At 67.7% G+C, this 55,365-nt stretch carries 62 protein-coding genes (2 of these 62 cut by a window edge); 44 read left to right on the top strand and 18 right to left on the bottom strand.

Features of this window, described 5'->3' with window-relative positions:
• The 3 genes from GH2_RS12150 to GH2_RS12140 form a co-directional block, all read left to right on the top strand.
• Positions 1–239, top strand: partial view of a DHH family phosphoesterase gene (locus tag GH2_RS12150; protein ID WP_066167987.1) — the 3' end only. It extends 727 nt beyond the left edge of the window; 239 of the gene's 966 nt are visible here — the last part of the coding sequence; the start codon falls outside the window, past its left edge; its stop codon occupies positions 237–239.
• Positions 240–252: 13 nt separating this feature from the next.
• Positions 253–1,527, top strand: coding sequence for an MATE family efflux transporter (locus GH2_RS12145; RefSeq protein WP_066167984.1), 1,275 nt, complete (start codon positions 253–255; stop codon positions 1,525–1,527).
• A 184-nt stretch (positions 1,528–1,711) separates the two neighbouring features.
• Positions 1,712–2,461 carry an endonuclease domain-containing protein gene (locus GH2_RS12140; protein ID WP_244885373.1) on the top strand — a complete coding sequence of 250 codons (750 nt, stop codon included), beginning with the start codon at positions 1,712–1,714 and terminating at the stop codon, positions 2,459–2,461.
• A gap of 43 nt (positions 2,462–2,504) precedes the next feature.
• On the opposite strand, the gene GH2_RS12135 is transcribed toward GH2_RS12140, so the two are convergent.
• Entirely contained in the window at positions 2,505–2,849 is a 345-nt protein-coding gene (locus GH2_RS12135; RefSeq protein WP_066167978.1) for a GNAT family N-acetyltransferase, read from the bottom strand.
• A 109-nt stretch (positions 2,850–2,958) separates the two neighbouring features.
• Between GH2_RS12135 and GH2_RS12130 the strand changes: the two genes are divergently transcribed.
• A complete protein-coding gene (locus tag GH2_RS12130) occupies positions 2,959–3,549 on the top strand; it encodes a TetR/AcrR family transcriptional regulator (RefSeq protein ID WP_066167975.1) in 591 nt (196 codons plus the stop codon).
• Positions 3,550–3,596: 47 nt separating this feature from the next.
• Entirely contained in the window at positions 3,597–3,962 is a 366-nt protein-coding gene (locus GH2_RS12125; RefSeq protein ID WP_066167972.1) for a DoxX family protein, read from the top strand.
• On the opposite strand, the gene GH2_RS12120 is transcribed toward GH2_RS12125, so the two are convergent.
• Together GH2_RS12120 and GH2_RS12115 are read right to left on the bottom strand one after the other, a co-directional pair.
• The gene (locus GH2_RS12120; RefSeq protein WP_066167968.1) at positions 3,952–5,487 is read right to left on the bottom strand and encodes a class I adenylate-forming enzyme family protein; all 1,536 of its coding nucleotides are present in this window, start codon (positions 5,485–5,487) and stop codon (positions 3,952–3,954) included. The genes GH2_RS12125 and GH2_RS12120 overlap by 11 nt on opposite strands.
• Complete coding sequence (locus GH2_RS12115) at positions 5,487–6,467, bottom strand: phosphotriesterase family protein (RefSeq protein WP_066167965.1); 981 nt, start codon at positions 6,465–6,467, stop codon at positions 5,487–5,489. Before GH2_RS12115 ends, GH2_RS12120 begins: the two co-directional genes overlap by 1 nt.
• 162 nt (positions 6,468–6,629) lie before the next feature.
• Here GH2_RS12115 and GH2_RS12110 point away from each other — a divergent pair, with 162 nt between their 5' ends.
• The 3 genes from GH2_RS12110 to truB are packed head-to-tail and all read left to right on the top strand — an operon-like array spanning position 6,630 to position 9,179.
• Positions 6,630–7,607: a metallophosphoesterase family protein gene (locus GH2_RS12110; RefSeq protein WP_066168434.1), complete on the top strand. Its 978-nt coding sequence runs from the start codon at positions 6,630–6,632 to the stop codon at positions 7,605–7,607.
• Positions 7,604–8,278 (top strand): 4'-phosphopantetheinyl transferase family protein, encoded by a 675-nt coding sequence (locus tag GH2_RS12105; RefSeq protein ID WP_066167962.1) that lies wholly within the window; start codon positions 7,604–7,606, stop codon positions 8,276–8,278. The genes GH2_RS12110 and GH2_RS12105 overlap by 4 nt, the downstream gene beginning before the upstream one ends.
• A 1-nt stretch (position 8,279) precedes the next feature.
• The gene (truB, locus tag GH2_RS12100; protein WP_066167960.1) at positions 8,280–9,179 is read left to right on the top strand and encodes a tRNA pseudouridine(55) synthase TruB; all 900 of its coding nucleotides are present in this window, start codon (positions 8,280–8,282) and stop codon (positions 9,177–9,179) included.
• Between the two features lie 43 nt (positions 9,180–9,222).
• Here the strand turns inward: truB and GH2_RS12095 are convergent, their stop codons facing one another.
• The 3 genes from GH2_RS12095 to GH2_RS12090 are packed head-to-tail and all read right to left on the bottom strand — an operon-like array spanning position 9,223 to position 10,488.
• Positions 9,223–9,723, bottom strand: coding sequence for a hypothetical protein (locus GH2_RS12095; protein ID WP_066167956.1), 501 nt, complete (start codon positions 9,721–9,723; stop codon positions 9,223–9,225).
• Positions 9,724–9,751: 28 nt separating this feature from the next.
• Positions 9,752–9,907 carry a hypothetical protein gene (locus GH2_RS21625; RefSeq protein WP_157086076.1) on the bottom strand — a complete coding sequence of 52 codons (156 nt, stop codon included), beginning with the start codon at positions 9,905–9,907 and terminating at the stop codon, positions 9,752–9,754.
• Positions 9,904–10,488 (bottom strand): hypothetical protein, encoded by a 585-nt coding sequence (locus tag GH2_RS12090; protein WP_066167953.1) that lies wholly within the window; start codon positions 10,486–10,488, stop codon positions 9,904–9,906. The genes GH2_RS21625 and GH2_RS12090 overlap by 4 nt, the downstream gene beginning before the upstream one ends.
• Positions 10,489–10,982: 494 nt before the next feature.
• Between GH2_RS12090 and GH2_RS12080 the strand changes: the two genes are divergently transcribed.
• A complete protein-coding gene (locus GH2_RS12080; protein WP_157086075.1) occupies positions 10,983–11,405 on the top strand; it encodes a hypothetical protein in 423 nt (140 codons plus the stop codon).
• 34 nt (positions 11,406–11,439) lie between these two features.
• On the opposite strand, the gene GH2_RS12075 is transcribed toward GH2_RS12080, so the two are convergent.
• The gene (locus GH2_RS12075; protein ID WP_169802446.1) at positions 11,440–12,120 is read right to left on the bottom strand and encodes a metal-dependent transcriptional regulator; all 681 of its coding nucleotides are present in this window, start codon (positions 12,118–12,120) and stop codon (positions 11,440–11,442) included.
• Positions 12,121–12,292: 172 nt separating this feature from the next.
• On the opposite strand from GH2_RS12075, the gene GH2_RS12070 reads away from it, so the two are divergent.
• The 5 genes from GH2_RS12070 to GH2_RS12045 all read left to right on the top strand — a co-directional run bounded on the left by GH2_RS12070 (position 12,293) and on the right by GH2_RS12045 (position 18,414).
• Positions 12,293–13,285, top strand: a complete 993-nt coding sequence (locus tag GH2_RS12070; RefSeq protein WP_084247474.1) for a bifunctional riboflavin kinase/FAD synthetase — start codon at positions 12,293–12,295, stop codon at positions 13,283–13,285.
• A 132-nt stretch (positions 13,286–13,417) separates the two neighbouring features.
• A complete protein-coding gene (gene rpsO, locus GH2_RS12065) occupies positions 13,418–13,687 on the top strand; it encodes a 30S ribosomal protein S15 (protein ID WP_066167941.1) in 270 nt (89 codons plus the stop codon).
• Between the two features lie 104 nt (positions 13,688–13,791).
• Complete coding sequence (locus GH2_RS12060; RefSeq protein WP_066167937.1) at positions 13,792–14,256, top strand: VOC family protein; 465 nt, start codon at positions 13,792–13,794, stop codon at positions 14,254–14,256.
• 314 nt (positions 14,257–14,570) lie between these two features.
• Entirely contained in the window at positions 14,571–16,826 is a 2,256-nt protein-coding gene (locus GH2_RS12050) for a polyribonucleotide nucleotidyltransferase (protein WP_066167932.1), read from the top strand.
• 94 nt (positions 16,827–16,920) lie between these two features.
• The gene (locus tag GH2_RS12045) at positions 16,921–18,414 is read left to right on the top strand and encodes an amidase (RefSeq protein WP_066167929.1); all 1,494 of its coding nucleotides are present in this window, start codon (positions 16,921–16,923) and stop codon (positions 18,412–18,414) included.
• Here GH2_RS12045 and GH2_RS12040 read toward each other — a convergent pair.
• Positions 18,401–20,455, bottom strand: a complete 2,055-nt coding sequence (locus tag GH2_RS12040; protein WP_066167926.1) for a neutral/alkaline non-lysosomal ceramidase N-terminal domain-containing protein — start codon at positions 20,453–20,455, stop codon at positions 18,401–18,403. The genes GH2_RS12045 and GH2_RS12040 overlap by 14 nt on opposite strands.
• 176 nt (positions 20,456–20,631) lie before the next feature.
• Here GH2_RS12040 and dapB point away from each other — a divergent pair, with 176 nt between their 5' ends.
• The 3 genes from dapB to GH2_RS12025 are packed head-to-tail and all read left to right on the top strand — an operon-like array spanning position 20,632 to position 22,327.
• Positions 20,632–21,384 carry a 4-hydroxy-tetrahydrodipicolinate reductase gene (dapB, locus tag GH2_RS12035; protein WP_066167923.1) on the top strand — a complete coding sequence of 251 codons (753 nt, stop codon included), beginning with the start codon at positions 20,632–20,634 and terminating at the stop codon, positions 21,382–21,384.
• 6 nt (positions 21,385–21,390) lie between these two features.
• The gene (locus tag GH2_RS12030; protein ID WP_066167922.1) at positions 21,391–21,870 is read left to right on the top strand and encodes a hypothetical protein; all 480 of its coding nucleotides are present in this window, start codon (positions 21,391–21,393) and stop codon (positions 21,868–21,870) included.
• 4 nt (positions 21,871–21,874) lie between these two features.
• Positions 21,875–22,327, top strand: a complete 453-nt coding sequence (locus GH2_RS12025) for a flavodoxin family protein (protein ID WP_066167919.1) — start codon at positions 21,875–21,877, stop codon at positions 22,325–22,327.
• Positions 22,328–22,434: 107 nt separating this feature from the next.
• Here GH2_RS12025 and GH2_RS12020 read toward each other — a convergent pair whose 3' ends face one another.
• The 3 genes from GH2_RS12020 to GH2_RS12010 all read right to left on the bottom strand — a co-directional run bounded on the left by GH2_RS12020 (position 22,435) and on the right by GH2_RS12010 (position 25,943).
• The gene (locus tag GH2_RS12020; protein WP_066167916.1) at positions 22,435–23,937 is read right to left on the bottom strand and encodes a long-chain-fatty-acid--CoA ligase; all 1,503 of its coding nucleotides are present in this window, start codon (positions 23,935–23,937) and stop codon (positions 22,435–22,437) included.
• 138 nt (positions 23,938–24,075) lie between these two features.
• On the bottom strand, positions 24,076–25,290 hold the full coding sequence (locus GH2_RS12015) for a PucR family transcriptional regulator (RefSeq protein ID WP_066167913.1): 1,215 nt from the start codon (positions 25,288–25,290) through the stop codon (positions 24,076–24,078).
• Positions 25,291–25,349: 59 nt separating this feature from the next.
• Positions 25,350–25,943 carry a maleylpyruvate isomerase family mycothiol-dependent enzyme gene (locus GH2_RS12010; protein ID WP_066167910.1) on the bottom strand — a complete coding sequence of 198 codons (594 nt, stop codon included), beginning with the start codon at positions 25,941–25,943 and terminating at the stop codon, positions 25,350–25,352.
• Between the two features lie 73 nt (positions 25,944–26,016).
• Between GH2_RS12010 and GH2_RS12005 the strand changes: the two genes are divergently transcribed.
• From GH2_RS12005 to GH2_RS11920, 18 genes are all read left to right on the top strand, one after another.
• Positions 26,017–26,472, top strand: coding sequence for a MarR family winged helix-turn-helix transcriptional regulator (locus tag GH2_RS12005; protein ID WP_066167907.1), 456 nt, complete (start codon positions 26,017–26,019; stop codon positions 26,470–26,472).
• Positions 26,469–27,275, top strand: coding sequence for a thymidylate synthase (locus GH2_RS12000; RefSeq protein WP_066167903.1), 807 nt, complete (start codon positions 26,469–26,471; stop codon positions 27,273–27,275). The genes GH2_RS12005 and GH2_RS12000 overlap by 4 nt, the downstream gene beginning before the upstream one ends.
• 12 nt (positions 27,276–27,287) lie before the next feature.
• A complete protein-coding gene (locus GH2_RS11995; protein WP_066167900.1) occupies positions 27,288–27,776 on the top strand; it encodes a dihydrofolate reductase in 489 nt (162 codons plus the stop codon).
• A 97-nt stretch (positions 27,777–27,873) separates the two neighbouring features.
• On the top strand, positions 27,874–28,296 hold the full coding sequence (locus GH2_RS11990; protein WP_066167896.1) for a hypothetical protein: 423 nt from the start codon (positions 27,874–27,876) through the stop codon (positions 28,294–28,296).
• 30 nt (positions 28,297–28,326) lie between these two features.
• Positions 28,327–28,725: a helix-turn-helix domain-containing protein gene (locus GH2_RS11985; RefSeq protein WP_066167893.1), complete on the top strand. Its 399-nt coding sequence runs from the start codon at positions 28,327–28,329 to the stop codon at positions 28,723–28,725.
• Positions 28,726–28,792: 67 nt separating this feature from the next.
• The gene (locus GH2_RS11980) at positions 28,793–29,203 is read left to right on the top strand and encodes a VOC family protein (RefSeq protein WP_066167891.1); all 411 of its coding nucleotides are present in this window, start codon (positions 28,793–28,795) and stop codon (positions 29,201–29,203) included.
• Positions 29,204–29,243: 40 nt separating this feature from the next.
• On the top strand, positions 29,244–29,591 hold the full coding sequence (locus GH2_RS11975; RefSeq protein WP_066167888.1) for a hypothetical protein: 348 nt from the start codon (positions 29,244–29,246) through the stop codon (positions 29,589–29,591).
• Complete coding sequence (locus tag GH2_RS11970; protein WP_066167885.1) at positions 29,591–30,823, top strand: winged helix-turn-helix domain-containing protein; 1,233 nt, start codon at positions 29,591–29,593, stop codon at positions 30,821–30,823. Before GH2_RS11975 ends, GH2_RS11970 begins: the two co-directional genes overlap by 1 nt.
• Positions 30,824–30,855: 32 nt before the next feature.
• Positions 30,856–32,061, top strand: coding sequence for a CaiB/BaiF CoA transferase family protein (locus tag GH2_RS11965; RefSeq protein ID WP_066167883.1), 1,206 nt, complete (start codon positions 30,856–30,858; stop codon positions 32,059–32,061).
• The gene (locus tag GH2_RS11960) at positions 32,058–32,978 is read left to right on the top strand and encodes a hydroxymethylglutaryl-CoA lyase-like TIM-barrel protein (protein ID WP_066167879.1); all 921 of its coding nucleotides are present in this window, start codon (positions 32,058–32,060) and stop codon (positions 32,976–32,978) included. The genes GH2_RS11965 and GH2_RS11960 overlap by 4 nt, the downstream gene beginning before the upstream one ends.
• A gap of 46 nt (positions 32,979–33,024) precedes the next feature.
• Positions 33,025–33,789, top strand: coding sequence for an HAD-IIB family hydrolase (locus GH2_RS11955; RefSeq protein ID WP_066167876.1), 765 nt, complete (start codon positions 33,025–33,027; stop codon positions 33,787–33,789).
• Positions 33,790–33,852: 63 nt separating this feature from the next.
• Complete coding sequence (locus GH2_RS11950; protein WP_066167873.1) at positions 33,853–35,034, top strand: lipase family alpha/beta hydrolase; 1,182 nt, start codon at positions 33,853–33,855, stop codon at positions 35,032–35,034.
• A gap of 117 nt (positions 35,035–35,151) precedes the next feature.
• Complete coding sequence (thyX, locus tag GH2_RS11945) at positions 35,152–35,901, top strand: FAD-dependent thymidylate synthase (RefSeq protein WP_066167870.1); 750 nt, start codon at positions 35,152–35,154, stop codon at positions 35,899–35,901.
• Between the two features lie 38 nt (positions 35,902–35,939).
• Entirely contained in the window at positions 35,940–36,845 is a 906-nt protein-coding gene (gene dapA, locus GH2_RS11940; RefSeq protein WP_066167869.1) for a 4-hydroxy-tetrahydrodipicolinate synthase, read from the top strand.
• Positions 36,845–38,737: a ribonuclease J gene (locus GH2_RS11935; protein WP_066167867.1), complete on the top strand. Its 1,893-nt coding sequence runs from the start codon at positions 36,845–36,847 to the stop codon at positions 38,735–38,737. The genes dapA and GH2_RS11935 overlap by 1 nt, the downstream gene beginning before the upstream one ends.
• Complete coding sequence (locus GH2_RS11930) at positions 38,734–39,366, top strand: TIGR03085 family metal-binding protein (RefSeq protein ID WP_066167864.1); 633 nt, start codon at positions 38,734–38,736, stop codon at positions 39,364–39,366. Before GH2_RS11935 ends, GH2_RS11930 begins: the two co-directional genes overlap by 4 nt.
• A gap of 104 nt (positions 39,367–39,470) precedes the next feature.
• A complete protein-coding gene (locus GH2_RS11925) occupies positions 39,471–42,341 on the top strand; it encodes an FtsK/SpoIIIE family DNA translocase (protein ID WP_239588803.1) in 2,871 nt (956 codons plus the stop codon).
• A gap of 193 nt (positions 42,342–42,534) precedes the next feature.
• Positions 42,535–43,542, top strand: coding sequence for a TerC family protein (locus tag GH2_RS11920; protein ID WP_066167858.1), 1,008 nt, complete (start codon positions 42,535–42,537; stop codon positions 43,540–43,542).
• On the opposite strand, the gene GH2_RS11915 is transcribed toward GH2_RS11920, so the two are convergent.
• Entirely contained in the window at positions 43,521–43,799 is a 279-nt protein-coding gene (locus tag GH2_RS11915; RefSeq protein ID WP_066167855.1) for a YciI family protein, read from the bottom strand. The two genes, GH2_RS11920 and GH2_RS11915, sit on opposite strands and share 22 nt — an antisense overlap.
• Before the next feature lie 59 nt (positions 43,800–43,858).
• A complete protein-coding gene (locus GH2_RS11910; protein WP_066168428.1) occupies positions 43,859–44,392 on the bottom strand; it encodes an amino-acid N-acetyltransferase in 534 nt (177 codons plus the stop codon).
• A 74-nt stretch (positions 44,393–44,466) separates the two neighbouring features.
• Between GH2_RS11910 and pgsA the strand changes: the two genes are divergently transcribed.
• The 7 genes from pgsA to GH2_RS11875 all read left to right on the top strand — a co-directional run bounded on the left by pgsA (position 44,467) and on the right by GH2_RS11875 (position 49,471).
• The gene (gene pgsA / locus GH2_RS11905) at positions 44,467–45,060 is read left to right on the top strand and encodes a CDP-diacylglycerol--glycerol-3-phosphate 3-phosphatidyltransferase (protein ID WP_066167853.1); all 594 of its coding nucleotides are present in this window, start codon (positions 44,467–44,469) and stop codon (positions 45,058–45,060) included.
• Between the two features lie 137 nt (positions 45,061–45,197).
• Entirely contained in the window at positions 45,198–45,533 is a 336-nt protein-coding gene (locus tag GH2_RS11900; RefSeq protein ID WP_066167851.1) for a helix-turn-helix domain-containing protein, read from the top strand.
• A gap of 45 nt (positions 45,534–45,578) precedes the next feature.
• Entirely contained in the window at positions 45,579–46,388 is an 810-nt protein-coding gene (pspA, locus tag GH2_RS11895; RefSeq protein WP_066167848.1) for a phage shock protein PspA, read from the top strand.
• Between the two features lie 2 nt (positions 46,389–46,390).
• Positions 46,391–47,566: a glycosyltransferase gene (locus GH2_RS11890; protein WP_066167845.1), complete on the top strand. Its 1,176-nt coding sequence runs from the start codon at positions 46,391–46,393 to the stop codon at positions 47,564–47,566.
• The gene (locus GH2_RS11885) at positions 47,557–47,751 is read left to right on the top strand and encodes a DUF3046 domain-containing protein (RefSeq protein WP_066167842.1); all 195 of its coding nucleotides are present in this window, start codon (positions 47,557–47,559) and stop codon (positions 47,749–47,751) included. Before GH2_RS11890 ends, GH2_RS11885 begins: the two co-directional genes overlap by 10 nt.
• Positions 47,752–47,939: 188 nt before the next feature.
• Positions 47,940–48,983, top strand: coding sequence for a recombinase RecA (gene recA, locus GH2_RS11880; RefSeq protein WP_066167839.1), 1,044 nt, complete (start codon positions 47,940–47,942; stop codon positions 48,981–48,983).
• On the top strand, positions 48,983–49,471 hold the full coding sequence (locus GH2_RS11875; RefSeq protein ID WP_066167837.1) for a regulatory protein RecX: 489 nt from the start codon (positions 48,983–48,985) through the stop codon (positions 49,469–49,471). Before recA ends, GH2_RS11875 begins: the two co-directional genes overlap by 1 nt.
• A 43-nt stretch (positions 49,472–49,514) precedes the next feature.
• Here GH2_RS11875 and GH2_RS11870 read toward each other — a convergent pair whose 3' ends face one another.
• Genes GH2_RS11870 through GH2_RS11855 form a run of 4 tightly spaced genes read right to left on the bottom strand, consistent with a single transcriptional unit; the run spans position 49,515 to position 52,848 of the window.
• Positions 49,515–50,411 carry an amino acid ABC transporter permease gene (locus GH2_RS11870; RefSeq protein ID WP_066168426.1) on the bottom strand — a complete coding sequence of 299 codons (897 nt, stop codon included), beginning with the start codon at positions 50,409–50,411 and terminating at the stop codon, positions 49,515–49,517.
• Positions 50,408–51,091 (bottom strand): amino acid ABC transporter permease, encoded by a 684-nt coding sequence (locus GH2_RS11865; protein WP_066167834.1) that lies wholly within the window; start codon positions 51,089–51,091, stop codon positions 50,408–50,410. Before GH2_RS11865 ends, GH2_RS11870 begins: the two co-directional genes overlap by 4 nt.
• The gene (locus GH2_RS11860) at positions 51,092–52,105 is read right to left on the bottom strand and encodes a glutamate ABC transporter substrate-binding protein (protein ID WP_066167830.1); all 1,014 of its coding nucleotides are present in this window, start codon (positions 52,103–52,105) and stop codon (positions 51,092–51,094) included.
• Between the two features lie 14 nt (positions 52,106–52,119).
• On the bottom strand, positions 52,120–52,848 hold the full coding sequence (locus GH2_RS11855; protein WP_169802449.1) for an amino acid ABC transporter ATP-binding protein: 729 nt from the start codon (positions 52,846–52,848) through the stop codon (positions 52,120–52,122).
• Between the two features lie 88 nt (positions 52,849–52,936).
• Here GH2_RS11855 and miaB point away from each other — a divergent pair, with 88 nt between their 5' ends.
• Positions 52,937–54,478 carry a tRNA (N6-isopentenyl adenosine(37)-C2)-methylthiotransferase MiaB gene (miaB, locus tag GH2_RS11850; RefSeq protein ID WP_066167826.1) on the top strand — a complete coding sequence of 514 codons (1,542 nt, stop codon included), beginning with the start codon at positions 52,937–52,939 and terminating at the stop codon, positions 54,476–54,478.
• On the top strand, positions 54,475–55,146 hold the full coding sequence (locus tag GH2_RS11845) for an Rv2732c family membrane protein (RefSeq protein WP_066167823.1): 672 nt from the start codon (positions 54,475–54,477) through the stop codon (positions 55,144–55,146). The genes miaB and GH2_RS11845 overlap by 4 nt, the downstream gene beginning before the upstream one ends.
• A 42-nt stretch (positions 55,147–55,188) precedes the next feature.
• Here the strand turns inward: GH2_RS11845 and GH2_RS11840 are convergent, their stop codons facing one another.
• Positions 55,189–55,365 carry the final stretch of a DUF349 domain-containing protein gene (locus tag GH2_RS11840; RefSeq protein ID WP_066167820.1) on the bottom strand. It continues 1,179 nt past the right edge of the window, so the window shows 177 of its 1,356 coding nt (coding positions 1,180–1,356); its start codon lies beyond the right edge, outside the window; it ends in the stop codon at positions 55,189–55,191.

Below are 55,365 nucleotides of genomic sequence, written 5' to 3'. Positions count from 1 at the left end.
AGTCGGAGAGCGTCATCGACGTCGTCCGCACGGCGCGCGAGGCGGAAGTGGCCGCAGTCTTCAAGGAGGTCGCCGTCGGCCGGTGGGCCGTGTCGCTGCGCAGCAAGACCGACGTCGACGTGATGACCGTCGCGCGGTCGTTCGGCGGCGGCGGACACATGCATGCGGCCGGCTACAGCGATTCCGGGAGTGCCGCGGAGATCGTCGAGCGGCTCCTCGCCGCACTGGGGTCGGAGTAGCGACGACGTGGCGATGCTGCGGCTCGCGGCGTCTGCGCTCGTCGTCCTGATCGCACCGCCGCTGTATCTGATTCTGGATCTGGCGGTGGTCGGTCGGCTCGGTCCGACGGAGCTCGCGGCGCTGAGTGTGGCGACACTGGTGCTGGCGACGCTCAGCACACAACTCACCTTCCTCTCCTACGGCACCACTGCCCGCTCGGCCCGGGCCTTCGGCTCGGGCGATCGCGAACGCGCGGTCGCCGAAGGCGTGCAGGCGAGTTGGATCGCAGCGGGCGTCGGCACGGTGATCAGCGCGGCGGGCTGGATCCTGGCGCCGTGGATCACCGGCGCCCTGGTACCCGACGACGCCGTCGCGAGCGACGCCGCGTCGTGGCTGCGCATCGCACTGTTCGGGGTTCCGCTGATCCTGTTGTCCATGGCGGGCAACGGGTGGATGCGCGGGGTGCAGGACGTTCGTCGCCCGGTGTACTTCGTCGTCGGCGGCCTGGCCGTCGGCGCCGTCCTGTGCGTCGGCCTGGTGCACGGCGTCGGCGGTCTGCCGCGCCTGGGGCTGGAGGGCAGCGCGTGGGCGAACCTGATCGGTCAGGGCCTGACCGGCATCGCATTCGCGTGGCGATTGGTGACGGAGAGTCGAGGGCGCCTTCGACCGGACTGGTCGGTGATCCGAGCGCAGTTGTCGATGGCCCGCGACCTGGTGCTGCGCAGCCTCTCGTTCCAGATCTGCTTCATCTCCGCGGCCGCGGTCGCGGCCCGATTCGGCGTCGCGCAAGTCGCCGCGCACCAGGTGGTGCTGCAGCTGTGGGACTTCACGTCGCTGCTGCTCGACTCGCTCGCCATCGCGGCGCAGCAACTGGTCGGCGCAGCGCTCGGCGCCACCGCCTACGGTGCGGCACGGTCCGCGGCCAAGCGCGCGACCGTGATCTCGTTCGGACTGTCGGTCGCGGTGGCGGCGATCCTGGCCGTCGGGGTCGGGGCGATCCCGCGGATCTTCACCGACGACCCGCAGATTCTGGACGCGATGCGCACGCCCTGGTGGTTCTTCGTCGTCATGCTGCCGATCGCCGGCGTGGTGTTCGCCCTCGACGGGGTGCTGCTGGGCAGCGGCGATGCGGCATTCCTGCGGACGGCGACGCTCGCGGGCGCGCTCGGCGCGTTCCTGCCGTTGATCTGGCTGTCGTTGATCTTCGACTGGGGGCTCGCAGGCATCTGGACCGGCCTGCTGGCGTTCATGTGCGCGCGGTTCGCGGCTGTCGTGTGGCGGGTCCGCGGCGGAGCCTGGGTGACGTAGCTCCGGCGTGTCGTGGAACCGAACCGAGGTGCGCTGCGTCTAACCGAATGTGGGGGAGACCGGTGCCATTGCAGAACTGCTCGCTGAACGGGACGGCGTCATCACGACGGCGGAGGCGTTGCGACTCGGATTGACGCGTCGCCAGGTCCAGGGGCGGTTGGATCGAGGTGAATGGTGCCCGGTGGTGACCGGCATTCATCGCAGCGCGTCGCACCCGTTGACCGAGGCGGTGCTGGTGCGTGCAGCGGTCGCGGCGCATCGCGGGGTGGCCGACCGTACCACCGCGGCGTGGTGGCACGGTCTGCTCGACGACCTCGCTTATCCGCTCACGGTCAGCGCCTTCGACCGGACGCGAGGAGCGCGTTGGCCGCTGGGACCGGTCGACCTGCTGCGTCGGCGCTACCACGAGGACGATGTGACGCTGGTGCGCGGGCTTCCGGTGACCACGTTGCCTGCGACCGCAGTGTTCTGCGCGGCGTCGATGAAGGATGGCAGTCAGTTTCTCGACCGCGTGCTGCAGATCGGAGCGGTCTCGGTCGATGAACTCGGGGATGTCATCGACCGAACCAGCGGATGGAAGGGCATGGCGGCCGCACGGAGGCTGGTCGCCGTCGCCGCCGAGGATTCGGAGTCGGAGGCGGAGCGGATCTTCGTCCGACTGCTTCGTGACGCCGGGATCACAGGGTGGGTGCAGCAGTTCCCGTTCGGTCCGTGGAGGCTCGACTTCGCGTGGCCCGAGCGGCAGTTCGCGGTCGAGATCGACGGTTGGGCCTTTCACCACCAGCAGCCGCGGTTCCGGTCCGATCGCGCGAAATACAACGCGCTCGACGACGCGCGGTGGCGGAAGAAGGTCTACACCTGGCACCAGCTCGTCGACTCCCCCGGGGGCGTCATCGACGAAGTCCTCGGGGTCCTGAATTCTGAACCTCGGTAGGCCGGCGAAAGTGGGACATCTGGAACGCCGTGGGTACCGAATGTCACGGTTTCGGATGACTAGGGGCGACGGCGGTTCGATACTGCGGGAATCTGTCCAGGAACTTCTGCACGTATGTGCAGACGGGGACGATCGTGGTGCCTTGGGTGGTGAGTTCGTCGAGGACCGACGAGACGAGCAGACGGGCAAAGCCCGCACGGCCGTACTTCTCGGTGACGACGGTGTGGAGAAGGACGACAGTGCCGTCCTCGCGCGGCTCGTAGCCTTCGACGCCGATCAGTTCGTCGCCCGACCAGAGCTCGTAACGGTCGCGGTCGGGCACGTGACGAAGCTCGGGTTCAGGTGTGAGCTGAACCGTCGGCGGAGGTACGGGGACGGACGTGGTCATGTCTCGAAGCTACCCCCGAGCAGGCGCGACATGGTGCGATTGTCGGCCAATCACTCGGTCGCATCACTGGTCCTTGCGTCGGTCGAAGGCAGGCGCGTAGGATCTGAACATGTTCAATGAACGCGTTCAAACATCGCGATCGCACCAGCGTGAGCAGACGCGAGACGCGGTCGTCGCTGCGGCTCAGCGCTTGTTTCTTCGCACTGGATTCCGAAGCGCGACCGTTCGGGCGATCGCCGTTGAGGCAGGCGTCAGTACCGGCACGGTGATGGGCGTCGGCGACAAGGATGCGCTTCTCCTGGAGTGCTACGACCGCTGGATCGGAGACGTTCACGCCGCGGATGACGGCGGCGTCCGCCGTGCCGACGAGTTGACGGTGCCGCAGCGGATCGGGGAGACCGTCGCGCCCTTCGTCGCACTCTTCGACGAACATCCGGAACTCGCTCGTGAGTACGGATCGATCCTGACTCGGGGAACCCATCGAACCGAGGTGTTCACGAGCCTGGCCGTCGCCCTGAACGTCGCCTTTGCGGACATCTACCGCGACGCCGGGCTCGGTGATCGTGCCGATGCGGCCGGACGGACCACCTACCTCGCCTACCTCGGGTTGCTGATGGCGACCGCGGCCACCGGCGCGCCGATGAGAACGATCCGAGATCGGCTCGAGGAGGTCGCTGCGGACCTTCTCGGCGTCGGCTGACCGCTTTGCTGCCGAGCACTGTGCCCCCAAAAGACAAGGACCCAGCCATGTTCGACATCCCCTCACCAGTGTGGCCCACCGCGGTGCTCATCGTCGTCCTGGTGGGCGACGCCGTGATCTCCGCGATCCCCGTCCAACTCGTCCGCGACTGCATGGACGGCGTTCGATTTCCCGTCGATGACTGGGGCTGGGCGCTCGCGTACATCAAGGTGGTCGCCGTTGCCGGGCTGATCGTCGGACTGTGGCAGCCCGGTGTCGGCGTCGCCGCGACGGCAGGCGTGATCGCCTACTTCGTCGCGGCGACCGTCGCTCACCTTCGAGCGCGGAGCCTCGGGTCCACGTTCTGGGTCAACTGCCTCGGCATGCTCGCGATCTCGCTCGCCGTTCTGGTCTCCTCGTACGTCATCGGATAGGCGCACCCCAGCTCACCGAGTCACGGATTCTTCCTTTGACGATCTTGCCGCCCGGATTGCGCGGGAGCGGCTCGTCGATGACCGAGACGTATTGCGGCACCTTGAAATCGGCGATCTGAGCGGCGACCGCGCCGATGATCTGATCCACGTCGATCGGGTCACCGCCGCTGTAGACCACGGCACCGACCTTCTCGCCCAGGACGTCGTCCGGCACTGCGATCACCGCGGCCTCGAGAACGCCGGGCACCGCCATGAGAGCGGCCTCGACCTCGATGCTCGAGACGTTCTCGCCGCCGCGGTTGATGATGTCCTTGGTGCGGTCGACGATGTGGATGCGGCCGGCGTCGTCGACCCGCACCACGTCACCGGTGTGCAGCCACCCGTCGATGATCGTGGCGGCGGTCGCGTCGGGTCGTTGCCAGTACCCGGAGGTGATGTTGGACCCGCGCACCACCAGCTCGCCGAAGCGGTCGTCGGCGTCGTCGAAGGGGAGAACGCCGAGCTCGACCGACGGCACCGCGTAGCCGACGGAGTCCGCGTGATCCACGGCGTCCTCGTGCGGCAGCACGGTCATGAGCGACGCCGACTCGGTCATCCCGTACCCGTTCGCCACTCGAGCGGCGGGGAACGCCGTCTTCAGTGCCTGGACGAGCGTCGGGGCGATCGGGGCGCCGCCGTAGGCCACCCACCCGATGCGCGCGGTGTCGAGGGCGGCGAGCGCCGGTCGACGGAGCATCAGCGCGTAGATGGCGGGTACGGTGACCATGAACGTGATCTGCTCGTCGGCGATGGCGGTGATGAGCGCATCCACGTCGAGTGTCGGCATGATGACGGCCGTGCCGCCGTAAAAGGCGGCGACGAGCAGTTGCGAGTTGCACCCGGTGACGTGGAACAGCGGCACGCAGATCAGCGTCCGCATCGCGGCGCCGATGTCGTCGGGGATGGCGAAGCACCGTGCGACGTTGGCGGTGTTGGTGAGGAAGGCCTCATGGGTGGTCGGGACGCCTTTGGGACGACCGGTGGTTCCCGAGGTGTAGAAGAGCGCCGCGACGTCGTGGAGAGTCGCTGACTCGTCGACGTAGGCGTCGCCGTCGGGGAGTGCGACGTCCGGCGCGAGATCGACCGTCGCTCCCGAGTCCTCGAGGAGGAACTCGACCTCGGGCCGGGTGGACCGGGTGTTGACGGCGACCACCACTCCGCCGGCGAACAGGATGCCCCAGAACGCGACCACCCAGTCCACGCCCGCCGGGTAGCGGAGCGCGACCCGATCGCCGCGACGGAGTCCGCCTGCGCGGAGTCCGCCCGCGACTCGCGCCGCGCGATTCCAGAGGTGCTGGTAGGTCAGGCGGTCGCCGCCGAGCTCGACGAGTGCCTCCGCGTCGGGCGTTCGCGTGGCATGGGCGGCGAGCATCGCGATCAGGGACGACGGCAGGTCGTCGAAATGCGGGGCGCCTGCGGCGTCGACGGTGACGCCGTTCTGCGGGAACGGGTTCGACTCCCGCCCGACCGGCACGACCGCCGGCATCACGCGGCCCGCTCGAAGTAGGTGCGGGGGTTGTCGACGAGCATCGCGGTGATCTGCTCATCGGTCACGCCGCGTTCACGGAGTGCAGGCAGCACGTCGTCGTGGATGTGCGTGTAATGCCAGTTCGGGAGCGCCGCCGCGCGTGCCGCCTCGGGGTAGAAGTCGGAGTAGCACGACGCGTCGTGCGACAGCACCAGCTGGCCCACGTAGCCGCCGTGGACCATCTCGGCGACCATGCGGACCCGCTCCTCGAACGGTGAGAACGCATCGATGCCGAAGCGGTCCATGCCGAGCACGGCGCCGGTGTCGGCGAGCTTCTTGAGGTAGTCGAGGTCGGTGGTGTCGCCGCTGTGCCCGAGGACCACCTTGCTCATGTCGCACCCCTCGTCGGCGAAGATCCCGGCGGCCACGAGGCCGGTCTCGTTGCCGACGTGCGTGTGGACGGTGATCGGCGTGCCGGTCTCGACGTGTGCCTGCGCCACCGCACGCATCACCCGCTCCACACCGGGCGTGAGACCGGCTTCGTCGATGGCGCACTTGAGCAGCCCCGCCTTCACCCCCGTGTCGGCGATGCCGTTGCGGACGTCGCCGACGAACAACTCGGTCATCGGATCGACGCCGAAGTCGAAGACCTTGCCGGGGCCGGTGAAATGAAACTGGACCGGCTCGTCGTGGTAGGTGTAGATGCCGGTGGCGCACACGATGTTGAGGTCGACCTGCTCGTTGATCCGTTGGATCCGCGGCAGATACCTGCCGAGGCCGATCACCGTCGGGTCGACGATGGTGCGGACACCGCGTGAGGCGACGTCGGCGAGTTTGCTGACGGCGTCGGCGACCCGCGCGTCCTCGTCCCAGTGGTCCGGATAGTCCGGGAAATTGGCGCGGATCTCGGTGCCGATGGTGAACACATGCTCGTGCATCAGCACTTGGCCCAGATCGTTCACGTCGACCTGACCTCTGACTGTCTCTACGAAAGTCATCGATGCTCCTTCGTTGCGGGAACCGGAATGGACGCACTGGTGAGCGGCGTCACGGTGTCGATCATGCGCGTTCAGTCGGGATCCGTGGGCGGTTTGGCACGACAACGTTCACCGGACCGGGACGTCGCGGTCGACATTCGGGTGCGTGGCACCATGGTCGGCATGGCTACGCTCTGGGCGATCAGTGATCTCCACGTCTCACATCGCGGCAACGCGCCGATCCTGGACCAGGTCAAGGCGACGGATTCGGCGGACTGGTTGATCGTGGCGGGCGACGTCGCCGAGCGCACCGACGACATCATCGACACGCTGCGCCGGCTCAAGAACCGCTTCCACACGGTGATCTGGGTGCCCGGTAATCACGAGCTCTACACGACGGCGAAGGATCCGCTGCAGGTCTTCGGCGTCGCTCGCTACGACTACCTGGTGCAGGCCTGCCGGGACATCGGCGTCCTCACGCCTGAAGACCAGTACCCGCAGTTCGATCCCGGCGACGGCACCGAGCCGGTCCGCGTGGTTCCGATGTTCCTGCTGTACGACTACACCTTCCGCCCCGAGGGGACCGCGACGGCCCTGCAGGCGCTCGCGGTGGCGCGCGAGGCGAACGTCGTCGCGACAGACGAGTTCCTCCTCTCACCCGAGCCCTTCGGCACCCGCGACGCGTGGAGTCGCGCACGGATCGAGGCCACCCGCGAGCGGCTCGAGGCGCTGGACCCCGCGGAGAAGACCGTCCTCATCAACCATTGGCCGCTGCGCCGCGAGCCGACCGATGCGCTGTTCTATCCGGAGTTCGCGCTGTGGTGCGGTTCGGTGCTGACCGACGACTGGCACACCCGCTTCAACGCGATGTGCTGCGTGTACGGGCACCTCCACATCCCACGCACCACCTGGTACGACGACGTCCGGTTCGAAGAGGTCTCGGTCGGCTACCCGCGCGAGTGGAACCGTCGCGGGCTCCCGCAGCCGTTGCTGCGGAAGATCGCGCCCGACGACGGCCTGCGACCCGAGGACCTGCACGAGTTCGGCGCGCGCTTCGACCTCCCCGAGGACTACAAAGAACGCGCGGCGGAGTTCCGTGCCCAAGTGGAGCGCACCCGTGCGCGTCGTGCCGAGTCGAACCGGAAGGATCCCATCCAGTGATCGAAGACCTGATGCCTGCGGGCGTGGGGAGTGCGGAAGCGTTCGGCGACCCCGATGGGCTCACCGTGATGCCCGCCGAGGAATCGCTGATCGTCAACGCCGTCGCCAAACGCAGGCGGGAGTTCACCACCGCCCGGCACTGTGCACGCCAGGCGCTGGGGCAGTTGGGCATCGACCCGGTCCCGATCCTTCGCGGCGAGCGCGGGATGCCGCTGTGGCCGCGACAGGTGGTCGGCAGCATGACCCACTGCGACGGTTACCGCGCGGCCGTGACGGCGTACTCCATGCAGGTGCGATCGGTCGGCATCGACGCGGAACCGCATGAGGCACTGCCCGACGGCGTGCTCGACCACACCAGCATCGAGGCCGAACGCGAGGTGCTCGCCACCCGCGGCGACGACCTGCACTGGGATCGGCTCCTGTTCTGCGCCAAGGAGGCCACCTACAAGGCGTGGTTCCCGGTGACGCAGCGATGGCTCGGCTTCGAGGACGCGCACATCACGTTCGAGCGTGACGACACGATTGGGACGGCGGGCGAGCCTGCCGGTACGTTCAGTTCGACCATCCTGATCGACGGCGCGGCGATCGACGGCGGAGCACCGCTGTTGACGCTGCCCGGCCGCTGGCAGATCTCCCGCGGCCTGATCCTGACCACGATTGCACTCACCTGACATGGCAGACACCTCCATCGAGAACGCCGGGCTCCTCGTCGTCGACAAGGACGCCGGAGTCACCAGCCACGACGTCGTCTCGAAATGCCGAAAGGCCTTCAATACCCGCCGCGTGGGCCACGCGGGCACCCTCGACCCGATGGCCACGGGCGTGCTCGTCATCGGCGTCGAACGGGCCACCAAACTGCTGGGTCTGCTGTCGCTGACCACGAAGTCGTACACCGCGACCATCCGGCTCGGCCAGGGGACCACCACCGACGACGCCGAGGGCGAGGTCCTCGAGACGGTCGACGCCTCGGGTGTGTCCGACGATCAGATCGCGGCCGTCGTCGCCGGCCTCACCGGTGACATCCAGCAGGTGCCTGCGAAGGTCAGCGCCATCAAGGTCGACGGCAGGCGCGCGCACGCGCTGGTGCGCACGGGCGCGGAGTTCGAGTTGGAGTCCCGCCCGGTCACCGTGCATCGGTTCGACATCCTGGCGACCCGCCGGGACGGCGGCTTCGTCGATCTGGACGTCGCAGTGGACTGCTCGTCAGGCACCTACATCCGATCGCTGGCACGAGACCTCGGCGCCGCACTCGGTGTCGGTGGTCACCTCACCGTGCTGCGGCGGACCGCGGTCGGGCCGTTCACTCTGGAGCACTCGCGCACCATGGACGACGTGACCGCAGCGCCCGGTTTGAGCCTCGGCATCGACGACGCCGCCAAACTCTGCTTCCCGCACCGCGAGATCTCCGACGACGACGCCGAGTCCATCAGCCAGGGTCGCTGGCTGACACCGATCGGGATGAAGGGGATCTACACCGTCGTCGACCCGTCGGGGCAGGCCATCGCCCTCATCCAGGAGAAGGGCCGCCGGGCGAGTTCGGTGATGGTCGTACGACCGGCGACGCTGCGCTGAAGCGGCGTCGATCTGTCACACCACGCCACCGGGCTCGGGACGGTTATCTGAGCTTGGTCGCTGATCGCTGAGCGTCGCAGAACTCGAAGTGATCGGTTGTCGCCCTCGATCGCCAGAGGACCAGGATGACGGGGACCGAGACGACCACCCCGACAATCGACAGGCACCACAGCCCCGCCCACACCGTCGCGATGATCTTGACGGTGTTGCCCGGATAGAGGACGAGCGCTCCGCCGATCGCCATCGCAATCACGCCGAGGACGACCGAGAGGGCGCCACCCGAACTCGGCATGTTGGAGGAATTGGTGGTGCCCGCCACAATGACGGACACGAGCACCACAAACCCCGTGACGACGAAGACCGCGGATACGAGGAGCAGCGGCAGCGGCGTTGACGGGCGTGGTCGGTCGGCAGGATTCGAGTAGCCGGGGTACGACGGCTGCCGGCCGGCTTGGACGTATCCGGGGAACGGTGCCGGTGGGTACTGCGGCTCGCGAGGCACCCCGTGCGGAGGGCGGTCGGGCGGGCTGAACGGTGATGACATGCGTCCTCGATCGATGTAGGCGGGAGAATCAGAACAGCGAGCGGCCGCGGAGACGCGATGCACGGGCGCGTCGGTAGTCGGCCAGTGCTGCTTCGTTCATCGCGACGGCGTTCGCTGCGCGCCGTGCGGCCTTGCGGTCGCGGTGATTCTGGACGGCTTCGTATGTGCTGCGCGCTCCGTTCATGATCGCGGCATTGCGGGCTCGGCGCGCATCCCGGGCGGCGGTTTGCTCCGGGCTGTCCAGTCCGCGCCAGATCGCGACGATCTCGTCGCGCGCCGGTAGTACACGTTCAACAGCGTGTCGACTCTGCTGGCCAGGTCGGCCGAGTCAAGCATGTCCATGTTCTCTCGGCTGGTATAGCGGACGAGGTCGGTGGTCGAGTTGGCCCATGTTTCCGGACCGAGTGCATGCCCGAGCTGGTACTCGGCCAGGCGGCCCCAACGCCATGCCTGGAACTGCGCGTCGTCCGACGGGCCGAAGACGTCGACGTGCTGGTCCAGCAGAGCGGCGATCTGCGCGACGTTCTTGTCCGGCGCCGACAATGAGAGCAGAGATGTCAGTTGATCCCTGATCGCGTGGATCGCCGTGGCCGAATCGACGCCCGGGTAACAGTGAGTGATGACTGCTCGGTGCACCGCCGCACCGAAGGCCCAGTTCCAGGACTGCAGGAGATGTTGTCGAATGTGGCCGGGGTGCAGGGGCCGGTCTAGCAGTCGGGGAAAGAGCCACACCAGGCCCTGTTCGGTCGGCAGGCCTGCAGGCATCAGTGTCGGTCCTGGAATCCGTGGTGTCGGGGGCCCCGCATATCCAACGGTCCGCTGCAGTCGCATGATGCCGTCCGCGTCGAGGACGGGAGTGAGGGCGGAGGACGGTGGGGGTAGCATTCTGGCCTTCGTTACTTGGGGGATGTTCCTAGTCGAGTCCGAGCTGCTGCGCACGGGCGGGCACAGTCAGACTAGCGTTTGCACACAGAAGTGTGAGCACGTTGTCGATGTGTTCAGTATCCGGAGGCTGTTCGAGGGGTGGCTGACCAGCGCCGTTGCGCTGGTCGCGGGTGTGGGGAGACGCGCGTGGTGTCAGTCGAACGCAATACGCGTTCCACACACGAATGTGTGCATATGCGAGGATTCGTGGCGTGACTGACGATCCGCGATTCGACACTCCGGCGCAGAATCCTCAACTGGGGCGTGACGTGCCACCGGGCCCGTACCTTCAACCGCCGGGAGGCTTGACCCCTCCTCAAGCCGGGTGGCCGCCGATGCCTGGGCAACCTGGCAGTCAGCCGTACTTCGTTCCTGTCGGTGTCGCCGGTCAGCGAAATCCAGTGTGGCGCCGACTGCTCATCGGTGCGGCTGTCGGCGCGACGGTCGTCTTCTTCATCGCCTTGGTGATCTTCCTGGGTGTTGAGGGGCCCTCCGCGGGCGACGTTTTCCTCTACGCGTTAGCGTTCGCGATGCTGTATGGCGCAATTCCGGGAGGGTTGATCGGGCTGGCCGTGCACTGGGTGAAACAGCGCCAGGGGCCCTCCGGCCAGGGCGTCCCGCTGATGAACCCAGTGCCGCCGATGAACCCAGTGCCGCCGAATCACTTCGGGATGCAGTCTCCGCCGAACCAGCCTCCGCAGAACCAAGCTCCGCCGAACCAGCCTCCGCCGGGGCCGGGCTGGTCGGGCCACTCCTGATCGAGCGGCCGACACCGTCGCCCGCGACGGTCGTCTACTGATCCAAGAAGATAGCGCGTGCCGCGATGTCGCCGAGGTGGATCGGTTCCGAGTCGTCGACGCACACGGTGATGGTGCCCGCGAACGGACGTTTCTCGGTGACCGTCACGCGGCAGTCGAGGTTGATGCCGATCTCCTCGAAGTAGCGCAGGATCTCCGGATCGGAGTCCGAGATGCGGGTGATGACACCCGACTGCTCCACGTCGAGATCGGCGAGCTGCAGCGAACCCGCCTCGGGGACGATGCCGTCCGCACCCGGGATGGGATCGCCGTGCGGATCGCGCTTCGGGTGGCCGAGCTTCGCGTCGATGTGGCTCAGCAACTGCTCGGAGACGGCGTGCTCGAGGATCTCGGCCTCGTCGTGCACCTCATCCCATCGATAGCCGAGTTCGCGGACGAGGAAGGTCTCCAGGAGTCGGTGGCGTCGGACCATGTCGACTGCGGCGACCCGACCCGTGTCGGTCAGGGTGACCGCACCGTACGGGGCATGGTCGACGAGGCCCTGATCGGCCAGCTTGCGAATCCCCTCCGACGCGGTCGACGGCGAGACGCCGAGCTTCTCAGCCAGCAGCTTGGTGGTGACCTTCGTGTCCGACCACTCCTGCGATGTCCAAATGACCTTCAAATAGTCCTGGGTAACCGAGGTGAGTTCGCTCACCGGGCGAGTGTCGGGCATGAATACGACCATACCCAGTTACATGCCGTTCGCTGAACGCTCCGCGCCCAGGAACGGGGTTACATGCCGTTCGCTGAACGCTCCGCGCCCAGGAACGGGGCCGGGGGAGCAGCTCGAGGCGAGAACGCGGCAGCGAATGCGCGCCGGTGCGGGGTGGTCGTACTCTTATCGTGTGTTGCGTTGGCGAGGTTTGGACGAGGTCCCTGCTGGCTGGGGTCGATGCGTGGTCACCATCGGCGTCTTCGATGGCGTGCATCGCGGGCATGCTCAATTGATCGCTGCGGCGACCAAGGCGGCGGCCGAACGCGGAGTGCCGTCGGTGCTGATGACCTTCGACCCCCACCCGTCGGAGGTGGTGCGGCCCGGCACCCATCCGCCGCAGCTGTCCACGCTGCGTCGTCGCGCCGAACTCGCGGAGGAACTGGGCATCGACGTCTTCTGCGTCATCCCGTTCAACCTGACCCTGTCGGCGCAGTCGCCGGAGGACTTCGTGCACTCGGTGCTCGTCGAAGAGCTGCACGCCGCAGAAGTCGTCGTCGGAGACAACTTCACCTTCGGACACAAGGCTGCGGGCGACGTTCCCAAACTCCGGGAACTCGGCGAGCGATTCGGCTTCGAAGTCACCGGCGTCTCGCTGTTCGGCGAACACGCCGTCACCTACTCCTCGACCTACATCCGCTCGTGCATCGCCGCGGGCGACGTGGAGTTGGCGGCCGAGGCGCTCGGACGTCCGCACCGCGTCGAAGGCGTCGTGGTACACGGCGAACGACGGGGCCGCGACCTCGGCTATCCGACCGCCAACGTTGCGCCGCCGCCCCACGCGGCGATCCCCGGAGACGGCGTCTACGCCGCCTGGTTCAGCGTCCTGGACAGTGCGACCGAACCGGCCGGGATAGCGCTCGGTGAGCGCTATCCCGCCGCCGTCTCAGTCGGCACCAACCCGACGTTCTCGGGTCGCAACCGCACCGTCGAGGCATACGTGATCGATGTGAACGCCGACTTCTACGGGCAGCACGTCGCGGTCGAGTTCGTCGCCCGACTCCGCGGCATGGAGCCCTTCGACAGCGTGGACGCCCTGATCGCGGCGATGGCGAACGACGTCGAGCGAACCCGCACGATCCTGGCCGCCGAAGACGGTGGCGCCGACCGTCGTACCGAAGGCTGACGCCGCGGCGCGATTGCGTCGTGCGGACGTCGGGCTGGTAGACTCCTTCGCTGGTGTCAGCTGCGGTCCGCGGTGGCGCACCCCCTGCTGGTGCAGGGCCCAGAGCGCGGAACTGAAACAAGGAGATCTCTCATGGCTCTGACTGCCGAAGAGAAGAAGGCCGTCCTGTCCGAGTATGGACTGCACGAGACCGACACCGGTTCGCCCGAGGCGCAGATCGCTCTGCTGACCAAGCGCATCACCGACCTGACCGAGCACCTCAAGCACCACAAGCACGACCACCACAGCCGTCGTGGTCTGCTGCTGCTCGTCGGCCGTCGTCGTCGCCTGCTCAAGTACATCGCGGCAACGGACATCAGCCGTTACCGCTCGCTGATCGAGCGCCTGGGTCTGCGTCGCTGAGACGCTTCCCGTCTTCTTGAGAACCGGCCGCGTCACCGTCAGGTGACACGGCCGGTTCGGTGTTTCGCTGCGCAGTCTCTCGGGGTGGAGGAGCATGGACTCATATGAGCGAGCCTCCCGTCACCCCGGCTGTCACATACCTCGACCCGAAGGCGGCGACCGCCTGGCTCACCACGGCCTTCGGGTTCACCCTCTCCATGGCGATCGAGGGACCGCCCGACGCGCCCGGAGCGTCGCACTACGAGATGGACACCCCCGGCGGCGGTCGGATCATGGTCGGCGGCCGGTGGACCGACCGGACGCGCAGCCCCGCCGAGCTCGACGGCGCCAACACCCAGTCCGTGCACGTGCAGCTCCCCGACGGGCTCGACGACCACTGCGAGCGAGCGCGCGCCGCGGGCGCCCGGATCGTGGCCGAGCCCGCCGATCAGTTCTTCGGCGATCGAACGTATCGAGCCGCTGACGTCGAAGGTCATCTGTGGACGTTCGCCGTGCATGTGTGCGACGTCAGTCGGGCCGACGCCGAGGCGATCATCGGCCTTCCGATCGTCGCGACGCACTGGGAGTGACCGCCCTGCGCTCAGCAGGGGAAATGTTAGACTCGTCAGCGGACGATCAGCTGCTCGGCAGCGAATCGGACGTGATTGTCGGATCGGTCCTCGGTAGTGGCCGCCGGAAAATCGATCGACGGGTACCGTCGCGACGTTCCGGCCGCTTCGATCGAAGGCCGTCTGCTCACAGCGCAGGTGCGCTGTTCATGTCCGGCGCGAGTCTCGCGCCGATCGCCCGCCGGTTCTGCGCGTCCTGTGCGAGCCGGCTGCTGCATAAGGTCGCAGCCCCCGGAGTCGGGAGCCGCCGCGATCGCAACGAAAGGGAAAACCTCTTGACTGATGTCAACGCCGACTTCGATGATTCGGTCACCGAAGTCTCCGCCGTCATCGACAACGGGTCGTTCGGCACCCGCACGATCACGTTCGAGACCGGCCGTCTGGCCCTGCAGGCCGCAGGCTCGGTCGTCGCCTACCTCGATGAGGGCACCATGCTGCTCTCGACCACCACCGCGTCCAAGTCGCCGAAGGAGCACTTCGACTTCTTCCCGCTGACCGTCGACGTCGAAGAGCGCATGTACGCCGCGGGCCGCATCCCCGGCTCGTTCTTCCGCCGCGAGGGCCGCCCGTCGACCGACGCGATCCTGACCTGCCGTCTGATCGACCGTCCGCTGCGCCCGTCGTTCGTCGACGGCCTGCGCAATGAGATCCAGATCGTCGAGACCGTCCTGTCGCTGGATCCGAAAGACCTGTACGACGTCGTCGCGATCAACGCGGCCTCGGCGTCGACCCAGATCTCCGGTCTGCCGTTCTCCGGTCCGATCGGCGGCGTGCGCGTCGCACTGATCCCGACTGAGGAGAACAAGGCCGGCCAGTGGGTCGCGTTCCCGACCGTCGAACAGCTCGAGGACGCCGTGTTCAACATGGTCGTCGCCGGCCGCCTGGTTGACGGCGACGTCGCGATCATGATGGTCGAGGCGGAGGCCACGCACAACGTGCTCGAGCATCTCGCCGACGGTGCGCAGGCGCCGAACGAAGCCGTCGTCGCCGAGGGCCTGGAGGCGGCCAAGCCGTTCATCGCCACGCTGTGCGAGGCGCAGAAGCAGCTCGCCGACGCGGCCGCCAAGGAGACCCGCGAGTTCCCGCTGTTCCCGCCGTACCAGGACGACGCCTACCAGGCCGTCGCCGAGTTCGCGACGAAGCGCCTGGGCGAGGCGATGTCGATCGCCGACAAGCAGGACCGCGACGCCGCCACCGATGCGCTCAAGGGCGACGTCCTGGAAGCGCTCGGCGAGCGCTTCGAGGGACGCGAGGGCGAGCTGGGCGCGGCCTACCGCTCGGTCACCAAGCAGGTGGTGCGCCAGCGAATCCTGACCGACCACTTCCGGATCGACGGCCGCGGCATCACCGACATCCGTGCCCTGTCGGCCGAGATCGGTCTGGTTCCGCGTGCCCACGGCAGCGCGCTCTTCGAGCGTGGCGAGACCCAGATCATGGGTGTCACCACCCTCGACATGGTCAAGATGGCCCAGCAGATCGACTCGCTCGGCCCCGAGACCAGCAAGCGGTACATGCACCACTACAACTTCCCGCCGTACTCGACCGGTGAGACCGGTCGCGTCGGATCGCCGAAGCGTCGCGAGATCGGTCACGGTGCTCTCGCCGAGCGCGCCCTGGTGCCGGTCCTCCCGAGCGTCGAGGAGTTCCCGTACGCGATCCGTCAGGTGTCCGAGGCCCTCGGCTCCAACGGCTCCACGTCGATGGGCTCGGTCTGTGCGTCGACCATCTCGATGCTGAACGCGGGCGTCCCGCTGAAGGCTCCGGTGGCGGGCATCGCCATGGGTCTGGTCTCCGATGAGGTCACCATCGACGGCAAGACCGAGACCCGGTACGTCGCCCTCACCGACATCCTGGGTGCCGAAGACGCGTTCGGTGACATGGACTTCAAGGTCGCGGGCACCAAGGACTTCGTGACGGCCCTGCAACTCGACACCAAGCTCGACGGCATCCCGTCGAAGGTCCTGGCCGGCGCGCTGAGCCAGGCCAAACAGGCTCGCCTCACCATCCTGGACGTCCTGGCCGAGGCCATCGACGAGCCCGACGAGATGAGCCCGTACGCACCGCGGATCACCACCGTGAAGATCCCGATGGACAAGATCGGCGAGCTGATCGGCCCCAAGGGCAAGACGATCAACGGCATCACCGAGGAGACCGGCGCCAACATCTCGATCGAGGACGATGGCACCGTGTTCATCGGCGCCGCCGACGGCCCGTCCGCACAGGCGGCGATCGACAAGGTCAACGCCATCGCCAACCCGCAGCTGCCCAAGGTCGGGGAGCGCTTTCTGGGCACCGTCGTCAAGACGGCCGCTTTCGGCGCCTTCGTCTCGCTGCTGCCGGGTCGCGACGGACTGGTCCACATCAGCAAGCTCGGCAACGGCAAGCGGATCGGCAAGGTCGAGGACGTCGTCAAGGTGGGCGACAAGCTCCAGGTGGAGATCGCCGACATCGACGAGCGCGGCAAGATCAGCCTCGTGCCGGTGCGCGACGATGCTGACGAGAAGAAGGACGAGGCTGCGGCCGACGCCTGATCCTCTGAACTGACGCTTCGGCCCGTGACGATCCTTCGTCGCGGGCCGAAGTCGTTCTCTGTCATCCGGTTCGGGCGTGTGCAAGGCTGAACGCATGAACCTCGATGAGTACATGCGGTACGACGCGACGGGTCTCGCCGAGCTGGTCGCCGACGGACAGGTGACCTCGGCGGAACTGCTGGACCTGGCACGGCAGCGGCTGCGCGGCGTGAACCCGGCGATCAACTCGGTCGTGATCGAGACCGAGGCGGAGGCGGACATCCGCGTGCAGCATCCGCTGCCCGGACCGTTCGCCGGGGTGCCGTTCCTGATCAAGGACTTGGCCCAGGAGTATCGCGGCTATCCCACGACCAGCGGGTGCCGGGCGCTCCGGAACACCGTCGAAACGGAGAACGCACTGGTCACCGACCGGTTCCTTGACGCCGGGCTGGTGATCTTCGGCAAGACCAACACGCCAGAGCTCGGTGCGAAGGGCATCACCGAGTCGGACCTGTGGGGACCGTGCCGGAACCCGTGGGACGTCTCGCGCACCCCGGGCGGCTCATCGGGCGGCTCGGCGGCCGCAGTCGCCGCGGGGATCGTGCCGGCGGCGGGCGCCAACGACGGTGGTGGATCGATCCGGATCCCGGCGGCGACCACCGGGCTGGTCGGCCTCAAACCGAGTCGCGGCCTGGCGCCGTACGGGCCGTCGTCGGGGGAGCCGATGTTCGGCATGGCGGTCCAGGGCGTGGTGGCGCGTACCGTGCGCGACAGTGCGGGCCTGATGGACGCCATCGTCGACCCGAACCGGTTCGCCGATTATCAAGTGGCGCAACCGGACCGACCATTCGCCGAGGTTCTCGGCGACCGGCCGGCGCGACTGCGGATCGGCTTCTCGGGGCACTCCGCGATCCGCGGCGACGCGACCCCGGAGGCCACCGCGGCGCTCGAACACACCGCACAGCTGCTCGCCGATCTCGGGCATCACGTGGAAGAGGTCACGCCGCCCTACGACGACAAGGCGCTGGCGGAGACCTTCCTGACGATCTGGTTCGCGCAAGTGGTCGGTCAGGTCGCGGAGATCAAGGAGCGCACCGGAGCCGGCGACCGCGACTTCGAGGCCGACACGCTGGCGATGGTGGAGGTGGGGCGGGCGAACGGCGTCGCCAAGCTGTTCCGTGCGCTGGACGAGATCACCGGATACACGCGGGCGATGGAGACCTTCTACGAGTCCTTCGACTACTTCATGACGCCGACGCTCGCGGAGTCGCCGATCAAGATCGGCGCCCTCGACACTCCGAAGCCGCTGCAGGCGGCCGCACGGATTGCGCACCGCGTGCACGGCGGATCGGCCATGGTGCGCACCGGGATCATCGACCAGATGATCGAGGCCAACCTCGGCTGGGTTCCCTACACTCAGCTCGCGAACCTGACCGGCAGGCCCGCGATCAGCGTTCCGGTGTACTGGACGCCCGAGGGGCTGCCGCTCGGTGTCTCCTTCAACGGCACCCTGGGGTCGGATGCGGCGCTGCTGCGATTGGCCGCGCAGCTCGAGGAGGCCGCACCGTGGATCCAGCGGTTCCCGGCGCAGCCGGTCAGCCGACCTTGATCCGACTGGTGGTCCCGGTGATCTCCCGCAGCCGCCCGGAGGGCGCTTTCACGTCGCCGTAGTACCGGATTCGATAGTCGCCTGCGGACGCGTGGCGGGGGATGCGCCAGGTGACGGTCACCTTCGACGCCGTCGCGCTGCCGCCGGGACGGACCCAGGTCATCTCGGTGGACTCGTGGTCGTCGTCGTAGGCGACCGCCCAGCCGGTTCCGGTGAATCGTTCGACGGCGAAGTAGCCCTGGGTGTTCCGGCCGCGACGGATCCGGTTGGTGGGGTGGGCACCGCAGAACGAGACCGTGAGGGTGGTGCCTGCGGTCGCGGTTGCGGGCACGCTCGAGACCACCTGCCCGAAGCGTCGGCCCGGCATCGGGGTGTCGGCGGGCCTGCCGCCCAGGAGATCGGGCTGCAGGGAGTCGCGATCGGCGGGGCGCGGTCCGGCGGGCTTGCGGATGCCGCGGGCCATCGATTGCGCCATCGCGTGGAACTCCTGCATGTACGCGCACAGCGTCCACCGGCCGAACAGTGTCTCACCGCCCTCATACTGCTGCGCGACGTACTCCTCCGGCGTCACGGTGTACTGGCTGTAGCCGTTGGAATAGCCTTGCAGGAGAACATTCTCCATCGGCAGGTCGAGGGCGTCGGCCACCAGGCGCCGGATGCGGAGCCCGGCCACGATCGTGGTCTCCGACGGCATCGCGGCCAGCGCGAGATCGCCGATCCGGATGAGCTGGATCGGTAGACGCTGCTCGATCCACGGACGCGGCGGCAGGAGTCCGAGCGGAAACAGGTCGGCTTTGGGCGCCTGGACGTCGACCATCCACGGGGCCGGAGTCGGGGTGGCTCCGGCTCCCAGTGCCATTGCCAACTCATTGCGCATGCCCTCGTGCAGGATGGCGAGCTGACTGCGGGTGTTGTCCTCCATGCTGGTGGCCGCGGCGGCCATGCCCATCATGGCGGGTGCGGTGCGGGTCGCCTTGCCGTTGGGCGTGTACTCGCCGGCGATGGTGATGTCGTTCAGATTCAGGTAGCGCGTGGCGGTCGTGACGCCCGTGCCGCGCATCGGTCGCGCACCGCGCAGAGCACGCTGACCGGCGTCGTCCTGGCGTCGACCGATCAGGATGCGGTTGGTGCGGTTGTTCGACGTCGGGCCGCCGGGGTGCATCTTGCGGAGCCAGAGGTTGGGCGTCATGTCACCCGCGTTGGTCTGCGCATGGGCGGCCACCAGACCGTCGGTGCGCTGCTCCGCCAGATATGACGCATAGCCCTTGTTGTCCGGGCCGATCTGGAAGTTCGCGTCGGTCAGCGAGGTGCCGTGGGTGGCGAACCAGGTGATCTCGCCGATCGTCCGGCCACCCTGCCTCAGGCGGAGTCCGGTCACCTGAGGGTCGATGTGCTCGGGGAAGTGGCGGCGGTCGGCGACCGGGTTCCGCTCGAAGGCGGTCAGCGACCGGTTGGCGCTGGCGTCGTGGAGCTCGTCCATCCCGAGTTCCACGGTGCCGGGCGCGAGACTGCGGTGCGCCTCGTCGACGGCGTCGAGCAGTCCCGCGAGTTCGGCGTCGAAGGAGTTGTGTCGGTGTCCCATCGCGGCGAGCGTGTAGGCGTAATCCCAGGAGGTGCCGCCGCACGAGTTGTGGTTGTGGGTGGCGTTCACGTTGACGTTGTGGACGGTATAGGTGCCGCCGTAGCGTTTCGCGAGCTCGGTGAGCAGGCGGTTGTGGTGCGAGGTGAACACGCACGCGATGTCCGCGGTAATGAACAGGACGCGCTCGCCGGTGGCGGCGTCGGCGATGACGAACGCGCGCGCCCAGGTCCGCTGGATGAGCCCCTTCGCCACTTGCTCGGCATCGGAGTAGCCCATCATGCCCTGTCCGGCGATCGCGCCGGTCATGTCGCCCTTGCCCGCGCCGACGAGGTAGCCGCCCGTGGCGTTCGCCTGTCCGGACTGGGACACGCTCAGCCCACCGAGGGTTGCACCCGCCGCCGTCGCCGTGGCGCCGACGACGGCGGCGTGGAGGAGGGAGCGGCGTGAGATGTCGGACATGGAGCTCCTCAAATGAAACGCGTTCTCGTGCTGGTCGAGTGTGACACTAACCTCAGTTGATCGAATGATCAAGAAGGGGTGGTCGTCTCGCCGCCGTGGCCGCGGCCGTGCCGTGCGGCACCGCTGCGGCGTGTCTCCTAGAGTGGTAGGCGATTCTCAAGACGAAAGGGTCCCTCATGGGCAACGGCATCCGCGTGGGTGTGCTTGGCAGCAATGGCAAGGTCGGCAAGGCGATCGTCGAAGGCGTCGACGGCTCCGCCGACACCGAGTTCACCGTCGGTGTCGACAAGGGGGACGCGCTCACCGGGTTCGTTGACTCGAAGACCCAGGTGGTCGTCGACTTCACGCATCCCGACGTCGTGATGGACAATCTGAAGTTCCTGGTGGAGAACGGGATCCACGCCGTTGTGGGGACCACCGGATTCACCCAGGAGCGTCTCGACACCGTCCGCGGATGGGTGGAGGCGAACCCGGGCGTCGGCGTGCTGATCGCCCCGAACTTCGCCATCGGTGCGGTGCTGTCGATGCACTTCGCACAACAGGCCGCGCGGTTCTTCGAGTCCGCCGAGGTCGTCGAACTCCATCACCCGCACAAGGCTGACGCACCGTCGGGCACTGCGGGTCGTACCGCCGCACTGATCGCCGCCGCTCGAGCCGAGGCCGGTCTGGGCGCGAGCCCCGATGCGACGTCGACCGGACTCGACGGGGCGCGTGGCGCCGACGTCGACGGGGTGCGGGTGCATTCGGTCCGCCTGGCGGGTCTCGTCGCCCACCAGGAGGTGCTCTTCGGCACGCAGGGCGAGACCCTGACCATTCGCCACGATTCGATGGATCGCAACTCGTTCGTCCCCGGTGTGCTGCTCGGTGTGCGCGAGATCGCCGGCCGCCCGGGCCTCACGGTGGGGCTCGAGTCGTTCATGGACCTGTAGCCGCTCGTGGCTGCCAAGAAGAAGTCGGACGCGCGACCGATCATCGCGGTGATCGCGTTTCTCGTCGTCGCACTCTGCGTCTACTTCGTGCTGCTCGGCCGGATCGCCGTCCAGTTGATCGGTCACGGCTCGATCGTGTCGATCGGTCTGGGCATCGGCGTCTTTCTGCTTCCGCTGCTCGGTGTCTGGATGGTGATCTCCACGCTGAAGTCGGGCATCGAACACCAGCGGATGGTCGCGGCGGCGCAGGAGCTCGGGCGCGATCTGGACACCGACTCGCTGCCGCGTCGTCCGTCCGGGCGCATCGAGAAGGACGCGGCGATGGAGCTGTTCGAGGAAGTGAAGACTGAGTGGGAGGCCGATCCGTCCGACTGGGTCAGCACCTACCGGATCGCGCGCGCATACGACTACGCCGGTGACCGCTCCCGGGCACGAGAGATGATGAAGCGGGCGAGCGAGCAGTACCGCCTGGCGCAGGCGAAGTGACGACATGGCCCGTCTGCTGATCGTTCACCACACGCCGTCGCCGCACTGCCAGGAGATGTTCGAGGCGGTGCTCGCGGGCGCCACCGACCCCGAGATCGAGGGCGTCGAAGTGGTGCGGCGGGCCGCGCTGTCGGTGTCACCCGCTGAGATGCTCGACGCCGACGGCTACCTGCTCGGCACCCCGGCCAACCTCGGTTACATGAGCGGTGCGCTGAAACACGCCTTCGACACCTGCTACTACCCGATTCTCGACTCCACGAAGGGGCGGCCCTACGGCCTGTTCATGCACGGCAACGTCGGTACCGAGGGCGCCGAGAAGAGTGTGCACTCCATCGCAGGCGGCCTCGGCTGGGTGAAGGCCGCGGCCGACGTCGTGATCTCGGGGAAGCCGACCAAGGAGCAACTGGAGGCGTGCTGGGAGCTCGGGGCGACTGTCGCTGCCGGACTAATGGAGTAGTCGCGCGCGACCTCGCGAATCCCGCTCGAAGCGTCGCCTCCCGCTCCATGTCACACAAGTAGCGGGAAGCGACGCCTCAGGCGCGAACGGTTACCCGGCGCGCCCGGTCAGTGCTCCGAGACGGAGGCGGGGACGACGATGTCGCGCTTCTGGATCTTTCCGGTGGCGCCGGTGGGGAGTGCCTCGACGAACCAGATCTGACGCGGGTACTTGTAGGCGGCGACCCGGTCCTTGACGAAGGTGCGGAGATCGTCTTCGGCGACCTCGGCTCCGGGCTTGAGTGCGACGGCGGCGCCGACGTCCTCGCCGAGGCTCTCGTGCGGGATGCCGACGACGGCGGCTGCGGCGACGGCCGGGTGCTCGTACAGCACTTCCTCCACCTCGCGCGGGTAGATGTTCATGCCGCCACGGATGATCATGTCCTTGGTGCGGTCGACGATGCGGTAGTAGCCGTCGGCGTCCTTGGTGCCCACGTCACCGGTCGAGAACCAGCCGTCGGCGTCGATCGCCTCGGCGGTCTTGTCGGGGAGCTGCCAGTAGCCCTTCATGATGTTGTGACCCTTGATCTGGATCTCACCGGGCTCGTCGACGGCGGCTTCCTTGCCGTTGACGTCGATCACGCGCATCTGCACGCCCTCGATCGGAGTGCCGATCGTGCCGGGGCGGCGCTCCTTGTCGGGGTGGTTGAAGCAGGCGACCGGCGAGGTCTCCGAGAGACCGTAGCCCTCGAGGATGACGGCGTTGAAGGCGGCTTCGAAGTCGGTGATGACCTGGGCAGGGAGGGCGGCGCCACCCGACACGCAGACGCGGAGGGAGCTGGTGTCGTCGCTCGGCCGTCGCGAGGCGACGAGTGCGGAGTACATGGTCGGCACGCCGAGGAAGATGGTGACCTTGTCGGCGGCAATGGCATCGAGGACGGCGAGGGGCTCGAATCGGGGGATCAGGGTGAGGCTGGCCTGAGCGATCACGGCGGCGTTGAGGCCGCAGGTGAGGCCGAACACGTGGAACAGTGGTAGGCAGCCCATGAGGACGTCGTCAGTGCCGGCGCCGATCAGGGTGCGGACGGTGATCTCGGCGTTACGGTGCAGACCGATGTGGGTCAGCTCGGCGCCCTTCGGCTTACCGGTGGTGCCGGAGGTATGCAGGATGACGGCGGTGTCGACGTCGTCGCGGTCGATCGGGGCGGCCTGCGGAGCGGCAGCGGCGATCGCGGACTGCAGCTGTCCGTCGACGACCACGCAGTCGGCGCCGGACGCCTCGGCGCCGCCCTTGGCCTCGTCGGCGAAGGTCGAGGCGGCCAGGATCAGCTTGGCTGAGGTGTTGCAGAGGTAGAAGGCGATCTCACGCGACTTCAGGAGCGGGTTCATCGGGACGGCGACGGCGCCGGCGCGCAGAATGCCGTAGAACAGGATCGCGAACTCGGGAACGTTCGGCAGCATGAGGCCGACGCGGTCGCCGGGAACGATTCCCTTCTCGGCGAGGAGGGTGGCGACTCGAGCCGAAGCATCGTCGAACGCTGCATACGAGTACGTGGTGTCGCCGCACCGGAGTGCGAGGTGGTCCGGGCGGGCCGCGGCCGCGTCGACGAGATTCTGACTCAGGTTCGCCATGGGTTTCGCTTTCGGTGTTGGGTGCAATTCCTACCCGTTCAGCGTGCGCCACAACGGTGCGGTACGCGATGGTGTCGCAGCTAACGTAACGACGGGCGCGGTGTGCATGTGCACAATAGTGCTGCCGCGAGTGTTCGGTCAGTCGGTCACGTTCAAGCGTGCGTCGACCTCGAAGGCGAGGCAGAGTTCGGCCAACTCCCGTGGTGACGAGGTCGATCGTCCTGTCAGAGTCTCGATGCGCCGCAATCGGTGCCGAATGGTGTTGCGGTGGACGAACAGGGCGTCGGCAGTCTCGCCGACGTTCCCGTCGGCGTGCACCCACGCACGGAACGTGTCGATGAGCAGCTCGCGATCAGGGGGAGCGAGCTCGTACAGCTTGTGCAGCACCGACTGGGCGAGACCGGTACTGACCTCGGGGGTCGCGACCGCGGCGATCCCGAGGACGGAGTCGTCGAACTGAGTGACGCCCCGGCCGGGGCCGGCCAGTGAGATGCGAGCGTATTTGAGCGCTCGGCCGATGTGGGTGAGTTCGGTGAACGGTGCGCTGACACCGACTCGGCCGGAGGTGACTCTGCCGAGCAGTTGGAGGGCGGCGTCGGCCGCGGTAGGTGTCGGCGCGTGGATAAGGCCGATCTGCTGGTCGGGCAGCAGACGCCACGCCGATCGCAGATCGAGTCCGCGCAACTTGTTCTCGACGCCGTGCAGTGGCTGCCTGCCGATCACCTCGGTCGCGGCGGCGACGGCGAGATAGGGGCCGCGCGTGGGGATCTGCAGCAGCGCCGCGGTCTCCCAGAGATTGGTCTTGCTGGTGAACCGTCCTTCTAGAAGGTGCTCGGTGAGCGCGGCGCGCTCTGCGGCGTCGTCGCGGATCTGCTCATTGGTGGCGTCGCGATGGGCGTCGGCCACCTCGTTGGCGAAGCGGTCGTACCCGCTCCAGATCCGCTCGGTGGCGGCGAAGACGGCGCGGCGGGAGAAGGTCTGATCTGATTCGGCGATGCTCCGAAACTCCTGCCAGAGGGTCTGAAATCCCACGCGATACGCGTGCATCAGCGCAGGCAGTGGCACACCGAGTGCGGCGCGTGACGCGCCGGTGCTCCGTGCGGTGGTGGTCTCGAAGTCGTTGTCGTCGGTGATGGCGCGGACCCATTCGGCGAAGTTGGCGCGCACCACGCTGATCGTCGTGTCCCGGGGGATGTGCTCGGCTGTCTGGTAGTACGTGATGTCGCGGTGGATGGCCGTGGTGACGCGATCGGCGAGGTCGTCGATCCGCGCCGCGAGCACCTCGCCGATGCGGCTGAGTTCGGCGGTCAGGTCGGGACGTTCCGGTGGTCGGAGATCGGAGGCAGGCGTCACCCTGCCATTGTCGCGCGTCGAGCCGCGGTTCCGTGATCGGTGGTCGATATGGACGCCGTCTACGACGGGCGGCGCCCGGACAGGACGAGCAGCAGGGTGGTGCCGGGGGCCTCGACGGTCGATCCCGAACCCCACGACCACGAGAGATCGCTGGCGACGAAGCGCCGGTCGTCGGTCGCGACGGGGCGGAAGACTGCGGTCCTCCCAGTTCGGTGGTAGCCGGCGAGTCGGTCGAGCACCGCGTGGACGGCGGCGTCCGAGGTCGCGGCGTCGATGCCGAGCGGTTCGGTCACGTCGAGCGTGTGGACCACCGCGTCGACGAGGGCCTCGTCGACGCTCGTGAACGCGTTCGGGCGGTGCACTCCGACGAGTCGTCGGAGGCGTTCGACGATCTCGTCGGTGGTGAGGCGAGCGGCGGCCGACCGGGAACTGGCGTCGATCACGCGATTGATGGTGCCGGGGTGACGCAGGGCGACGCGGAGCGTTCGACCGAGGCCCATGCTCTGCAAGGTCAGATGCGCTCCGACCTCTCGCACGGTCCATCCGTCGCAGAGGGAGGGCGCCGCCCACTGGTGACGTGCGAGTGAGGCGAACATCTCCGCCGTTCTCGCGCGCTGATCGTCGACGAGTCTCCACAGTTCGGTGTCGGTCATGAGCGCGATCCTTGATCTGGTTCGTTGTACGAACTAGATTATTTCGTACAACGAACCAGATCAAGGAGTTCGCATGCCCCGGTCTCTCCCGACCAGCCTGCTGATGTCGATCGCGGGGAGGCACGCTGAGACGCGGATCGTCGAGGCCGTCCGCGCCGCGGGATTCGAGGACCTGACCATCGCGCAGGCGCGACTGATGGCCGGCATCCAGGACGGCGGGTCGCGCATCTCGACGCTCGCCGAACGCGCACAGATCACCAAGCAGACGGCCACCGTGCTCGTCGACCGACTCGAGGCTGCGGGCTACGTGATGCGTGCGTCGGATCCGAGCGACGGTCGCGTCCGACTGGTTCGGTTCACCGAACAGGCGCTGGCGATGATTCCGGCGGCACGCGCCGAGGAGGCACGGATCGAACGGGAGTGGGCCGCGCATCTGGGCGATCGCGATTTCGCGGCACTGACGAAGGCGCTCGAACGCCTGCGCGCACTCGTCGATCCGGAGGACCCTCGCTTACACTCGGTCACGTGAGCACGACCATCCCGACCCCGTACGAGGACCTGCTGCAGTTGGTCATGGACACCGGCACGCCGAAGTCCGACCGCACCGGCACCGGAACCCGCAGCGTCTTCGGGCATCAACTGCGATTCGACCTGTCCGCGGGCTTCCCGTTGATCACCACCAAGAAGGTGCATCTGAAGTCGATCGTGTACGAGCTCCTGTGGTTCCTGCGCGGCGACTCCAACGTGCGCTGGCTCCAGGAACGGGGTGTCACGATCTGGGACGAGTGGGCTGCGCCCGACGGCGAACTGGGCCCGGTGTACGGAGTGCAGTGGCGCAACTGGCCGACGCCGTCGGGCGAGCACGTCGATCAGATCGCAGCGGCGCTCGAGACCCTGAAACAGAATCCGGACTCGCGCCGCAACATCGTGTCCGCGTGGAACGTCGGCGAGATCCCCCAGATGGCGTTGCCGCCGTGCCATGCGTTCTTCCAGTTCTATGTCGCCGACGGGAAGCTCAGCTGCCAGCTGTATCAGCGCAGCGCCGACCTCTTCCTGGGCGTTCCGTTCAACATCGCCTCGTATGCGTTGCTGACGCACATGATGGCGCAGCAGGCCGGGCTCGAGGTCGGGGACTTCGTGTGGACCGGCGGCGACTGCCACATCTACGACAACCACGTTGAGCAGGTCACCGAACAGCTGACCCGCGAGCCGCTGCCGTATCCGACGCTCACTCTGCACAAGGCGGACTCGATCTTCGACTACGAGTTCGACGACATCGAGATCGTCGGATATCAGTCGCACCCGGCGATCAAAGCCCCGGTGGCGGTCTGAGGCGTCCCGGCGATGAGCATCGAACTGGTCTGGGCGCAGGACCGCGTCGGCGCGATCGGCAAGGCGGGCGCCATCCCATGGCGGGTCCCGGAGGACATGAAGCGGTTCAAGGAACTCACCGGTGCCGGTGCGGTGATCATGGGACGCAAGACGTGGGAATCGCTGCCCGCGGCGTTCCGTCCGCTGCCCGGACGTCGGAACATCGTCATCACCAGGTCGGCTGACTTCGTGGCCGACGGCGCCGACGTGGCCGACGGACTCGATGCGGCGCTGGCGATCGCCGGGCACGCGGCCGCCGTCATCGGCGGCGGCGAGATCTACACGCTCGCCATGGATCGTGCGACGCACTTGCGCGTGACCGAGATCGACGTGCTGGTCGACGGCGCGGACGCCTTTGCGCCGGAGGTGAACTCGGACCAGTGGCTGGTGGAGTCCGAGGGGGAGTGGTTGTACTCGTCGACCGGAACCCTGTACCGGTTCGTCGACTACGTGCGGCGGTAGCCGCGATCGGCCACGGGGGCGCCGTCGGTCCCCAGACCGGTGTCGGTGGCGCAGTTCTCCGATATGGTCGTTGTCAGACGGCGGCAGTGGAGGCGATGTGCTGAATCTGGAACTGGAGCTGGGCGACTGGGCCACGTGGGTGGGCTCGATCGGCACCATCGGCGCGTTCGTGGTCGCCTTCTGGCAGATCCACCGGGAACGGTCGGCGCGCAAGACCAAGGAGAAACTCGAGACGTGGATGCGTCGACGGGAGCACGTCGACCGTGTCTCGGCGTGGATCCACGACGCGGCCCTGCACGTCAACAACGACTCGGGGCATCCGATCCACGACGTCGTGGTGAAGGGCGGTGACCGCGAGATCTGGACCGCGACCCAGCTCCCGCCAGGGACGCACCGCGACGAGACCGTCGACGGACCGGGTCACGGGACGGTGCACCTGGAGTTCACCGACGTCCGCGGCGACCGGTGGAGCCGGGTGCCGGGAGGAGTGCCCGAACTGCTGGGGCGGGGCGTGGCATGACGCGGGGCGTGGCTTGACTCGGGGTTCGGCATGACTCAGTCGCCCGAGACCCTGGCGCATCTGCGGCGGGCGCGTGATCTGATGGACCGTCGGTACGCCGAGCCGCTGGACGTTCCGACGATGGCGGGACGGGCGCTGATGTCGACGGCGCACTTCAGTCGCGAGTTCAAGATCGCCTACGGCGAGACTCCGTACGGCTACCTCGTCACTCGACGCGTCGAACGCGCGATGGCACTGCTGCGGGCGGGTACCAGTGTCACCGATGCGTGCGTCGAGGTCGGGTTCACCTCGCTCGGATCGTTCAGCAGCACGTTTCGGCGGCTGACCGGCGAGACGCCGAGTGCCTACCGAGCCCGGTCACACGAGAGCCTCGAGGGGTTGCCGTCGTGCATGACCAAGATCCTCGTGCGTCCGATGCCGTTCGGCTGAGCGACGGCGCGGCAACTGAGCAGTTTTGGAGAAGCGGCCTCGCGGCGATCGACCTAGTTTGGTTGACATGACCAACATCGAGATCACGTACTGTCCCATCACCGTCGACGACATCGACGCCGCTCTCGGCTTCTACCGGGACGCTCTCGGCTTGGAGGTGGTCCGCGACGTCGCCAACGGCGACCACCACTGGGTCACCCTCGGCATGCCCGACCAGAGCGGCGTCGAGATCGTGCTGTCTCAGCCCGGCGGGGGACGGTCGCCGGAGGATGCCGAGGCCCTGCACCGGCTCGTCGCCAAGGGCATGATGCCGCCGATCGTCTTCCGTTCCTCCGACCTCGACGCGATGTTCGAGAAGGTTTCCGCGTCGGGCGCTGAGGTGCTCCAGGAGCCGATCAAACAGCCGTGGGGTCCGCGCGACTGCGCCTTCCGCGATCCGGCGGGCAACATGGTGCGGATCAACGACGCCGGGCAGTGACCGGGCTCGGCTGTCGGAGGGCACCACTACGCTGGGCGCTGTGAGTACCTTTCAGTGGAGTGCGCGTGGCGTCAATGCGGTGATGGAACCCCTGCTGCGGATTCCGTTCCTGAAACGCACGGTCTTCAAGTCGATGACGGACATCACCTACACCGGACGGCGCAGCGGCAAACGGGTCACGTTGCCGATCGTGTTCGAGCGTCGTGGGGACGATCAGGTGGTCGTCGGTGTCGCGATGGCCGACCGCAAGACCTGGTGGCGCAACTTCGCGTCGGGCCCCGAACCGATCGGGATCCGGCTCGACGGCGTCGACCGCACCGGCACCGGCGTTGCCAAGGTGGGAGACAAGGGCACCGCCGTGGTCATCACCCTGGATCCGCTGCCCTGATGTCGAGGGCGCCGGATCGGCTCTCGATTCCGCAGGCCCGTCGAATCGCGCTGGCGGCACAGGGATTCACCGACCGGCTGCCGACGGGCGCACCGACGCGCAGCCACTTCACGCGAGTGCTGGGGCGGACGAGGCTGCTGCAGATGGACTCGGTCAACATCCTGGCCCGTGCACACTATCTGCCGACGTTCAGCAGGATCGGACCCTACGACGACGCGCTCGTCGACCGCGCTGCCTGGCGACCCAGTGCGCGAGCACCGCGGCTGCTCGCGGAGTACTGGGCCCACGAGGCGGCGCTGATCCCGGTCGACGACTGGCCGCTGTTCGGCTGGCGGATGGACGAGTACCGCGACGGCCGGTATCGCCACACCCGGGAGATCTTGCAGCGCAACCGGTCCCAGGCCGCCGACGTGCTCGCGGTGATCGCCGAGAAGGGAGCGGTCGTCCCCCGAGAGATCGAAGCGGAACTGGGGATCACCCGGGCGCCGGGGGAGAAGGGCGCCTGGTGGATCCGCGGGGAGGTGAAGCACCTCTGCGAGGCGATGTTCGCGGCAGGCACCCTGTCTGCGGTTCGGAGCGAGCACTTCCATCGCCACTACGACCTCGCCGAACGCGTGGTCGGCGAGGACCGGGTGGGCCGCGTCGTCGGTCGTCGGGACGCTCACCGCGCGTTGGTCGCTCGCGCCGCGGCGTCGCACGGCGTGGCGACGGTCGCCGATCTCGCCGACTACTACCGACTCAAAGCCGCCGAGGTCCGCGACGTGCTGCCCGACCTCGTCGACGCCGGAGAGGTGACCACGGTGCAGGTCGACGGGTGGGACGAGCACGCCTACCTGCACCGGGACGCACGACTGCCGCGCCGAGTGGACCGATCGACGCTGCTGTCGCCGTTCGATCCGCTGGTGTTCTTCCGACCGCGGACGCAGCGGCTCTTCGACTTCCGGTACCGCATCGAGATCTACGTCCCGGAGAACAAGCGCGTCCACGGCTACTACGTGCTCCCGTACCTGATGGGCGAGGAGTTGGTCGCCCGCGTGGACCTGAAGGCAGACAGGTCGGCGGGTGTCCTTCGCGTCCTCGCCGCGCACGTCGAGCCCGGCCGTGATCACGGCGCGGTCGCAGAGTCGCTCGCCGACGATCTGCGTCGACTGGCTCGATGGCGCGGGCTCGATCAGGTCGAGGTGGCGCCGCGCGGCGAACTGGCTTCCGCGTTGGGGGCGGCGGTGCACTGAGCGTGCGGGTGCGGCGGCGATAGTCTTGCTCCATGAGAGATCTGCCCCTCGCCGGCGTCCGAGTCCTGGAACTCGGCAACTACATCGCGGCCCCGACGGCCGGCCGCATGCTCGCCGACTTCGGTGCCGAGGTCATCAAGATCGAACGCGAGACCGGTGACGAACTCCGCAACTGGCGGTTGTACGACGGTGAGACGTCGATGCTGTTCCGAACCATCAACCGCAATAAGAAGTCGGTGGTGCTGGACCTGCGGACGGATGAGGGGCGCGAGGATGTGAAAGCCCTTGCCGCGCACTGCGATGTGGTGCTCGAGAACTTCCGTCCCGGAACCCTGGAGAAGTGGGGCATCGGCCCGGACCGGCTCAGCGAGGCGAATCCGGATCTGATCTTCGTGAGGATCTCGGCCTTCGGCCAGACGGGACCGTATGCCCAGCGCCCCGGATTCGCCGCCGTCGCGGAGGCGTACGGCGGATTTCGGGAACTGGTGGGTGACCCCGACCGCCCGCCGGTCCGGGTCGGCGTCTCGATCGGCGATTCCATCGCCGGGCTGTACGGGGCGTTCGGCGCGGTGATGGCACTGTACGAGCGTCTCCGTCGGCGCGACGAGACGCGCGGAGCGGGCGGGGCGTCCGCGCCGTTGTCCGACCGGATCGTCGACGTCGCCCTCAACGAGGCGATCTTCTCGATGATGGAGTCCCTGGTGCCCGATCTCGGTGCCTATGGCGTCACCCGAGAACGCACCGGCGGCCGGATGGAGGGGATCGCGCCGTCGAACGGGTACCTGTGCGAGGACGGCAGTTCGGTGGTGATCTCCGGCAACGCGGATGCGATCTTCCCGCGCTACATGCGCGCGATCGGTCGCCCGGACCTCGCCGACGATCCGGACCTGGCGAACAACGACGGGCGGTGGCGTCGTCGCGACGAGATCGACGCCGCGATCGGCGCGTGGACTGCCGCCCGCTCGCGAGACGAGGTGCTCGCCGTCCTCGACGATGCGGCCGTCCCGGCGGGACCGATCTACACCGCGGCCGACATCGTGAGCGACGAGCAGTACCGTGCGCGCAACATGGTGCAGGAGTTCGACGTCGACGCCGGCGGACCCGAACCGCGTCGCGTCGGCTTCCCCGGCATCGTTCCGGTGCTCGGCGAGGCGTCGTTGCCGATCCGCTCGGTGGGACCGGACCTCGGCGAACACACCGACGAGATCCGTGACCGCTTTCTGGGAGGTCGACGGTGACCGATTACTCTCGGGTGGCGCTGCGCGATGTGACCCTGCGCGACGGACTGCAGTTGACCGGCAAGGTCCTCGACGTGGACGTGCGGGTGGCGTTGGCGCGCACCCTGCTGTCCGCGGGCGTCCCGGAACTGGAGATCGGCTCGATGGCGCGACCGGACCTGGTGCCGCCGATGGCGGGCACCCTCGAGATCGTCGCGCAGTTGACCCCGGCCGAACTCGAGCGCTGCTGGGTGTGGGTGGCCACGCCGCGTCACGTGGTGAAGGCGGCCGCGGCAGGCGTCCGGAACTTCCAGTACTGCCTGTCGGCGTCCGATGCGCACAACAAGGCCAACATCGGGCGCCTCACCGAGGACAGCGTCGCGGCGATGCCGGAGGCGATCGCGGCCGCGAAGGAGGTCGGCGGGCGCATTCAATTGTGCCTGGCGACCGCATTCACCTGCCCGTTCGACGGACCGGTCGACCCCGATCGGGTCCGCGGAATCGTCGCCGACCCCAGAACCGATGCCGCCGACGACGTGGTGCTGGCGGACACCCTCGGCCAGGCGCACCCCGCACAGGTGCGGGACCTCTTCGCATCGGTCCAGGCCGGCGACCGCCGGCTCGTCTTTCACGGGCACGACACCTGGGGGATGGGGGTGGCGAACTCGCTCGCCGCGGCCGACGGCGGCGCGACGGTCGTCGACGGCGCGCTCGGCGGGCTCGGCGGATGCCCGTTCGCGCCCGGTGCCAGCGGGAACACTGCGAGCGAGGACCTGCTGTTCGCGACGCGACCGGCGTACCTGACGCCGAACACGCTGGCCGATCTCGTCCGTGCCGGCGAACGACTGTTGGCCGACGTGGACGAGGAGTCGCGCTCGCGGACCGCGCAGGGCGCCCGATCGAAGGCGGATGCCTTCGCCTGGGTGATCGCCGACTGACACGCGGGCTACACTTCTGGCCGCACAACAACGGAAGGGTGGACACGTGTCCGTCACGCACGATGGCAAGACCTATCGACTCGTCATGTTCGATCTCGACGACACGCTCGCGCCGTCGAAGACCGCGATGAGCGACGAGATGGTCGGATTGTTCCGCGAACTGCTGTCGGGCAGCCTGGCCTGCATCATCTCCGGCGGCCAGTACGGCCAGTTCCAGGCGCAGGTCCTCGACCGGCTCGGCGACTTCCCGGACAAGGCCAATCTTCATCTGATGCCGACCAACGGCACCCGCTATGTGCGCTGGGGCGGACAGTCGTGGGACACCGTCTACGCCGAAGACCTCTCCGACGACCAGAAGACGCGGGCGATGGCGGCCGTCGAAGCCGGTGCCCGCGAGCTCGGCCTGTGGGAGGAGCAGACGTGGGGACCGATCCTGGAGGATCGCGGCAGCCAGGTCACCTTCTCCGCCCTGGGCCAGGCGGCGCCGGTCGACGCGAAGGCCGCCTGGGATCCCGACGGCCGGAAGAAGGAGGCACTGCGTGCCTACGCGGCTGCGCGACTGCCGGATCTGGAGGTCCGCAGCGGCGGCTCCACCTCGGTCGACATCACGGCCGAGGGGATCGACAAGGCGTACGGTGCGCGTCGACTGATGGAGATCGTGGACCTGGGGATCGACGACATCCTGTTCTTCGGCGATCGCCTCGACGACGGCGGCAACGACCGCCCGGTCGCCGACCTGGGGATCGACGCGATCGCGGTCCACGGCTGGGAGGACACGTACGCGAAACTGGGCGCCATCGTCCGCGGGTGACGCCGGAGGAGAGCGGTGCCGGTCCCAGCGACGGATTGAGAGAACGAATGTACACTCAAATTCATGGAGATCGTCGACCAGCGTCGCAGTGAGGTCCGTGAGCTCACCGGACTCGCTCTGCGAGAGTCCGAGCGTGCCGCCGCAGGCATTCACCGCACGCACCGGAGCATCTCCGACCGCGTGTTCGGGACCGTCGGGGTGTTCACCGGACAGGCCGCACGCCCGGTGAAGACGATTCACGACGCGATCACCGATGGCGTGTACCAGGCGGTGCGGGCGAGCATGTCGGCCGCCGCGACCGTCGGCGAGAAGGTCGCCGATCTGCCGCTGGCCGTGCCACCGTCGGAAACGCGACTGGGGGCCGAGGTGATCGCGGCCGTCACCGGACTGATCGGCGACGACCTCGCCACGCGCCGATCTCCGCTCGTCGCGGATCCGATGCGACTGCGCCTCGGCGACGACGTCGAGGTCACCGGATCCATCGCGATCTTCGTCCACGGCTTGATGGAGACCGAGCACGCGTTCGAGATCGAGGGCCGGTCGCCCTACGGCGACGTGCTCGCCGAGCGCGGAGTCACCCCGGTGTTCGTGCGGTACAATACCGGCAGACACATCTCGGTGAACGGCCGCGCGCTGTCCGGACTGCTCGAGGAAGTCGTCGGCCACTGGCCGGTGCCGGTCGAGCGGATCGCCTTGATCGGCCATTCGATGGGCGGATTGGTGCTGCGCAGCGCCGCGTACTGGGGCGAGCGGCACGACCACTCCTGGGTCGACGGGGTGTCGGCGACCGTCAGCCTCGGAACTCCGCATCTCGGTGCGCCGCTGGAGAGCCTGGCGCATTACGGCAGTGCGGTTCTCTCCGGGTTCCCGGAGACGGCGGCATTCGGATCGCTCCTGCGACGACGCAGTGCGGGCATCCGCGACCTGCGCGGCGGCAGCCTGGTCGACGAGGACTGGGCCGGTCGCGATCCCGACGCTCTCGGAGCGGCGCTGGCCGCCGAGGTGCCGCTGCTCGCGGGCGCGGCTCACTACTTCGTCTCCGCGACGCTCACCCGGTCGCCGCGCCATCCGGTCGGGCGCCTGGTGGGCGACGGGCTGGTCCTCGACCCGAGCGCTCGCGGCGTTCACCGTGCGCGCCGGATCGGTTTCGACCCGGACAACGGGCTGCACCTCGGAGGCGCCAACCACTTCACCCTGCTGCACGACCCCGCGATCGCACACCGCCTCGTCGACTGGGTCTGCTGACGGCCCACCCGGGGTGCGGCCCGGCGACCGCGCGCGCTGGTGGACAATGGCCCGAGAAGACATTGGCCGGACAGTCGCCGGACTGCACCCGGGTCGGGCGAACGAAGTGGAGGACGAATGTCGGAACTGGTGCCCCTGAAGGTCCAACTCGTCGCGGCGACGCAGTTCACCGCACCCGAGGTGGACTGGGACACCGACGCGGACGGCGGCGAGGCGCTCATCGAGTTCGCCGGACGCGCCTGCTACGAGAGCTGGCACAAGCCGAACCCGCGCACGGCCACCAACGCCGGGTACCTGCGCCATGTGCTGGAAGTCGGTCACACCTCGCTGTTCGAGCACGCGACGTGCACCTTCTACATCACCGGCATCTCGCGGTCGTGCACGCACGAGTTGATCCGTCACCGCCACTTCTCCTATTCGCAGCTGTCCCAACGCTTCGTCCCCGAACACGATTCGAATGTGGTGGCGCCGCCCGCGATTCGTGGCGACGCGCGGCTCGAGGAACTGTTCGTCTCAGCGACGGACGCGGCGCGTGAGGCCTACAGCGAACTGCTCACCGAGCTGGAGGCCAAGTTCGCCGACGTCCCGAATGCCGTCCTGCGCCACAAGCAGGCGAGGCAGGCGGCACGCTCCGTGCTGCCGAACGCCACCGAGACGCGCATCGTCGTCACCGGCAATTACCGGGCGTGGCGGCATTTCATCGGCATGCGTGCGACTGAGCACGCCGATGTGGAGATCCGCCAACTCGCGGTGGAGTGTCTGCGACAATTGCGCGAGGCCGCGCCGACGGCGTTCGGCGACTTCGAAATCGGCGAGCTCGCCGACGGAACCGAAGTCGCGACATCGCCGTTCGTATTCGAGGGCTGAGCGAGGAGAACCGCGCGGAAGGCGGTAGCCTGAGCGGCATGAACTCGGCTGACGCGACAAGTGCGGAACACCCGTTCGGGACAGTTTCGGTGGCAATGGTGACCCCCTTCACGAAAGAGGGTGCCATCGACCTCGACAAGGCTGCTGAGCTCGCCGTCCATCTGGTCGACAAGGGGTGCGATGCGCTCGTCGTCAACGGCACGACCGGCGAGTCGCCGACCACCACGGTTCCCGAGAAGAACGACCTCCTGCGCGCAACGCTCGAGGCGGTCGGCGATCGGGCCAAGGTGGTGCACGGCGCGGGCAGTTACGACACCGCGGAGTCGGCACGACGAGTCCGCGAGGCGGAGGAGATCGGCGCCGACGGTGTCCTGATCGTCAGCCCGTATTACAGCAAGCCGCCGCAGGCCGGCGTTCTCGCGCACTTCCGCACCATCGCGGACGCGTCGTCGCTGCCGGTGATGCTCTACGACATTCCGCCGCGTTCGGTGATCGCCATCGAGACCGACACCATCCTGCGCCTGGCCGAGCACCCCAACATCAAAGCCGTCAAGGACGCCAAGGGCGACCTCCACGCCGCCGCCAAGATCATGGCGGCCACCGACCTCGAATACCTCTCCGGCGAGGATGCGCTCAACCTTCCGTGGCTCTCCGTCGGCGCCACCGGTTTCGTCAGCGTGATCGGCCATGTGGCGCCGGACCGGCTGCGCGACATGCGTCAGGCCGTGCTGGCGGGCGACCTCGCAACCGCACGCCGGATCTCCGAGTCGATGGCGCCGCTCGTCGACGCGATGGGCCGACTCGGCGGCGTCTGCATGAGCAAGACCGCTCTCCGCATCCAGGGCATCGACGTCGGGGACCCGCGACTGCCGCAAGTGGCCGCCGAACCCGAGCAGATCGAAGCCCTCATCGCCGACCTGCGTGCCGCCGAGGTGATCGCCTGATGTCTGAAGCCAACAACCAGCAGGGCGGCAACCAGCAGGGCGGCAACCAGCAGGGCGGCAACCAGCAGGGCGGCAAGGGCGGCGGTCGTCGTCGCGCCTCGCGCAAAGCCGGCCCGCCCGCAGCGAATGCGCCAAAGAGCACGGCGAGAAACAAGTCGACGCAGGTGACGGCGGCGACCGGCTCGGGCGTCACCGGCGACGTGATCGACCGACTCGGCGCCCCGCCGAAGCTGCCGGCAGGCGGCCTGCGCGTGGTGGCGCTCGGCGGCATCAGCGAGATCGGTCGCAACATGACCGTCTTCGAGTACAACGGCAAGCTGTTGATCGTCGACTGCGGCGTCCTGTTCCCGGAGGACGCCCAGCCCGGCGTCGACCTGATCCTGCCCGATTTCGGCTACATCGAGGATCGCGTCGGCGACATCGAGGCCGTGGTGTTGACGCACGGACACGAGGACCACATCGGCGCGGTGCCGTTCCTGTTGAAGCTCCGCAACGACATCCCGATCGTCGGCTCCCGCTTCACGCTGGCGCTCGTGGCCGCGAAGTGCCGTGAGCACCGACTCCGCCCGAAGCTGATTCAGGTCGCCGAGGGCGATCGGCAGGGCTACGGCGATTTCGACTGCGAGTTCTTCGCCGTCAACCACTCGATCCCGGATGCGCTCGCGGTGGCGATGCGCACCCCGGCGGGTCTGGTGCTGCACACCGGCGACATCAAGCTCGACCAGTTGCCGCTCGACAACCGGCTCACCGACCTCGCGGGCTTCAGCCGCCTGGGCGACGAGGGGGTCGACCTGTTCCTGGTCGACTCGACCAATGCCGAGGTCCCGGGCTTCGTGACGCCCGAACGCGAGATCGGCGGGGTGCTCGACACGGTCATCGGCAAGGCTAAACAGCGCGTGATCGTGGCGTCGTTCGCCAGCCATGTGCACCGCATCCAGCAGATCGTCGACGTGGCGTACCGGCACGGTCGTCGGGTCACGTTCGTCGGTCGGTCGATGGTCCGCAACATGCAGATCGCGCAGGATCTCGGCTATCTGACCGTCCCCGAGGGCGTGGTGGTCGACATGGACACCGCGGCGACCCTGCCCGACCACCGACTGGTGCTCATCTCGACCGGCTCGCAAGGCGAACCACTGTCGGCGCTGTCTCGGATGGCGCGCGGTGAGCATCGCCAGATCAACATCCGCGCCGACGATCTGGTGGTCCTCGCGTCGTCGTTGATCCCGGGCAACGAGAACTCGGTCTTCGCCGTCGTGAACGGTCTCGCCAAGCGCGGTGCGACGGTGATCACGCAGGCGAGCGCCAAGGTGCACGTGTCCGGTCACGCGTCGGCGGGCGAACTGCTCTACCTGTACAACGCCGTCCGGCCGTCCAACGCGATGCCGGTGCACGGCGAGTGGCGTCACCTGCGCGCCAACGCCGCGCTCGCGGAGGCGACGGGCGTGCCGTCGGACCGGATCGTGCTGGCCGAGGACGGCGTGGTCGTCGACCTGGTCGACGGCCGCGCACAGATCACCGGCCGCGTGCCCGTCGGGTACGTGTACGTCGACGGACTCTCGGTGGGCGACGTCGGCGAGTCGACGCTCTCGGACCGCCTGGTGCTCGGTGAGGGCGGCTTCATCGCCATCACCGTCGCCGTCGACGCGGCCACCGGAGCCACCGTCAGCAAGCCGACCGTGTCCGGTCGCGGATTCTCCGACGATCCGGGGGCACTGTCCGACGCGGCCGCACTGGTCGACAAGGCGCTGACCGAACTCGCCAACGAGGGCGTCACCGACACCCACCGGATCGCACAAGGCGTCCGCCGCGCCGTCGGTCGGTGGGTCGGCGAGAAGTACCGCCGTCGTCCGATGATCGTGCCGACCGTGATCGCCGTGGGGGAGCACCGGTGAATCTCGCCCGGTCCGAGCGTGCGGCGCTGGTCGCCACCATGCGCGAGACCGGACCGGACGCACCGACGCTGTGCGCCGGGTGGAACAACCGTGATCTCGCCATCCACCTGATCCTCCGCGAACGCAGACTGGATGCGACGGCGGGCGTCTTCGTCGGCGCTCTCGCCGGTCACACGGCGTCGGTCACGCAGAGCTACGCCGATCGGCCGTGGGACGAGTTGCTGGTGCAGTTGGCAGAGGGACCGCCCTGGTACTCGCCGTTCCGAGCAGGGGACCGCTTCCTCAACCTGGCGGAGATGTTCGTGCATCACGAGGATGTGCTACGCGGGGGAGCGGACCCGGACGGGCCGTTCGAGCCCCGTCCGGTGTCGCCGGAACTGCAGCGCGGACTCCAGATGCCGCTGCGGACCGTCGGCAAGCGCATCATGGCGTCGTCGCCGGTGCGCGCGCGGATGGTGACGCGTGACGGTCGCGAGGTGATGGCGGCGGGCCGCGGTGAGTCGGTCACGGTGACCGGCGACGTCGGCGAACTGCTGCTGTTCGCGTTCGGGCGTGCTCCGGTCGACGTGGAGTTCTCCGGAACGCCGATCGCGATCGCGAGCCTGCGCAGTGCCAAGCGCGCGCTCTGACGCGCCGTCGATGGTCGTGAAACGGTTACGAAATCGACACGACCGTGACCTTTCGGGTGTTGCCAGTGTGACTGCTGTGATTGGTGGGCACTAGGCTGGGAGCCATGGCTTCCCATGCATCTACGCGCAGCCGCTCGCCGAAGACCACTTCGAAGAAGTCGTCGGCGAGCGGTGGACGTTCCCGCAGCGGCGCCGCCACCAGGGGGACTCAAGCAAGTGCCACGGCGCGTCCGGCGACGCGCACCAGCGGCGGCAACCGCGGCAATCGCAGCGCACCGTCGCGCCGGCCCGCCAAATCTCAGGACCTGCGCCGTCCGCCCGCACCGCGGCCGTCGGCCGGTCGTGCGGTGGCCGCGACCTGGAACCTGGCGGCCCGTGGCCTTGGCGCCGTCGCACGGATCGGTGCCGCCCGCGAGGAGAAGCCCGCGCAGGGGCGCGACGGGATCGGCCTCGCACTGACCCTGCTGGCCGCGGTGATCGCCCTCGGTGTCTGGTTCCACGCCTTCGGGCCGGTCGGAGCCGTCATCGACTCGCTCGTTCGAGCGGGGTTCGGTGATCTCGCCTACGTCGCGCCTGCGCTCCTGCTGGTCGTCGCCGCCATGGTGATGCGGTTTCCGGCCAATCCTGAACGCCGTCTGCGCAACATCGGCGGTGTGCTGCTGCTCGCCGTGCCCGTGCTCGCGCTGACGCATCTCGCCTCCGGGGCGCCCGTCGGCTACGACGCGCGTGCCGACGCCGCGGGCTTCCTCGGCTACATGCTCGCCTCGCCGCTCACCGATGCGGTGACCGTCTGGGTGACGGTGCCGCTGTTCCTCGCATTGGTCGCCTTCGGCATTCTCGCCCTGAGCGGTCGCACGGTCGGCGAGGTGACCGCTGCGGTGTCCGACTATCTCGGCCTCGGCGTCTACGACGACTGGGACGACGAGTACGACGACGGCGAGTATGACGATTCGGACTACGACGACGCCGAGTACGACGACGCCGAGTACGACGACGCCGAGTACGACGCCGGCTACAACGAGTTCGACGATGATCCCGGCTACGACGACGCCGACCGGATCGAGGAACCCGTCGAGCCGGTCCCTGCACGCCGCGGCCGGTCGGCCGCCTACGGCGATCCGTACGACAACTACCCCCCGGACCGCCGCCGACGTCCGCGGTCGAGCGCGGCGTCGCGTCGACCGCGGAAGACTGCGGGGCAGGATCGGGACGAGCACATGCCCGATCTGTTGACCGAGCCGCTGGTGCCGGAGACGCCGTTCGACGACGTTCCGGTCGACGACAACCCGACCGTCGAACTCGACGGCGGCTACGACAGCTATCTCGAGGATCTGCCCGACGTCGACGACCTCGAGCCGGAACCCGAGCCTGAGCCGACGCCGCGCGCGCGTCGCCGCCCGGCGCCGACGCCCGCGGCCGTCGCGCCGCTTTCGGTGCCGGAGCAGCCCGTCGCGCCGCCGGCCGGCGGCACGTTCATCGATCGGGCCGATGACTCGGATTATGTGCTGCCGCCGACTGATCTGCTGATGCAGGGGGAGCCCGCGAAGACGGGCACCTCGGCCAACGACGAGATGATCGATCGGATCAACAGCGTCCTGGAACAGTTCAAGATCGACGCCGCCGTCACCGGGTACACGCGCGGCCCGACCGTCACCCGGTACGAGGTGGAGTTGGGGCCGGCGGTCAAGGTCGAGAAGATCACCCAGTTGCAGCGCAACATCGCCTATGCGGTCGCGACCGACAACGTGCGTCTGCTGGCCCCGATCCCGGGGAAGTCGGCGGTGGGCATCGAGGTGCCGAACTCCGACCGCGAGATGGTGCGGTTGTCGGACGTCCTGGCGGCGCCGTCGACCCGCAAGGAGAAGCACCCGCTGGTGATCGGGCTCGGTAAAGACATCGAGGGCGATTTCGTCAGCGCGAACCTCGCGAAGATGCCGCACCTGCTGGTCGCGGGTTCCACCGGTTCCGGTAAGTCGAGCTTCGTGAACTCGATGCTGGTGTCGCTGCTGACTCGGGCCACGCCCGAAGAGGTGCGGATGATCCTGATCGACCCGAAGATGGTGGAACTCACACCCTACGAGGGCATTCCGCACCTGATCACGCCGATCATCACCGAGCCCAAGAAGGCGGCGGCCGCGCTGGCCTGGTTGGTCGACGAGATGGAACAGCGCTATCAGGACATGAAGGCCTCGCGGGTCCGGCACATCAACGACTTCAACGCCAAGGTCCGGTCGGGGGAGATCACCGCTCCGCTCGGGTCCGAGCGCGTCTACAAGCCGTACCCGTACATCGTCGCGATCGTCGATGAGCTCGCCGACCTGATGATGACGGCGCCGCGCGACGTGGAGGGAGCGATCGTCCGGATCACCCAGAAGGCGCGTGCCGCGGGCATCCACCTGGTGCTGGCAACGCAGCGGCCCTCGGTCGACGTCGTCACCGGTCTGATCAAGACCAACGTGCCGAGCCGCCTGGCGTTCGCGACCAGTTCGCTGACCGACTCGCGCGTCATCCTCGATCAGCCCGGTGCAGAGAAGCTGATCGGCATGGGCGACGGCCTGTTCCTGCCGATGGGCGCCAACAAGCCGATCCGCATGCAAGGCGCCTTCATCACCGATGAGGAGATCGCGGCGGTCGTCGAGTTCACCCGCGACCAGTCCGAGCCCGAGTATGCCGACGGCGTGACGACGGCGAAGGCCGGCGACAAGAAGGAGATCGACGGCGACATCGGCAACGATCTCGACGATCTGCTGCAGGCGATCGAACTGGTGGTGTCCAGTCAGTTCGGCTCCACCTCGATGCTGCAGCGCAAGCTCCGCGTCGGATTCGCCAAGGCCGGACGTCTGATGGATCTGATGGAGACACGGGAGATCGTCGGACCGAGCGAGGGGTCCAAGGCGCGCGAAGTCCTGGTGAAGCCGGAGGACCTCGCCGGGGTCATCGCATCGATCACCGGTGGCGGCGACAGCGAGGAGTGACGTATAGTCGGCGACGATCAACGAGGGGAGTATCCCTGACTCGTGGCGTCTCCGTCAGTACGGAGTCGGTTCGGCCACCGCCGATCGGTGGGCCGACCGCACTCCCGGAGCGCCGCCGCCGAACGCATCCGATTCCGGCGGTGGGAGAGACCTCCGGCATCGCATTTCAGTGCTGCACGGAGGGATTCATTTCATGAACGTATCGTTGACGACCTGGCTGATCACCGGGGCGGTGATCGCGGGTCTGTTCGTCTTCGACTTCTTCGCTCACGTGCGGACGCCGCACGAGCCGACCTTGCGCGAATCGGGCTTCTGGTCGTCGGTCTACATCGGCATCGCCGTCCTATTCGGCGGATTCGTGTGGTGGCAGTGGGGAAGCACCTTCGGAGGCGAGTACTTCGCCGGTTACGTCACCGAGAAGGCGCTCTCGGTCGACAACCTGTTCGTCTTCGTCGTCATCATGACGAAGTTCGCGGTCCCGCGCGTCTATCAGCAGAAGGTGCTGTTGCTCGGCATCGTGATGGCGCTCGTCATGCGCGGCGCCTTCATCGCGGTGGGCGCCGCCGCGATCAACGCGTACAGCTGGGTGTTCTACCTCTTCGGGCTGTTCCTGCTGTTCACCGCCGTGAAGCTGCTCAACGAGAGCGATGAGCCCGCCGCCGAGGAACGCGAACGGCAGGGGCGCGTGGAGCGCATCGTCAAGAAGTGGTTCCGCGCGACGGACGTGTACGACGGCGACCGGCTGACGACGCGGATCGACGGCAAACGGATGATCACCCCGCTGCTGGTGGTGCTGATCGTCATCGGGTTCACCGACGTGCTCTTCGCGCTCGACTCGATTCCGGCGATCTACGGTCTCACCCAGGAGCCGTATCTGGTGTTCACCGCGAACGCGTTCGCATTGATGGGACTGCGCCAGCTGTACTTCTTGCTGGGCGGCCTGCTGAACAAGCTCATCTACCTCTCGTACGGCCTGTCACTGATCCTGGCGTTCATCGGCGTGAAGCTGATCCTGCACGCGCTGCACGAGAACACCCTCGGATTCATCAACGGCGGCGATCCCGTCGCCGTCCCGGAGATCAGCACCGGCCTGTCGCTCGGCATCATCGGCGGCACCCTCGTCATCACGACGGTCGCCAGCCTCATCGTCAGCAATCGGCGGTCGAAGCAGGAGGCGGCTCAGAACGGCCCGAACACCTGAACCCACTCTTTGATCGTCACCGCCGCGATCGCCTTCTCGCGCGCGAACGGATCGTTCGCGAGGAGCGCGTCGGCGCCGTCGAGGTCGTCGGCGGTGATCATCAGAAGTGCTCCGGTGCCGTCGGGGTAGGGGCCGACGAACTGGAGGGTGCCGGCCTCATGCTGCGCGCCGAGCCACGCGCGGTGTTCGGGGCGGTACTGATCGCGCACTGCGGCGGCGTCGGGGGCGTAGGTGTAGTCGACGGCGAAGAGCGCCATGAGACGGGGTCCTTCCGAGAGATGAGTGTCGTGCTGTCTGGTCTGCGCCCGCCTGCAGATCACAGATGGGCGAGCATGCGGGTGTTGCCGAGGGTGTTGGGTTTGACGGCGGACAGGTCGAGGAATTCGGCGACGCCGGTGTCATAGGAGCGGCACATCTCTTCGAACACTTCGCGGGAGACCGGGGTGCCGTCGATCTCGGCGAATCCGTGGCGGGAGAAGAAGCTGGTCTCGAAGGTGAGGACGAAGACGCGTTCGAGTTCCAACTCGCGGGCCACGTCCATCAGTCTTCCGACGATCCGGTGCCCGATGCCGCGACCGGAGTGCGCGGTGTCGACCGCGACGGTGCGGACTTCGCCGAGATCGGACCACAGGACGTGCAGGGCTCCGCAGCCGACGACCTGGCCTGCGATTTCGCCGACCCAGAACTCCTGGACAGCCTCGTAGAGGGTGACGAGGTTCTTCTCGAGGAGGATCTTGCCCGCGTAGATGTCGATGAGTTCCTTGATGCGAGGAACATCCGAGGTCCGCGCACGGCGGACGAGCACGGCGGGCTGCTCGGCGGGGCGCGTGTCGGGATGTTCATTCAGCATGAACATGAGAATAGTCGCAGGTCTGGGCGTGCCCGTCGGGAGACCGTGAATCCGATGACGTTAGGCTTGACCTCGTGACTGACCCTGTGCGCCGCTCGATCGGTGACGACGTGGCTGCGGTACCGGTGGTGAACATCGCGAATGTGCTGACGGTGTTCCGCATCGTCTTGGTGCCGGTGTTCGTCGTGCTTCTGTTCGTCGGCGGCGGCGACGAGACGGCCTGGCGGATCAGTGCGTTCGTGGTCTTCGCAGTGGCGGCGTTCACCGATCAGTTGGACGGCCGGTTGGCTCGACAACTGAATCTGGTCACCGACTTCGGGAAGATGGCCGATCCGATCGCCGACAAGGCGTTGATCGGTGCGGCGTTGATCGGGCTGTCCGTCCTGGGCGAACTCCCGTGGTGGGTGACGGTCGTGATTCTGGCGCGCGAGATCGGGGTGACGCTGCTGCGGTTCTGGGTGTTGCGGTACGGCGTGATCCCGGCGAGCCGGGGCGGAAAGCTGAAGACGCTGCTGCAGTCGATGGCGATCGGCCTGTTCGTGCTGCCGCTCAGCGGCGTGTTCCACACGGCCGCGTGGGTGCTGATGATCGCCGCGGTCGTGGCGACGGTGGCGACCGGTCTCGACTACGTCTGGCGAGCGGTGGCGTTGCGGCGCTCCGCGGCGTGAGGGATTCGCCGCAGGAATGTCGGGCACGACGCGTATGTTGCATGAATGCGATGCGCAGATGCGAGCGGCGTTCGATGTGGAATTCCGCTAGGGTCGACGACACAGGCTTTGACGATGAAGGGTGAGGAGGACCGCGCGTGACACTGCTCTTGCGTGAGGCGATCGGCGATGAACTGCGTCGAGTTCGGACCGGCCAGGGACGGACGTTGCGCGAGGTCTCGACCAATGCGCGAGTGTCGCTCGGCTACCTCTCGGAGATCGAGCGCGGTCAGAAGGAGGCGTCGAGCGAGTTGCTCGCGTCGATCTGCGACGCGCTCGAGGTGCCGATCGGTGACATGCTGTTCCAGGTGGCCGGCGTGCTGCGTCCGGCCGACGCTGCCGTGGCATCAACCGATACCCTTGTCGAAGTCATTGCACCCCAGGAAGATTCGGTGGACGGCGCGGGTGTGCCCGCGGCACTGGCCGCCGCGTGATCACGAGACCGACGCGACCGTCGTAACGAGGAGTTTGGAAGACCCATGGCCAACCCGTTTGTGAAGTTCTGGAACTATTTGATGGCGCTGGGGAATGCGAAGATCGACGAGCACGCAGACCCCAAGGTGCAGATTCAGCAGGCGATCGAAGACGCTCAGCGGCAGCACCAGGCGCTGTCGCAGCAGGCGGCCGCGGTGATCGGCAACCAGCGTCAGCTGGAGATGCGCTTGAACCGGCAACTCGAGGAGATCGAGAAGCTGCAGGGCAACACCCGCCAGGCGCTGACTCTCTCCGATCAGGCCACCGCGGCGGGCGACGCCGCCAAGGCCACCGAGTACACGAATGCCGCGGAGGCGTTCGCCGCGCAGCTGGTGACCGCTGAGCAGAACGTCGAGGACCTCAAGGTCCTGCACGACCAGTCGCTCCAGGCGGCGGCGCAGGCCAAGCAGGCGGTGGAACGCAATGCGATGACCCTGCAGCAGAAGTTGGCCGAGCGCTCCAAGCTCTTGAGCCAGCTGGAGCAGGCGAAGATGCAGGAGCAGGTCTCGGCGTCGCTGAACTCGATGAGCGAACTGTCCGCTCCCGGGAACACCCCGAACCTCGACCAGGTGCGCGACAAGATCGAACGCCGCTACGCCAACGCGCTCGGCTCGGCCGAGCTCGCGAAGGGCAGCGTGGCGGGCCGGATGGCCGAGGTGGAGGCCGCCGGGGTCCAGATGGCCGGTCACGCCCGCCTGGAGCAGATCCGCGCCAGCATGGGTGGCGGCGCACTGAACCCGGGCCAGAGCCAGGGGCAGGCTGCGCCCGCACCGGCGCAGCAGAACCCGGCACCGCAGACGCCGGAGAAGCACTGACACTGACCGTCGCCATTGTGGCCGGGTCGGACGCGGGACACGCTTTCCCCGCGTTGGGCCTGGCCACTGCTCTTCGTGAGGCGGGCGACGAGGCGATCGTCTACACCGGCGACCGATGGACTTCCATCGCCGCGCGTCGCGGCATCGAGGTCCGGCCGTTGCCCGGACTCGCAGCGCGCCCGGGAGACGACGACGATGATGCGGGCGCGAAGCTGAGCGTGCGCGCGGCGCGTATGGCGCTCGAACTCGCGCCGGAGCTGGCACTCGCCGGGGTGGATCTGGTGATCAGCGATGTGATCACGGTGGCGGGCGGCTGGGCGGCAGAACTCGCCGGATGTCCGTGGATCGAACTCTCTCCGCATCCGCTCTACGAGCAGTCGCGCGGGCTGCCGCCCATCGGTGCGGGACTCGCACCGGGTGTCAGACTTCGCGGCAGATTGCGGGACGCGGTGCTGCGCGCTGGAGCCGATGTGGCCGTGGCCAAAGGGGCACGGCAGCGTCGCGCGGCACGCGCGAGCATCGAGTTGCCTGCGGACGCGGCGCCGATCGCGCGCTTGGTCGCGACGCTGCCCGCGTTGGAGGAGTGGCGCCCGGACTGGCCGGAGCGCACTCATCTGGTGGGGCCGCTGCTCTTCGAACCGACCGACGAGGTGTTCGACCGTCCGACCGGCGACGGGCCGCTGATCGTGGTAGCGCCGTCGACGGCGACGACCGGCGCGGGCGACATGGGTGCGACGGTGTTGGCCGCGCTCGCCGAATTGCAACAGAGTCGGCCGTTACGGGTGGTCTACTCGGCGCTGGAGCGCCCGTCCGGCGGGCAGGCGCCCACGGGACTGGTGGCGGCGACCGCACGGCAGGACGAGGTGCTGGCCGACGCCGACCTGGTGGTCTGCGGAGGCGGTCACGGCATGCTGGCGAAGTCGTTGCAGGCGTCGGTGCCGGTCGTCACGGTGCCGGGCGGGGGAGATCAATGGGAGTTGGCCAACCGGGTGCAGCGGTTGGGCTGCGGTCGGCTGGTGCGGCCGGTCACGACCGCGTCGTTGACCGAGGCGATCGTCGCCGTTCTGGGCGATCCGTCGTATGCCGACGCCGCGCGCCGGGTGTCGGAGAGCAGGCGGTCGGCGGTGGATCCGGTGGCCGTGGTTCATCGATCGTGGAGAATGGCAGCATGCGTTTGACGGAGTTCGCCGAACTCACCGAGGTGGAGTTCGGCCGCCGACGGGCCGACGGTCTGCTGACCGACCTGGTCCTGGTGGAGTTGGGGAGCCGGACCGGTCGCGAAGCGATCGAGGACGGGGTGGATCCGAAGCTCGTTTGGCGGGCCCTGTGTCGTGAACTCGACGTGCCGGCCGAACGTTGGTGAGCGGTTTTCTGGCGTGTCGAATTGAACTCGAACATCTGTTCGCTATCCTGAGATGGAACCGGAGCGTGCTCTGGTGCGTCTAACTAATGACCGCTCGGAACAGGATTGTCAGACCCTGCTCCTAATGTGTGGTCACGACAGCAGAGAACGTTCTGGCCCACGGCTAGAGACATCCGGAGGAGAGATCGATGGCACCTACTGATCGGCAGAAGGCCCTGGACCTGGCGCTGGCCCAGATCGACAAGAACTACGGCAAGGGTTCGGTCATGCGTCTCGGTGAGGACGCACGCCCCCCGATGGAGGTGATCCCCACCGGTTCGGTCGCACTCGACATCGCGCTCGGCATCGGCGGACTGCCGCGCGGCCGCATCGTGGAGGTCTACGGTCCGGAGTCCTCCGGTAAGACCACCGTCGCGCTCCACGCGGTCGCCAACGCGCAGGCCGCGGGCGGCATCGCCGCGTTCATCGACGCCGAGCACGCGCTCGATCCCGAGTACGCGGCCAAGCTCGGCGTGGACATCGACGCACTCCTGGTCTCGCAGCCGGACACCGGTGAGCAGGCCCTCGAGATCGCCGACATGCTGATCCGCTCGGGCGCTCTGGACATCCTCGTCATCGACTCGGTGGCCGCACTGGTGCCGAAGGCGGAGATCGAAGGCGAGATGGGCGACAGCCACGTCGGTCTGCAGGCACGTCTGATGAGCCAGGCGCTGCGCAAGATGACCTCGGGTCTCAACAACTCCAACACCACGGCGATCTTCATCAACCAGCTCCGCGAGAAGATCGGTGTCATGTTCGGCTCCCCGGAGACGACGACCGGCGGTAAGGCGCTGAAGTTCTACTCGTCGGTGCGTCTGGACGTGCGCCGCATCGAGACGCTGAAGGACGGGACCGACGCGGTCGGCAACCGGACCCGGGTGAAGGTCGTCAAGAACAAGGTGGCGCCCCCGTTCAAGCAGGCGGAGTTCGACATCCTGTACGGCCACGGCATCAGCCGCGAGGGTTCACTGATCGACCTCGGCGTGGCCGAGGGCTTCATCCGGAAGTCGGGCAGCTGGTTCACCTACGAGGGCGACCAGTTGGGGCAGGGCAAGGAGAACGCTCGCAAGTTCTTGCTCGCCAATCCGGACATCGCGAACGAGATCGAGGTCAAGATCAAGGACAAGCTCGGCATCGGCAAGCGTGCCGACGACGACGCCGACGCGGTCGCCCCCGAGCCCGTCGACTTCTGATGGAGAAGCCCGGCCCGTCTCCCTGGGACGCCGCGCTGCGGCTCCTGGGGACCCGGGCGCGGAGTCGCGCGGAGATGCGTGAACGACTCGAGAAGAGGGAGTTCACAGCCGACGAAGTGGAGCACACCCTGCGTCGCCTCGACGATGCGGGCCTTCTCGACGACACCGAGTTCGCAGAGGAGTGGGTTCGATCTCGTCATCAATTCTCGGGCCGCGGCCGCGTCGCGTTGAAGCGGGAGCTGCGCACCAAAGGGATCGACGACGAGACGGCCGCAGTGGCGCTGGCGCAGATCGACCCGGATGACGAGCGCGCCCAGGCCGTCCGGCTCGCCGAGAAGAAACTGAACGTGTCCGGTGCGGAGCTCGCCGACCGCGAGGTCCGGGCGAAGGCCTATCGGCGGCTGGCCGGGGCGCTGAGTCGACGGGGCTTTCCGTCCGACGTCGTCGGATCCGTGGTGAAAGAGGTGTTGGACAGCGCTCGGCAGTAGTGCTCGTCCGAGAGTTCCCGCCCGAGCGCTGTCCGACTCAGCGTCAACCGATCTTGTTGAAGCCCGGAACGTTCTCCATGGTTTCGAGCTCGGCGACATCCGGATCCGAGGCGTTGGTCTTGCGTCGACCGCTGCGCAGACGTCGCTCCAGATAGTTCGCGAGGCCGGTCAGGCAGAAGTTGATGGCGATCATGATGACGGCGACCACGACCAGCGACGGCAGGTAGTTGCCCCAGTACGACGCCGAGACGATGCCCGAGCGGACCACCTCGATGTAGCCGAAGGCGTAGCCGAGCGCGCTGTCCTTCAGCGCGATCACCATCTGCGAGATCAGTGCGGGCAGCATCGCGGTGACGGCCTGCGGCAGCAGGATCATGCGCATCATCTGCGACTTGCGCAGGCCGATGGACTGTGCGGCCTCACTCTGACCGCGAGGCACGGCCTGGATGCCTGCGCGCAGGATCTCGGCGATCACCGAACCGTTGTACAGGGTGAGACCGAAGACGACGGCGGCGAACGAGAGCTGCGACGAGGGCACCACCGCGTACTTGGCGAACAGGAAGTACGCGAAGAACATCAGGATCAGGACCGGAATGGCCCGGAAGATCTCTACGATGAAGCCGCACACCACGCGCACCCACCGGTGGTCGGACAGGCGGCCGATGCCCAGGAGCGTGCCGACCACCAACGCGAGGATGATCGAGACGAACGCGGCCTTCAGCGTTCCCCACAGGCCGGGGAGCAGCCAGGTGTACCAGGTGCCCGCGACCGTGAACGGTGACCACTTGTCGGCGTCGAACTGCCCTTTGCCCGCGAGGACGGTGATGACATAGGCGATCACGGCGACGACGATCGCGACGAACACGATCGCCGTGATGAGATTGCGACGGCGTGCCCGGGGACCGGGAGCGTCGTAGAGGACTGTCGACTCGTCGCTCATCGCTTGACCGCCCATCGCTTGGCCGCCCAGCCGAAGAAGGCTCCTTCGGCGAGCGTGATGATCATGAATCCGACGGCGATGACCGCGAAGATCACCAGAATCTGGTCGCCGTGGGTCTCTAATTCGGACTTCATCAGGAGAGCAGCCTCGCCGACTCCGATGACCGATGCGATCGTGGTGTTCTTCGTGAGGGCGATCAGCACCGACCCGAGCGGTGCGATCACCGTGCGCAAGGCCTGCGGCAGCACGATCAACCGGAACACCTGGGGAAACGAGAGGCCGAGCGACCGCGCCGCCTCGGCCTGGCCGATCGGGACGGTGTTGAACCCGGCGCGCAGCGTCTCACAGACGAAGGTCGCGGTGTACAGGACGAAGCCGAGGATGGCGAGCCGGAAGTTGTTGGTCGCGAAGAAGTGATCGCTCTCCGGGGCTAGCGCCATGTCGAGATTCTGGTACAGACCCACCGAGCAGAACAGCACGATCAACGTGAGCGGGGTGTTGCGCACCACGTTGACGTACACGGTCGCGAATCCGCGCATCACCGGCACGGGCGAGACCTTCATCGCGGCGAGCAGAACTCCCCAGATCAGTGCGCCGATCGCGGAGAAGAAGGTCAGCTGGATCGTCAACCAGAAGGCGGGCCACAGCGCAGGCCCCATACTCTCCCACAGTGTGGACATCTAGGAAGCTCCTTCGCAGGGGGTGCCGGGCGCGGTGAGGAAGTCGAGGTCGCCCACGGTCGGAAGCAGGGTGAACGTGGAGTCCGGCGCGTCGGCGCGCGCGATCCAGTCGTCGATGACGGCGTCGCCCAGCCACTTGCGCAGCTGGGTGCTCCACGGCGACGCGGCGGCGCCGGGCGGGGTCGCGAGCATCGCCGTGATCGCGTCGTTCACCGCCGACACGGCCCGCGGATAGTTCTGCGCCATGCCGATGCCGTAACGCTCCGTGGAGAAGGGCTGCCCCTTCTTCTTCAGCGAGTCTTTGACGCACGCCTGTTTCGGGTAGGTCATCGAGACCAGCTTGAACTCACCCGGGTACCGATTGGCGTAGCCGGCGAGGATCGTCTCGTCGGTGGTGAGGGCGTCGACCTTGCTGCGTCGCAGTGCCTCCACGCACGAGGAGTAGGAGTCGTATTCCTGCAACTGCACGCCGGACAGCTGCGCCTTGACGTTCTGCGCGGACGTCGAGCCGCTCACCGAGCAGAGCTTCTTGCCGTTGTTCAGGTCGGTCAGCGAGGTGAGCGAGGTGTCGTCGGCGCGGACCAGCAGGCCCTGGTAGGTGACCAGGTAGGGCCCCGCGAAGGAGACCTTCTTCGAGCGCGCCTCGTTGATCGAGTAGGTGGCCGCGATCATGTCGACCTCGCCGTTGCCGATCAACGTCTCGCGTTGCGCAGACGGTGTCTCGCGCCAACTGATCTCGGGATGGGCCACCCCGAGCTCGTCGGCGATGTGATTGACGACGAACTCCGAGACCGAGGCGTCGAAGCCGACGACGGACCCGTCGGGCTGCTGCTGTCCCATGCCGGGTTGGTCGTACTTGGTTCCGAGGACCACGTGCCCGCTCTTGATGGAGTCGAGGAGGTTGCGCGGTTCGGAGCTGCCGCAGCCCGCGAGCAGTGCGGCGAGCACGGTCACGGCGGCGCCGAGCGCCAGGAGTCGCCGCCGGCGCAGGGGCCGAGTGCGGGGTGTTCGCAAGGGCAACACGGTGGTCAGCCTCCCAGGATCTTCGACAGGAAGTCTTTGGCGCGGTCGGATTTCGGTGCCGTGAAGAAGCTCTCCGGGTCGGTGTCCTCGACGATCTGGCCGTCGGCCATGAAGATCACTCGATCGGCGGCCTTGCGGGCGAAGCCCATCTCGTGAGTCACCACGACCATCGTCATGCCCTCCTTGGCGAGGGAGACCATCACGTCCAGCACCTCGGAGACCATCTCGGGGTCGAGCGCCGACGTCGGCTCGTCGAAGAGCAGGACCTTCGGCGACATCGCGAGAGAGCGCGCGATCGCGACGCGCTGCTGCTGACCGCCGGACAACTGCGCCGGGTACTTGTCGCGTTGCGTGCCCACTCCCACGCGGTCCAGGAGTTCACCGGCCCGCTTCTCGGCGTCGGCCTTCGCGGTCTTCCGGACGCGAATCGGCCCGAGGGTGACGTTCTCCAGGATGGTCTTGTGGGCGAACAGGTTGAACGATTGGAAGACCATGCCGACATCGGCGCGGAGACTCGCGAGGTCGCGCCCCTCGTCGGGGAGCAGCGTGCCTTCGATCCGGATCTCGCCGCTGTCGATCGGCTCGAGTCGGTTGATCGTGCGGCACAGCGTCGACTTGCCGGAGCCGGAGGGGCCAAGCACCACCACCACCTGCCCGCGGGGGATTTCCAAGTCGATATCGCGAAGTACATGAAGTTCGCCGTAGTGCTTCTGGACGTTCCTCATGGAGATCATGGGTGTGACGTTCGTGTCGGCCATGGGTACAACGTAGTAGCCCACAGTGTGACGTGGGCGGATTTGCGTCGGCACGTAATCTTAGAGTGTGAGTGTTGAGGTCCACAGCCATCAGACGGACGAGGAGGGTGCGCCCGTCGCTCGCTCCTACTCGGTTCGTACCTACGGCTGCCAGATGAATGTCCATGACTCCGAACGGATTGCGGGGTTGCTGGAGGACGCGGGATACGTCGCGGCCGACGGCGACGACGCGGATCTGGTCGTTTTCAACACCTGTGCGGTCCGCGAGAACGCCGATAACAAGCTCTACGGGAACCTGTCGCATCTGGCACCGGTGAAGCAGGCGCGTCCCGGTATGCAGATCGCCGTCGGCGGCTGCCTCGCGCAGAAGGACAAGGACGTCGTCCGTCAGCGCGCACCGTGGGTCGACGTCGTGTTCGGCACGCACAACATCGGTTCGCTGCCGGTCCTCCTCGAACGTGCTCGCCACAACCAGGAGGCGCAGGTCGAGATCCTCGACTCGCTGGAGCGATTCCCGTCGACGCTGCCCGCCCGCCGCGACTCGGCGTACTCGGGCTGGGTGTCGGTGTCCGTCGGATGCAACAACACCTGCACCTTCTGCATCGTGCCGTCGTTGCGGGGCAAGGAAGTCGATCGCCGACCGGGCGATGTGCTCGCCGAAGTCCAGGCGCTCGTCGACCAGGGTGTGCTGGAGGTGACCCTGCTCGGCCAGAACGTGAACGCGTACGGCATGTCGTTCGCGGACCCGGACACACCGCGGAACCGCGGCGCGTTCGCCGAACTGTTGCGCGCCTGCGGCGCCATCGACGGCCTGGAGCGGGTGCGGTTCACCTCGCCGCACCCCGCGGAGTTCACCGACGACGTGATCGAGGCGATGGCGCAGACGCCCAACATCTGCCCGCAACTGCACATGCCGCTGCAGTCCGGCTCGGACCGGGTGCTGCGCGCGATGCGCCGCAGCTATCGACAGTCCAAGTTCCTGGGCATCGTCGACCGGGTGCGCGCGGCGATGCCGCACGCCGCGATCACCACCGACATCATCGTCGGATTCCCCGGCGAGACCGAAGAGGACTTCGCCGAGACCCTCGCGGTGGTGGAGAAGGCGCGTTTCTCCAGCGCCTTCACCTTCCAGTACTCGCCGCGCCCGGGAACCCCGGCGGCGACGATGCCGGACCAGGTGCCGCCGGAGGTGGTCACCGAGCGCTACCAGCGCCTGATCGCCCTGCAGGAGCGGGTGTGCCTGGAAGCGAACACCGAACTCGTCGGCAGCGAGGCCGAACTCCTGGTCTCTGCGGGAGAGGGCCGGAAGAACTCGGAGACCGGTCGCCTGACCGGACGCGCTCGCGACGGCCGCCTCGTGCATTTCCGCGGCGCTCCCGAGATCCGACCCGGTGACATCGTCACCGTCGCGATCACCGACGCCGCACCGCACCATCTCATCGCCGACGCCGGAGTGCTCACCCACCGACGCACCCGCGCAGGCGATGCGCACGAGGCGGGCACCGTGCCCACCACGCCACCGGTCGGCGTGGGCCTCGGCATGCCGACCATCGGAGCACAAGCAGTCGCCGAACCGATCAGCGCCTGCGGAACTGGAGGCTGTTCATGAGCAAGAACGACGTCGGAACCTTCAACGAATACGAGAAGGAACTCCGCAAGGCCGAGAAGAAGGTGTCGGGGGAGATCGATCCGGGTGCGCGCGCCCTCGTCGTCGCCGTCGGCGTGCTGCTCGCCATGGTGTCGCTGGTGCTTCCGCATGCGGGCGATGCGACGGGCCTCGACGTCCTCACCATGTCCGACAAGGCGGATGCGGAGACCATCAAACTGCCGTCGACGATCTTCGTCTACCTGCTGGTGATCTTCGCGATCGGCTTCTCCGGCCTCGCGCTCGTCACCCGTCGCTGGGTGCTGGCACTGATCGCCTTGGCGGGCACCAGCGTTGCCTCGGTCGCCGGACTGCTGGCCCTCTGGACGCGCAACACCGTCGGCGTGCACGACAACGTGGCGCCGGCCGGTGCCGGGATCGGTCTGTTCCTCGGCTGGTTCGTCGCGATGGTGCTGGTCTTCCACTGGGGACGCGTGGTCTGGGACCGCAGCGCCTACCACCTGCAGATCGCTGAAGATCGACGGGCGGAGGCGGCGAGCCGTGAAGCCTTCGGCATGTCGCTGCAGCGTCCGGTCGCCCCCGGGCAGCGCAGCGCGAAGCCGACCGACGACACCCAGACGGATTCAGCCCAGACGGATTCAGCCCAGTCGACGGACAAGCCGTCGAACTGAGCTGAGTCAGGTCGAACTGCGTCAGACCGCGCCGACCGACCGCTACCGGTCGGTCAGCGCGGAGTGGGCCGCGGTGGCCCACTCGCGCCACTGTGCGGCCTGCTGGCGAAGGTCTGCGGCGTCGCGGTCCTTGCCGGAGTCCTGCGCCTTTTGCGCCTGCTCCTCGAGCTTGTCGGCCCGTTCGGTGAACTGCGCGGCCCGTGCCTGAGCCTCGGGATC

Source organism: Gordonia hydrophobica NBRC 16057, from assembly GCF_001592365.1.
GTDB lineage: Bacteria > Actinomycetota > Actinomycetes > Mycobacteriales > Mycobacteriaceae > Gordonia > Gordonia hydrophobica.
The sequence above is the reverse complement of the archived record's forward strand: the minus strand, read 5'-3'. Positions and strand labels throughout refer to the sequence as shown.

Bases quoted from the DNA above. Each gene is read 5' to 3' on its own strand.
- GH2_RS12145 (WP_066167984.1), top strand. From the start codon at position 253: ATGCTGCGGCTCGCGGCGTCTGCGCTCGTCGTCCTGATCGCACCGCCG.
- GH2_RS12135 (WP_066167978.1), bottom strand. From the start codon at position 2,849: ATGACCACGTCCGTCCCCGTACCTCCGCCGACGGTTCAGCTCACACCT.
- GH2_RS12130 (WP_066167975.1), top strand. From the start codon at position 2,959: ATGTTCAATGAACGCGTTCAAACATCGCGATCGCACCAGCGTGAGCAG.
- GH2_RS12125 (WP_066167972.1), top strand. From the start codon at position 3,597: ATGTTCGACATCCCCTCACCAGTGTGGCCCACCGCGGTGCTCATCGTC.
- GH2_RS12120 (WP_066167968.1), bottom strand. From the start codon at position 5,487: ATGCCGGCGGTCGTGCCGGTCGGGCGGGAGTCGAACCCGTTCCCGCAG.
- GH2_RS12115 (WP_066167965.1), bottom strand. From the start codon at position 6,467: ATGACTTTCGTAGAGACAGTCAGAGGTCAGGTCGACGTGAACGATCTG.
- GH2_RS12110 (WP_066168434.1), top strand. From the start codon at position 6,630: ATGGCTACGCTCTGGGCGATCAGTGATCTCCACGTCTCACATCGCGGC.
- truB (WP_066167960.1), top strand. From the start codon at position 8,280: ATGGCAGACACCTCCATCGAGAACGCCGGGCTCCTCGTCGTCGACAAG.
- GH2_RS12095 (WP_066167956.1), bottom strand. From the start codon at position 9,723: ATGTCATCACCGTTCAGCCCGCCCGACCGCCCTCCGCACGGGGTGCCT.
- GH2_RS21625 (WP_157086076.1), bottom strand. From the start codon at position 9,907: ATGAACGGAGCGCGCAGCACATACGAAGCCGTCCAGAATCACCGCGAC.
- GH2_RS12090 (WP_066167953.1), bottom strand. From the start codon at position 10,488: ATGCCTGCAGGCCTGCCGACCGAACAGGGCCTGGTGTGGCTCTTTCCC.
- GH2_RS12080 (WP_157086075.1), top strand. From the start codon at position 10,983: ATGCCTGGGCAACCTGGCAGTCAGCCGTACTTCGTTCCTGTCGGTGTC.
- GH2_RS12075 (WP_169802446.1), bottom strand. From the start codon at position 12,120: ATGCCCGACACTCGCCCGGTGAGCGAACTCACCTCGGTTACCCAGGAC.
- rpsO (WP_066167941.1), top strand. From the start codon at position 13,418: ATGGCTCTGACTGCCGAAGAGAAGAAGGCCGTCCTGTCCGAGTATGGA.
- GH2_RS12060 (WP_066167937.1), top strand. From the start codon at position 13,792: ATGAGCGAGCCTCCCGTCACCCCGGCTGTCACATACCTCGACCCGAAG.
- GH2_RS12045 (WP_066167929.1), top strand. From the start codon at position 16,921: ATGAACCTCGATGAGTACATGCGGTACGACGCGACGGGTCTCGCCGAG.
- GH2_RS12040 (WP_066167926.1), bottom strand. From the start codon at position 20,455: ATGTCCGACATCTCACGCCGCTCCCTCCTCCACGCCGCCGTCGTCGGC.
- dapB (WP_066167923.1), top strand. From the start codon at position 20,632: ATGGGCAACGGCATCCGCGTGGGTGTGCTTGGCAGCAATGGCAAGGTC.
- GH2_RS12025 (WP_066167919.1), top strand. From the start codon at position 21,875: ATGGCCCGTCTGCTGATCGTTCACCACACGCCGTCGCCGCACTGCCAG.
- GH2_RS12020 (WP_066167916.1), bottom strand. From the start codon at position 23,937: ATGGCGAACCTGAGTCAGAATCTCGTCGACGCGGCCGCGGCCCGCCCG.
- GH2_RS12010 (WP_066167910.1), bottom strand. From the start codon at position 25,943: ATGACCGACACCGAACTGTGGAGACTCGTCGACGATCAGCGCGCGAGA.
- GH2_RS12005 (WP_066167907.1), top strand. From the start codon at position 26,017: ATGCCCCGGTCTCTCCCGACCAGCCTGCTGATGTCGATCGCGGGGAGG.
- GH2_RS11995 (WP_066167900.1), top strand. From the start codon at position 27,288: ATGAGCATCGAACTGGTCTGGGCGCAGGACCGCGTCGGCGCGATCGGC.
- GH2_RS11985 (WP_066167893.1), top strand. From the start codon at position 28,327: ATGACTCAGTCGCCCGAGACCCTGGCGCATCTGCGGCGGGCGCGTGAT.
- GH2_RS11980 (WP_066167891.1), top strand. From the start codon at position 28,793: ATGACCAACATCGAGATCACGTACTGTCCCATCACCGTCGACGACATC.
- GH2_RS11970 (WP_066167885.1), top strand. From the start codon at position 29,591: ATGTCGAGGGCGCCGGATCGGCTCTCGATTCCGCAGGCCCGTCGAATC.
- GH2_RS11965 (WP_066167883.1), top strand. From the start codon at position 30,856: ATGAGAGATCTGCCCCTCGCCGGCGTCCGAGTCCTGGAACTCGGCAAC.
- GH2_RS11950 (WP_066167873.1), top strand. From the start codon at position 33,853: ATGGAGATCGTCGACCAGCGTCGCAGTGAGGTCCGTGAGCTCACCGGA.
- thyX (WP_066167870.1), top strand. From the start codon at position 35,152: ATGTCGGAACTGGTGCCCCTGAAGGTCCAACTCGTCGCGGCGACGCAG.
- dapA (WP_066167869.1), top strand. From the start codon at position 35,940: ATGAACTCGGCTGACGCGACAAGTGCGGAACACCCGTTCGGGACAGTT.
- GH2_RS11935 (WP_066167867.1), top strand. From the start codon at position 36,845: ATGTCTGAAGCCAACAACCAGCAGGGCGGCAACCAGCAGGGCGGCAAC.
- GH2_RS11925 (WP_239588803.1), top strand. From the start codon at position 39,471: ATGGCTTCCCATGCATCTACGCGCAGCCGCTCGCCGAAGACCACTTCG.
- GH2_RS11920 (WP_066167858.1), top strand. From the start codon at position 42,535: ATGAACGTATCGTTGACGACCTGGCTGATCACCGGGGCGGTGATCGCG.
- GH2_RS11915 (WP_066167855.1), bottom strand. From the start codon at position 43,799: ATGGCGCTCTTCGCCGTCGACTACACCTACGCCCCCGACGCCGCCGCA.
- GH2_RS11910 (WP_066168428.1), bottom strand. From the start codon at position 44,392: ATGCTGAATGAACATCCCGACACGCGCCCCGCCGAGCAGCCCGCCGTG.
- pspA (WP_066167848.1), top strand. From the start codon at position 45,579: ATGGCCAACCCGTTTGTGAAGTTCTGGAACTATTTGATGGCGCTGGGG.
- GH2_RS11885 (WP_066167842.1), top strand. From the start codon at position 47,557: ATGCGTTTGACGGAGTTCGCCGAACTCACCGAGGTGGAGTTCGGCCGC.
- recA (WP_066167839.1), top strand. From the start codon at position 47,940: ATGGCACCTACTGATCGGCAGAAGGCCCTGGACCTGGCGCTGGCCCAG.
- GH2_RS11875 (WP_066167837.1), top strand. From the start codon at position 48,983: ATGGAGAAGCCCGGCCCGTCTCCCTGGGACGCCGCGCTGCGGCTCCTG.
- GH2_RS11870 (WP_066168426.1), bottom strand. From the start codon at position 50,411: ATGAGCGACGAGTCGACAGTCCTCTACGACGCTCCCGGTCCCCGGGCA.
- GH2_RS11865 (WP_066167834.1), bottom strand. From the start codon at position 51,091: ATGTCCACACTGTGGGAGAGTATGGGGCCTGCGCTGTGGCCCGCCTTC.
- GH2_RS11855 (WP_169802449.1), bottom strand. From the start codon at position 52,848: ATGATCTCCATGAGGAACGTCCAGAAGCACTACGGCGAACTTCATGTA.
- GH2_RS11845 (WP_066167823.1), top strand. From the start codon at position 54,475: ATGAGCAAGAACGACGTCGGAACCTTCAACGAATACGAGAAGGAACTC.